We start from the raw sequence: 54441 nt of genomic DNA on the forward strand, positions 1-54441 counted from the left end.
GCCGTGGCCCGCGCCCGCCTCCGTACCGGGCGCCGCCGCGCCCGCCCCGTCCTGCGGGGCCGGGGGCTGGTGCGCCTCGTGCCAGCCGGGGGCGCCGGCGGGCGGGTAGGCGGGCGGCGGCGGGTACGCCCCCGCCGCCGCGCCCTGGTCCGACCGGTCGCGGCCGCGCTGCCAGTCCTCCCCGAAGGGAGCGTGCTGGGGGCGGTTCTCCTGGGGGTACTCGCCTTCGCGGCGGATGCTGTCGGTCATGTCTACGACTGTGACCGCGGATCATGAGAGCTTCCTGAGCCTGGCCTGAGAAGCCCGACAGAACCGTGTATGCCCGATATAAGGGCCGGAGCGGGACGGACCCGGCGCGGTCCGGGAGGGACCGGCTAGCGGCAGCCGCAGGAGCGCCGGATCACCAGGGCGGAGGGGAACTGCTTCAGGCGCTCGCGCCGCGAGCCGCTCACCCGCAGCCCGTCGTCCAGGACGAGGTCCACCGCCGCGCGGGCCATCGCCGGGCGGTCCGAGGCGACCGTCGTCAGCGGCGGGTCCGTCAGGGCCGCCTCCTTGACGTCGTCGAACCCGGCCACGGCCAGCTCGCCGGGCACGTCGATGCGCAGCTCGCGGGCGGCCCGCAGCACGCCGATGGCCTGGTCGTCGGTCGCGCAGAAGATGGCCGGCGGCCGGTCCGGCCCGGAGAGGACCTCCAGGGCCACCTGGTAGGCGTCGTAACGGTTGTACGGGGCCTGGAAGAGCCGGCCCTCGACCGAGCGGCCCGACTCCAGCATGGCCCGCCGCCAGCCCTCGACGTGGTCGGCCACCGGGTCGCCGACCTCGGGGGTGTTCTCCACGCCGCCCAGGCAGGCGACGTACGGGTGGCCGTGCTCCAGCAGGTGGCGGGTGGCCAGCTGGGCGCCGCCGATGTCGTCGGTGACCACCGCGACGTCGTCGATCGCCTCGGGCCGCTCGTGCAGCAGCACGATCCGCGCGTCCCAGGCCTCGATCTCCGACGCGGCGCGCTCGCTCATGCCCTGGCTGACCAGGATCAGGCCCGAGACCCGCATGCCGAGGAAGGCCCGGAGGTAGTGCACCTCGCGCTCGTCGCGGTAGTCCGAGTTGCCGACCAGCACCATCTTCCCGCGCTCGGCGGCCGCCTGTTCGACCGCGTGCGCCATCTCCGCGAAGAACGGCTGCCGGGCGTCCGGGACGATCATGCCTATGAGGTCGGTGCGCCGTGAGGCCATCGCCTGGGCGACCCGGTCCGGGCGGTAGCCCAGGTCCTTGATCGCGGCGAGGACACGCTCGCGCGTGGCCGGGGCGACCGGCCGGGGTCCGTTGTTGATGACGTAGCTCACGACGGCGGTAGAGGTACCCGCAAGTCGCGCCACGTCATCCCGCGTCACCTTGGCCACGCGCGGCAGTCTACGCGGGGTGACCTACCTCTGGGCAGGCCGTCCCGCCGAGTGGCCGCCGACGGCGTCCCGTGCCGGGCGGCCGAGCCCCGCACCGCCCGCGTCGGGCGCCTGCCCGCCGGGCCGGGAGGCGCTCTGGACGGCGCTGCGGGCCGCCGCCTGGGCGGCCGCCTGGGCCGCGGCCTCCGCCGCCGCCCGCTCCACCTTCTCCGGCGTCACGAAGCGGTAGCCGACGTTGCGGACCGTACCGATCAACGACTCGTGCTCGGGGCCCAGCTTGGCCCGCAGCCGCCGTACGTGGACGTCAACGGTCCGGGTGCCGCCGAAGTAGTCGTAGCCCCAGACCTCCTGGAGGAGCTGGGCGCGGGTGAAGACCCGGCCCGGGTGCTGCGCCAGGTACTTCAGCAGCTCGAACTCCTTGAAGGTCAGGTCCAGGACCCGTCCCTTCAGCTTGGCGGAGTACGTCGCCTCGTCGACCGACAGGTCGCCGTTGCGGATCTCCATCGGGGAGTCGTCCGAACCCAGCTGCCGGCGGCCGGTGGCCAGCCGCAGCCGCGCCTCGACCTCGGCGGGGCCGGCCGTGTCCAGCAGCACGTCGTCGATGCCCCAGTCCGCCGTGACGGCCGCGAGGCCGCCCTCGGTGACGACGAGGATCAGCGGGCAGCCGGGCCCGGTGGAGCGCAGCAGCTGGCACAGCGAGCGCACCTGCGGCAGGTCGCGCCGGCCGTCCACCAGGATGACGTCGGCCCCGGGTGTGTCCACGAGGGCGGGGCCCTCGGCCGGCGCCACCCGGACGTTGTGCAGGAGCAGACCGAGGGCGGGCAGCACCTCGGTCGAGGGCTGGAGGGCGTTCGTCAGGAGCAGGAGGGAGCTCACGCCCGACCACCCCGCCCGGTTCCGGCCGGCCGGTCGAGCACCGTTCGCTGGTCCATCACGTCGTTCCTCCTCGGTCCCGTCCCGGGGGTACCTCCCGGCGGTGTGCCGGGGGAGTGCGCGGTACTGCTTCGTACGTCGTGCGTCGTGCCGTCGTGCGCGGCGTCCGGACGGGCCCCGCGCCCTGAGGCCCGGCCGGACACCACCGTTCTTCGTTCGTTCAACGTGCTGAAAGCACAAAAGGACCCGGGGGCAACGTTGCCCGGATCCTCTTCGCAGCAGAATAGCCCACCCGTCGTCGCGTGGCAGAGGCTTCTCACACCCCCAGTTCTGTGGTTCATCCCACGCGCGTGTCCCGCGTATGACCCGTTTTCACCGGATCGGTGGACCCTCGGCGTCCCGGCCGGGCGCGCCGGGACGCGCCGGGGCCGGGGGCGGGAGGGGCCATCATGGAGGCCGACGGTAGAGAGCCGACGAAGAGGAGCTGCAGTGGCAACCGGAACCATCCGCTACTGGGCGGCGGCCAAGGCCGCGGCCAGGACGGCGGAGGAGCCGTACTCGGCGCGCACGCTGGCCGAGGCGCTCGACGCCGTGCGGGAACGCCACCCCGGGGAACTGGCCCGGGTCCTGCTGCGCTGCTCCTTCCTGGTGAACGAAGAGCCCGTGGGCAAGCGCCCGCACGATGCCGTCGAGCTGACGGACGGGGGCACCGTCGAGGTGCTCCCGCCGTTCGCGGGCGGGTGAGCGGAAGCCGATGAGCACCCCCGAAGAACAGCAGCGCCGCCGCCGGGACCCGCGGGCGGACGCGCAGCCGCCCGTGCCGCAGCCGCCCGTGCAGGACGATCCGTACGGGACCCAGACCTGGCAGTCCGACACCTGGGACACCGGCTACCAGCCGGTGCACCCGCCGCTGGGCGCGGTGCCGGGCCAGCCGGTGGCGCCCGAGGGCTGGTTCCGCGACGAGCCCCCCGCCCCGGAGGGCGCGCACCCGCAGCAGCAGCCGCCGTCGTACGGGCAGCCGTCGTACGGGCAGCCGTCGTACGGGCAGCCGTCGTACGGGCAAGCGCCCCACGGGCAGCCCCCGGCGACCCCGGACGGCTGGTCCCGCGAGGAGGCCCCCGCCCCGGGGACGCCGGCCGCCGCCGAGACGGCGTACCTGCCGCCCTACCGTGCCGAGGAGCCCCCGGCCGAGGCCACCGCCTACCTGCCGCCGTACCGGGAGCCGGCCGCGCCCGACGCGTGGTTCCGGGACGGGGCCCCGCAGGCCCCGGCCCAGGACTGGTCGCAGGGCGGAGCGGGCGCGGCCCGGCCGGACGCCCCCGCCGCCGAGCAGACGGCCTACCTGCCGCCGTACCCGGGGCCGGACGGGGTGCGGGCCGGGAGCGGGGCGCACGCGGCGCCGCGTGGGCAGGCACCGGCCGGGGCTCCGGAGCCCGCCGCCGAGCAGACGGCCTACCTGCCGCCGTACCCGGGGCCGGACGGGGTGCGGGCCGGGAGCGGGGCGCACCGCGCCGGTCCGTCCCACGCGCGGCCGGACGGTCCCGGTGCCGCGCCCGCCTTCGGGGCCCGGCCCGAGCCGGCCCCGGCATCCGGACGGCACGGCCGCCCGGCGCACGCCGCCGGGCCCGCGGCCCACGCCGGCCCGGCGGCCGACGCACCCGCACCCCCACCCGTACCCGGGACGCACCCGGGGGCCGGGTCGCGGGGCGCGGACGGGGAGGAGCCCGCGTACTCGCCGCCGACGCTCGCCGGCAACACGCTGCGGGCCGTTGACCCCGCCCAGGCCCGCGCCGAGGGCCGGTCCCCGATCATCGACCCCGGCCCGCAGCCGGCCATACTGACCGCCGCCCTCGGACTGCTGCTGGCCGGCGCCGCCGTGCTCGGCCCGTACGCACTGCTCGTGCCGCTGGTCGCCCTCCAGGCGCTCACGGCGGCGGGCTGGTTCCGCCTCAACGGGATGTGGCCCGCCCGCCAGGGCATCGCGCTCGCCTTCGCCGGGGCCCTGGTCGCCGACGCGGCCGTGCTCGCGGTGGACGGGGCGTCCGGGCCCGCCGCGATCGTCGGCACCCTCGGCGCCTGGGTGCTGCTGACCCTCGTGCTCCAGCTGCGCAGCCACGCCGACCCCGACGAGCGGATGTACGGGCTGATGGCCTCGGTGGCCTCCGCCGCCCTGGCCGTCGTCTGCGCCGGCTACCTCGCCGCCGGCTCCGCCGCCGTCACGGTCGGCGCGGCCGCCGTCGCGGTGGCCGTCTTCGCCCGCGCGCTGCCGCTGCCCACCGCGCCCTCGGTCGGCGTCTCGCTGGCCGCGGCCGCCGGCGCCGGCATCGCGGTCGGCGGACTGACCTCCGTCGGGGTGGGCGGGGCCCTCATCGGCCTCGTCGCCGGGGTGTGCGCCCTGGTCGGGCTGCGGGTGGCGGCGTACGACTACCCGTCGAAGTTCGTGCACATGACGGCCGGCGTGGCGCTGCCGCTGGCAGCCGCGGCGCCCGCCGTCTACCTGATCGGCCGGGTGGTCGGCTGAGACCCGCCCGGTCCCGGGCCGCCGCGCCCGTTGATCCCTGCCCGACACCGGGCATGGTCAACTGGAACGGACGTACGGATCGACGAGCAGCAGGGGGAGGGCACGTGCGCGCTCTGCGTGTCGTGGTGGTCATCGGGATCGTGCTGGGGGCGCTCTTCGTGGGCGCGGACCGCTGGGCGGTCGGCTACGCCGAGAACCGGCTGGCCGACCGCATCCAGGCCCGCCAGGGGCTGGCCGGGACCTCCGAGGTGGAGATCCACGGGTTCCCGTTCCTCACCCAGGCCCTGAGCCACGACCTGGACCGGGTGGACCTGAGGCTGCGCGGCGTCGAGGCGATGGCGGAGGGCCGCAAGACCCGGCTCTCCGAGGTCGACGCGAGCTTCCGCGGGGTGGAGCTGAACGGGGACTACAGCGGCGGCACCGCGCGGCGCGCCGAGGGCACCGCCCTCCTCACGTACGCCGACCTGACGGCGGCCTCGCAGACCGGCGCGACGCTGGGCTACGGCGGCGCGCCGGGCAAGATCAAGGTCACCGTCGGGGTGGAGATCCTCGGCCGGACGCTGAGCCGCAGCGTGGTCTCCACCGTGACGCTGGAGGACGCGCCGGGCGCGGCGGACGGCGGCCCCGGCGGCAAGGTGGTCCGGGTGCGCGCGGACGAGGTGCCGGGAGAGGGCATCCCCGGGATCGAGGGCCTGGTGCGCAAGAAGACCGACTTCGACCGCCGGCTCGACGCCGGTCTGCCGTCCGGTCTGGGCCTGTCGGCCCTGACCTCGGACCAGACGGGCGTGCACCTCACGCTGAGCGGCACGAACGTGGTGCTGGCCGGATCGTGAGACGGGGTGGTCCGATCCGCAGGCGGACGGGCCACCGAGAGGGCCGCGGGACGACCCGGGGGCCTTTCGGGGGGATGCTTATCCCACTATGCGGACGATCCTGTCTCGCTATATGACACACCGGTGACAGGGCGGCCGATTCGTCCCTACGATCCTGGCTATGAAGCATCAGCAGGCGGACCTCACGAAGCGGCGGGCAGTAGACCTGTGTCGCGTCGCCGCCATGCTCTGTCGGTCCATCTGACGTGTGAGCGCATCCGCTCCACCAGCCGGACGACGGCCCTTCCCGCGTGACCGCACCCGCCTCCGCCTCCCCTGACGCCTCCCCGCGCAGGACCTGCGAGGCACCCGGAAGCACGCACCAGCACCCCGCAGCACAGCCCCGCCGCACACTGCCCCGGAGGAGAACACCATGAGCCGCAGCGACGTCCTCGTAGACGCCGACTGGGTCGAGGCCCACCTGAACGACGACCACGTCGTGATCGTCGAGGTGGACGAGGACACGTCCGCGTACGACAAGAACCACATCACCAACGCCGTCCGGATCGACTGGAAGACCGACCTCCAGGACCCGGTCCGCCGCGACTTCGTGGACCAGGAGGGCTTCGAGAAGCTCCTCTCCGCCAAGGGCATCTCCAACGACGACACCGTCGTCCTGTACGGCGGCAACAACAACTGGTTCGCGTCGTACGCCTACTGGTACTTCAAGCTCTACGGCCACCAGGACGTGAAGCTCCTCGACGGCGGCCGCAAGAAGTGGGAGCTCGACTCCCGCGACCTGGTCGACGGCAAGAACGTCCCGAACCGCCCGGCCACCACGTACAAGGCCAAGGCCCAGGACACCTCGATCCGCGCCTTCCGCGACGACGTCGTGGCCGCGATCGGCTCCCTGAACCTGGTCGACGTCCGCTCGCCCGACGAGTTCTCCGGCAAGCTCCTCGCCCCGGCGCACCTTCCGCAGGAGCAGTCGCAGCGCCCCGGCCACGTGCCGAGCGCCCGCAACATCCCGTGGTCGAAGAACGCCAACGACGACGGCACCTTCAAGTCGGACGACGAGCTGACGGCCCTCTACGAGGCCGAGCAGGTCGACCTGGCGAAGGACACCATCGCGTACTGCCGCATCGGTGAGCGCTCCGCGCTCACCTGGTTCGTGCTGCACGAGCTCCTCGGCCAGGAGAACGTCAAGAACTACGACGGCTCGTGGACCGAGTACGGCTCGCTGGTCGGCGTGCCGATCGAGCTCGGCCCCGCCAAGTAACCCTGCCGGGCGCGCAGGGAAACAGGACAGCGGCCGCCACGGCCGGTACGACCTCTCCAGGACAGGACAGAGAACATGTGTGGAGCACAGATCGGCGGGCCCGACCTCGCAACGCTCAAGCCCGGTGAGACCGCGATCCAGGGTCAGATCACCCAGGGCGGCGAGCCGGTGTCCGGCTACGTCCGGCTGCTGGACTCGACCGGCGAGTTCACCGCCGAGGTCCCGACCTCGGCGACCGGCCAGTTCCGCTTCTACGCCGCCACCGGTTCCTGGACGCTGCGGGCGCTCGTCCCGGGCGGCCAGGCGGACCGCGCGGTCGTGGTCGCCGAGGCCGGCGGCGTGACGGACGTGGCGATCGCGGTCTGAGCACCGCCCGTGTGATCGCCTGACAGTCGGCCGGAGGGCCGCACCCCCGGGGGTTGGACGCCACTGGAACGGGGTGCGGCCCTTCGTGCCGTCCAGGGGTCGTCCGGCCCGGACGGCTCTACCCTGGACTCATGTACGCCCGGCGCCGGCGCGCCTACTTCCTGCTCATGGGCGGATGCCTGCTCCTCTTCGTCTCCGCCTGGGCCTTCGTGCGCCTGTGGTCGGTGCCGGCCGCGGTGGCGATGTGCGTCGTGGCCATGGTCATCCCGCCGGTCGCCGCGATGGTCGCCAACCGGCGCGGACCGGACGACCGCTGGTGGGACGACCCGTCGGGGGACCCCAAGTCCGACGAGTGGTGGGACGAACTGGACGGAAAGCGTCGCCGTGACGACTGAAACCCCGTGAGATGAAACCGTAATAATCGTCCGTACAACTGTTCCCTTCCGGGACGGGTCATGGGTAGGCGCGGGTAGCGAATCCGCGCCACCCGTCCTGTGGGGGGACTTCCTTGGAACATGAACAGACCAGCCCTGAGCAGCGGAAAGAGGGCGAGGTCGGACCGGCGTCCGACGCTCCCGACCCGATGCGCGCAGTCGAGGCTCCCGAGACCGCCGTGGCTCCCGAGACCACCGCGGCCCCCGAGGTTCCGGGCCGCCGCCACCGGGGCCGCACCGCCCTGCTGATCGCCGCGGCGGCCGCCCTCGGCGTCCTCGCCGGCACGGCCACGGGCTACGCCGTCCAGTACGACCGCCCGCCCACCCCGCTGCCGCCGCTGGCGCAGCCGTCGATGACCGCTCCGAAGCCGCTGGCCCGGGACGAGGCGTCGAGCACCCGCTCCGTCAACGCCAACCGCTGGCACAAGAGCGACGAAGACCTCGCCACGATGCTGATCGAGGCCCCGGGCGGCGCGAAGACCGCGTTCTCCGGCTCCCTCTCCCCGGACGCCTACGCGGCGGACTTCTACAACCATCCCGGCGCGGGCCTGCGCAGCCTCCTCCGCGACGACGTGCGGCGGATCGCGTCCGTGAAGTGGGCCGAGGACGACCAGAACTTCGTCGACGTCTACCTGCTGCAGTTCCGGACGCGGGGCGGCGCCGACAGCTTCCAGCGCGGCCAGTCCTCCTACATGCCCGACAAGGACCACGCCGGAAACGACGGCATGGCCGTCCCCGGGGTCCCCGCGGCATTCGGCCGCGCCTGGGTCGACTCCGAGCAGCACGCGAAGCCCGGCTACCTCCCGGTCCGTGACGCGAGGGCCCTCCTGCGGCGCGGTGACATCCTCATCGACATCCACTACACCAACAACCGCGGCAAGGTGGACAAGAACGCCGTCCTCGACCTCGCCAAGCGTCAGATGGAGCGGCTGTGAGCGAGCGGCACGACGACGGGGACACGACGCCGGCCGCCGCCGGGGCGCGCGAGCCCGGCGGGGAGCCGCAGGCCCCCGACCGGTCCCCGCGCCGGGCGCGCCGCAGGACGGTCGCGCTGGTCTCGGGCGGGCTGGGCCTCGCGGTCCTCGCGGGCGCCGGCTTCTGGGCGTACGGACGGCTCGGCGACGCCGACCGGACCGCCCCGACGCAGTACTGGAACGCGGCGGGGGACGACTCCGCCGCCCGCTCGACGCCGGCGCCGACCGTTGCGCCCAACGCGCTGGTGGCCAAGCTGCTGCCGATCCCCGTCGGCTACGAGAACGGCCCGGACCTCGACCCGGAGGGCAACGACTTCTCCGTGTCGGCCGAGCGGGCGGCCGAAAGCCTCAAGAGCGCCCGGACCGGCCTGTCCGCCAAGGAGCGCGAGGAGCGCGACAAGGTGCTGGCCGCCATGAAGTTCAAGGGCGTGGCCGGCCGCAGCTACCTTCCGGTGACCGGCGGGCTGGTCAGCGAGATCCGCCTCACCCAGGCGGACCCCGCGGCGCTGGCGCCCTTCTCCGAAGCCGCCGAGAAGCTCATCGGGCTGCTGGGCCAGGACGGCGAGGCCCCGAAGATCGACGGCTTCCCGGAGGCGCGGTGCGCGTTCCACGCCGTCATAGACGAGGACGACAAGAGCAAGAACAAGGGCCAAGACCAGATCGACGCCCTGGAGTGCGTGGCCGTCGAGGGGGACGTACTGGTGACCTTCAGGACGTACGGGACCCTGCACGTGAAGAACTCCGCGGACCTCTTCAAGAGCCAGCTGAACCACCTGAAGTCCCCCGGGGAGAGCGCGTGAGCGAGCAGACCACCACCGGCGCCGTCACCGAGCCGCACGGGGCGTCCCCGCGGGACGCCCCGCCGGCGCAGCCCCCGGCCCCGAGGCAGCCCCCGGACCCGGCACCCGCCCCGGACGGCGTCCCCGCCGAGGCCGCCCCGAAGGACCGGCGCCGGCTGTTCGCCGTCCTGCGGTGGACCGCGGCCGCCCTCGTCTTCGCGTCGGCCGCCGCCGGGACCGCGTACGGGCTCGTCCGGCCCGAGCGCACCGAACTGCCGGGGCTGACCACCCTGGACGACGGCCGCTGGGCGTACCCCGTCCTGGCCAAGCCCGAGCTGCCGGCCGGCGCTCCCCTGCCCAAGGGCGCGGACAACCCGGACGCCACCCACTACGCCGCGCTCTCCGCCCTGCTGCTCACGCCCCCCGCCGGCGCCGGGCCCGACAGCGGCTTCGCGGCGGGGGAGGACGGCGCGGTCTCCCCGGAGACCTTCCTGGGCGAGTACGCCCCCGACGCCCGGGCGGCGCTCCAGGAGGGCTTCGCGTACGAGGGGCTGCGCCAGATCGCCGGCCGCGCGTGGACGATGCCGGACGGCACGCGCACCCGGGTCTACCTGCTGCGCTTCCACTCCTTCGGCTTCGGCCAGCTCTTCCCGGGCTGCGCGGCCGACGCGAAGCTCGACGGCGCCGCCGTCCTCGTTCCCGACCCGGACTGGGCCAAGGCGAAGAGGTCGCAGCGCAACGACCTCGCCGAATACCTGGAGACCCGCGCCGTCTCCGTCTACGAGGAGAAGAAGCCCCACGGCGACACCCAGACCCGGCTGGGCTGCCTGGACGCGGGCGACGTGCAGGCCGTGATCCTGCAGACCCGCAAGGGCGGGGCGGCCCCCGTGCCCTTCCACCAGACCGTGATCCTGCAGAGCCAGCTGCTGAGCTGAGCGGGCGGGCAACCGGTACGGCCCACCTCGCAGAGTGCGCCGGTCCCCGGGCCAGTAGGCTGGGGGACCGGCCCGTACACCGCACCGAATCCTCCGAGGAGCACCCCGTGCTTGAGGCAGTCTTCACCTCCCTGCTGGTCCTGGTCTGCGTCGGCGTCATGGCCTTCACCGGCCTGGCCGTCAAGAAGCTGTACCAGGGCCAGCGCTGAGCGACCGCGCAGCAGACCGCCCCGGAACCCCTCACACAGATCGTCTGAGCAGCCAACCATGATCCAGATCCCGTCCGACCTGAACCCGGGCCTCGTGCCCCTCGCCTTCCTCCTCGGCACCTGGGAGGGCGCGGGCGTCTTCGACTTCCCGGGCGAGGAGAAGTGCAACTTCGGCCAGGAGGTCGTCTTCGGCCACGACGGCCGGGACTTCCTGGAGTACGCCTCCCACACCTGGGTCCTCGACGCCGAGGGCAACAAGGTGCGGCCCCTGGAGTCCGAATCCGGCTACTGGCGCATCGACGAGGACCGCAAGGTCGAGATCGTCATGGTCCGCGACCAGGGTGTCGTCGAGGTCTGGTACGGCGAGCTCGCCGACCAGAAGCCCCAGATCGACGTGGTCACCGACGCCGTCGCCCGTACCGCGGCCTCCGGCCCGTACAGCGGTGGCAAGCGGCTCTACGGCTACGTGAAGAGCGACCTGATGTGGGTCGGCGAGAAGGCCACCCCCGAGGTGGAGCTGCGGCCGTACATGTCGGCGCAGCTGAAGAAGGTCGTCTCGCCCGAGGAGGTCGCCGAGATGGCGCGCAACCTCCCGGACATGCCGGACGACGGCATCGCCTTCTTCCGCTGACCGGGACCCGGGACGTGCGGCAAGGGGACCGCGGGCTCGCCCGCGGTCCCCTTCGCGCGCTTACACTGGCCGGGTGGTGAGGACCGAGAACGCCGAGAGCACCGAGAACGCCGAGAGCACCGAGACCGCCCGGACCGACGAGACCGCCGACTGGAAGACCGACCTGCGCCAGCGCGGGTACCGGCTGACCCCGCAGCGCCAGCTGGTGCTGGAGGCCGTCGACCACCTGGAGCACGCCACCCCGGACGAGATCCTCGGCGAGGTGCGCAAGACCGCCTCCGGCGTGAACATCTCCACCGTCTACCGGACCCTGGAGCTCCTGGAGGAGCTCGGGCTGGTCTCGCACGCCCACCTCGGCCACGGCGCCCCCACCTACCACCTCGCCGACCGGCACCACCACATCCACCTGGTCTGCCGCGACTGCGCCGACGTCATCGAGGCGGACGTGGACGTCGCCGCCGAATTCACCGCGAAGCTCCGCACCACCTTCGGCTTCGAGACCGACATGAAGCACTTCGCGATCTTCGGCCTCTGCAAGAAGTGCGCGGCCGAACACCGGGCCGCCGACGCCTAGACCGTCCCTTTCGGATCTTGCCGGCCCGGGCCGCGCCCGGCGAGTCGTACGCTTGGTCCCATGACCAGCAGCCCTTTGCTCCACCTCCCCGGCGCCGTGCAGGCCGAAGGCCGCGACGAGGGCGTCGCCGCCCATTACGGCGAGCTGTACGGCGAACAACGGGCCCTCGGCGACGGCCGCGGCTTCGTGGACCTCTCGCACCGCGGGGTCGTCACCGTCAGCGGACCCGAGCGGCTGAGCTGGCTGCACCTGCTGCTCACCCAGCACCTCACCGAGCTGCCCGCCGGCCAGGCCACCGAGGCGCTGATCCTCTCCGCCAACGGGCACATCGAGCACGCGCTCTACCTCGTCGACGACGGCGAGACCACCTGGGCGCACGTGGAGCCCGGCACCCAGGCGGAGCTGATCGCCTACCTGGAGTCGATGAAGTTCTTCTACCGCGTGGAAGTCGCCGACCGCACCGGGGAGTTCGCGGTCGTCCACCTGCCCGCCGGCTCCATCGCGGAGGTCGCCGGGGGCCACGCCGTACGGGAGACCGCCCACGGCCGCGACGTCTTCCTGCCCCGCACCGCGCTGGAGGACTTCGCCGCGGCCCACGGCCCGGCCGCCGGCCTCCTCGCGTACGAGGCGCTGCGCGTCGAGGCCCACCGGCCGCGGCTCGGCCTGGAGACCGACCACCGCACCATCCCGCACGAGCTGGGCTGGATCGGCACCGCCGTGCACCTGCAGAAGGGGTGCTACCGCGGCCAGGAGACCGTCGCCCGCGTCCACAACCTGGGCAAGCCCCCCCGCCGCCTGGTCTTCCTGCACCTGGACGGCTCCGAGGTGCTGCTCCCGGCGCACGGCACGCCCGTCCGGCTGGCCGCGGACGGCGGCGAGGGGCGCCAGCTCGGCTTCGTCACCACCGCGGTCCGCCACCACGAGCTCGGCCCGATCGCGCTCGCCCTGGTCAAGCGGAACGTTCCCGTGGACGCGCCGCTGCTCGCCGGGAACACGGCCGCCGCACAGGAGGTCGTCGTCGCCCCCTAGGGCAGGGCGGCGGCCCCGGGGCAGCCCGGGGCCGGATGAGATGGCCCGATGTGTCTCAGATGTCGATGACGACGGTGAACGGGCCGTGGTTGGTGAGCGAGACCCGCATGTCCGCACCGAACCGGCCCGTCGCCACCGTCGCACCCAGCGCCCGCAGCTGCGCCACCACCTCGTCGACCAGCGGCTCGGCCACCGGGCCGGGCGCGGCCGCGTTCCAGGTGGGGCGGCGGCCCTTGCGGGCGTCTCCGTACAGCGTGAACTGGGAGATCACCAGCAGCGGTGCGTCCACGTCGCTACAGGACTTCTCGGCCTCCAGGACGCGCACGGACCACAGCTTGCGCGCCAGCAGCGCCGCCTTCTCCGGGGTGTCGTCGTGGGTCACCCCCACCAGCACGCACAACCCCTCGCCGACGATCTCGCCCACGGTCTCGCCGGCCACCACGACGCTCGCGCCGTCCACCCTCTGCACCACAGCTCGCATACCACCTGTGTACCAGGCGTGCACCCGTCCGGGGCCGATCGGGTGCAGTGGGACTGCATCGGGGCCACGGAGGGTGGCACGATGCACGCAGGCGGTGCGGGTGCGCCGCACCGGTCGAGGGGACGGACTCGTTCGTATGAATACTTCTGGTACCTCCGTACCTGCATCACCGGCTGCCATCTCCGCCGCGGTCCGACCGCCCGCGCAGCGCACCGCCGACACCCCGCCGCCGGGGACGCCGACCACCGCGCTGGGCCTGCCCGAGCTGCGGGCCCTGCGCCGCGACGCGCAGCGCGACGAGGCCGACCTCAGCTACGTGCGCCGCCTGCTCCAGGGCCGCATCGACATCCTGCGGGCCGAGCTGGCCCGGCGCACCGACCCCGAGGTCCCGGTCGTGGACCGGCTCTCGGAGATCCTCGCCGACGCCCCCTCCAGCCGCAGCGCCTCCGCCCGGCACGTGACGCTCGGCACCCCGCACAGCGAGGAGTACCGGGTGCTGGCGGCCGAGATGCTGTCCGACGTGGAGCTCTCGGACCTGGACGCCCGCACCGACGCCGAACTGCACGACGGGCTGGGCAGACTGGTCCGCTACGAGCAGCAGGTCTCGCGGCGCCGACAGCAGCTCCAGCGCACGGCGGACGACTGCAGCGCGGAGATCACCCGCCGCTACCGCGAGGGCGAGGCCCAGGTGGACGACCTGCTGGCCTGAGGCGCGGCCCCTGGGGGTCGGGCCGAAAACCGGAGGACTGCGGCCGGTGGGCCGACTAGCGTGGCCGGTCATGAGCGCTGACGTCAGGCCGATCGCCGCATCCGAACTCCCCGACTGGCTGCGGACCGTGAACACGGGGTTCCTCACCGCCTCGGGGGTGACGCAATCCGATGTCGCCCAGCGCCGCGAGCACACCGATCTCGCGCGCACCCAGGGGGCGTTCGACACCGGTACGGGCCGCTGCGTCGGGGCGCTGCGCTCCTTCGCACAGCGGCTCACCGTGCCCGGCGGGGCCGACGTCGCCGCGAGCGCCGTCACCAACGTCGGCGTCCTGCCGACCCACCGCCGCCAGGGCCTGCTGACCCGGATGATGGCGGCCGAACTCACCGCCGCCCGGGACCGCGGCGACGTCCTGTCCACGCTGATCGCCGCCGAGTACCCGATCTACGGGCGGTACGGGTACGGGCCCGCCGCCTCCCTCCGCGAGTGGGAGATCGACGTGCCGCGCACCGGCCTCGACCCGCGCCGGCCGGTGCCCGCGGACGGCGGGCGGATCGAACTGGTCGACGCCGCCCAGGCCCGGCTGATCGGGCCCGGGCTGCACGAGCGGCTGCGGGCGGTCACGCACGGCGCGGTGGACCGCGACGCGCGTTGGTGGAGCCTGGCGACCGGCCTGGAGTCCGTCTCCCACCGCCCGTACCAGGAGAAGTTCTTCGCGGTCCACCGGACGGCCGACGGCGAACCGGCCGGACTGGTCGCCTACCGGGCCGACGGCCACTGGACGGACGCCAAGGTCCCGCTGAACACCGTGCAGGTCACCGATCTGATCGCGCTGACCCCGGAGTCGGAGCGGGCGCTGTGGCACTTCCTGTGCTCCATCGACTGGGTGCTCAAGGTGCGCACCGGCCCCCGGGCCCCCGACGACCTCGTCGACCAGCTGCTGCCCGATCCGCGCGCGGCCAGGACCGTGACCGCCGCCGACTTCCTGTGGGTGCGGCTGCTGGACGTCGTACGGGCGCTGGAGGCGCGCACGTACGCGGTGCCCGGGGAGCTCGTCCTGGAGGTCACGGACGCGGCGGGCCTGGCCGACGGCCGCTACCGGCTGACGGCGGGCGCCGGCGGGGACACCGGCTCCGGCGCGGCCCGCTGCGAACGCACCGACGCCCCGGCCGGCCTGCGGCTGGACGTGTCGGCGCTCGGTTCGCTCTACCTCGGCGACGAGTCCGCGGTGCGGCTGGCCGCGCTCGGCCGGATCACCGAGCTGCGGCCGGGCGCGGTCGCGCTGGCCGACGTGCTGCTGCGCACCGCGCGCCGGCCGTGGTGCCCGGACGTCTTCTGACGGGACCGGCGGGAGGACGGACGGCGGTACGCGCCGGGCACGGCCGGCGGAGCGGCGAAGGAGCGGGGAAGGAGCGGGGAACATGACGCGTTCGAGGTCACTGGTGGAGCGGCTGCGCGCCGCGGGCTGCGTCTTCGCGGAGGAGGAGGCGGACCTGCTCGTGGGGGCCGCCCGGGACGACGGGCACCTGGCGGAGCTGCTGGCCCGCCGGGTCGCGGGCGAACCCCTGGAACACGTCGTGGGGTGGGCGGAGTTCTGCGGACTGCGCCTGGAGGTGGGCGCGGGGGCCTTCGTGCCCCGCCGGCGCACCGAGTTCCTGGTGCGGGAGGCGGTGGACGCGGCCCGGCCGGGCGCGGTGGTGCTGGACCTGTGCTGCGGGGTGGGCGCCCTGGGCGCGGCCGTGGCCTCCCTGGTGCCGGGCGGGGTGGAGCTGCACGCGGCGGACATCGACCCGGTGGCGCTCGCGTACGCGCGGCGCAACGTGGCCGCGTACGGCGGCGCGGTGTGGGAGGGCGACCTGTACGCGGCGCTGCCGGCGCGGCTGCGGGGACGGGTGGACCTGCTGGTGGTGAACGCCCCGTACGTCCCGACCGGGGAGATCGCGCTGATGCCCTCGGAGGCCCGCGACCACGAACCGGCCGTCTCCCTGGACGGCGGCGCGGACGGCCTGGCCGTGCACCGCCGGGTCGCGGCGGGCGCCCTGCCGTGGCTGGCCCCGGGCGGCCGCCTCTTCGTCGAGACGAGCGCCCGCCAGTCCCCGGTGACGGCCTCGGCCCTGACCTCGGCGGGCCTGGCGGTACGGGTGGCGACCTCGGAGGAGCTGTACGCGACGGTGGCGATCGGCACGGCCCCGGAGCGCTGAGCGGCGCCCGCCGCGCCGCCGGCTGTCGGTGCCCGGCCGTACGCTGGCGGGGTGATGCTGGAAGACCTCGTACGGCTGCGCCGGGCCCGGGACGCGATGGACCGCGACTACGCGGAGCCCCTCGACGTGCCCGCGCTGGCGCGGGTCGCCCTGATGTCGCCCGGTCACTTCTCGCGCAGCTTCCGGGCCGCCTTCGGCGAGACCCCGTACGGCTACCTGATGACCCGCCGCGTCGAGCGGGCCAAGGCGCTGCTGCGGCGGGGCGACCTGAGCGTCACCGAGGTGTGCTTCGCCGTGGGCTGCACCTCGCTGGGGTCGTTCAGCTCGCGCTTCACCGAGCTGGTCGGCGAGACCCCGAGCGCCTACCGGGCCCGCGGGCACGAGACGGGCGCGGCCATCCCGGCCTGCGTCGCGAAGATCCTCACGCGCCCGGTCAGGAACGGAGAAGCGAAAACCGCCGCCCGGACGTAGCGTCGGGCCATGACCATCAAGCTCTCCCAGTGCTTCATCGCCGTCGACGACCACGACAAGGCGCTCGCCTTCTACCGGGACGTCCTCGGCATGGAGGTCCGCAACGACGTCGGGTTCGAGGGGATGCGGTGGGTGACCGTCGGCTCGCCCGAGCAGCCCGACGTGGAGATCGTCCTCGAACCGCCGCTCGCCAACCCGAACGCCTCGCCCGCGGACAAGCAGGCCATGGCCGAACTGCTGGCCAAGGGCATGCTGCGCGGCGTGATCTTCTCCACCGACGACTGCGACGCCACCTTCGAACGCATCCGCGCGGCGGGCGGCGAGGTGCTCCAGGAGCCCAGCGACCAGCCGTACGGCGTCCGCGACTGCGCCTTCCGCGACCCGGCGGGCAACATGCTCCGCTTCAACCAGCCGCGCAGCACGCGCTGACGGACGGGACGGACCCGGACCGCCGCCGGGGGCGCGGTCCGGGCCGCGTACCGTGGCGGCCATGACGATCACGGCGCACTGGAGACTCCGGCCGGCCTCGGTCGCGGACGTCGGGGCCGTGGCCGAGGTCCGGGCGGTGGCGCTGCGGGCGGACCTGGAACGGCTCGGACGCTACGACGCGCACCACGTGCGACAGCGGCTGCGGGACGCGTTCGACCCGGCCCACACTTGGGTGATCGAGGTGGACGGCGCCCTCGCCGGCAGCGCGGCCCTGCGCCCGGCCGCCGACGCCCACTGGCTGGAGCACTTCTACCTGGCCCCGTACGCCCAGGGCGCCGGCATCGGCTCGGCCGTGCTGCGCGAACTGCTGGAGCGGTGCGACCGGGCCCGCGTGCCGGTCCGACTGAACGTCCTGCGGGGCAGCCCGGCCCGCGCCCTGTACGAACGGCACGGCTTCAGGGCCGTGAGCGAGGACCCGGTGGACGTCTTCATGCTGCGCGAACCGGCGACGGGCGAACGCACGGCGCCGGTGCCGGTGCAGCGCACCGACGGCGCGGTGGGAGCTGTAGCAAGCGTCTGCTTGCAATAGTTAGCAGAGTCCGGCAGGATCGGGGCATGGCATCGCTCAACGTCGGGGACCTCGGCGCGTACCTGCGCGAGCAGCGTCGGCAGGCCCAGCTCTCGCTGCGGCAGCTCGCCGACGCCGCGGGGGTGTCCAACCCGTACCTGAGCCAGATCGAGCGCGGGTTGCGCAAGCCGAGCGCGGACATCCTCCAGCAGCTGGCCAAGGCGCTGCGGATCTCCGCGGAGACGCTGTACGTGCAGGCCGGGATGTTGGACGAGCGGGACCGCGACGAGGTGGAGACGCGCGCCGTCATCCTCGCCGACCCGTCCATCAACGAGCGGCAGAAGCAGGTGCTGCTCCAGATCTACGAGTCGTTCCGCAAGGAGAACGCGCTCGACACGGCCGCCGCGGATGCCGCGGAGGCCGCGGGGGCCGCGAACGGCCCGGCCGGGACGCGGCCCGGTGCGTCCGACGACGCGATGCCGCCCAAGCCGAACTGACACGTATCCGGGAGGACCCGCACATGGCCATCGCCGATGACCTGAAGAAGACCCTCACCGACCCCACCCCCCTCTACTTCGCCGCCGGCACCGCCGACCTGGCCGTGCAGCAGGCGCGGAAGGTGCCGGGGCTCATCGAGCAGATCCGCGCCGAGGCCCCCGCGCGCATCGAGGCCGTGCGCAACACCGACCCGAAGGCCGTGCAGGAGAAGGCCCGGGGTGCGGCCAAGGAGGCGCAGGAGGCCGTCACCGCCCGGGTCGCCGAGGTGTTCGGCGCGATCGACCCGAAGAAGCTCGGGGAGACCGCCCAGGACCTGGCGCTGCGCGGAGTCGGCGTGGCCGCCGAGTACGCGGTGCGGGCCAAGGAGACGTACGACAAGGTCGCCGAGCACGGCGAGCTGGCGGTGCGGTCGTGGCGGGGCGAGGTCTCCGAGGAGATCGTCGACATCGCCGTGGCCGTCGAGCCCGCGTCGTCGGCCGCTCAGACGCCGGCCGCCGGGACCGAGGCCGCCGCCGAGCCGGTGAGCGCCGAACCGGTGACCGCGGAGACCGCCCCGGCCGCCGGGACCGAGTCGGCCGCCGAGGCCGCCGCGGCTGAGGAGAAGCCCGCGGTGAAGAAGCCCGCGGCGCGCAAGAGCACGGCCCGGAAGGCCGCGGCCGCGCCGGCCGACGAGAGCTGAACCGCATGACGTACGACGGGCCGGGCACCGGGGCGGTGTCCGGTTCGTTGTGCCGTTCGCGGGGGAACCCATGCCGGTAGCGTGGAGCCAGGCGTCGTCCGGCGTGTGGAGCAGCAGGAGAAGGCGGTCATCGCGATGGATTTGATGGAAGGGTTCGACCTCAGGGTGATCCCCATGCTCGGGATCGCCATGCTGGTGCTCGCCGTGGTGGCCTTCGTGATGGCGCTGGTGGCCCGCGAGGACGCGTACCGGGCGGCCGGGAAGCAGAGCAAGACCTTCTGGCTGGTCATCCTCGGCATCACCGTCGTCGTGGACTTCTTCCTCGGGATGCTGTTCCTGCAGATCGCCGGCCTGGTCGCGACCATCGTGTTCTTCGTCGACGTGCGCCCCGCCCTCAAGCAGGTGTCGGGCGGCGGCCGGCGCAGCGGCGGCAGCAGCAGCGACGGGCCGTACGGGCCCTACAACGGCGGCCGGTAGGCACCCCCGCCCCGCGCCGCGCGCGGGGCGGGATCATCCGGGTCCACCGAGACCCCACCGGACGGACGCGGGCGCGTGCGGCCGTCGGCGCCCGAGTCCGTCGGCCGTCAGCCCGCCGCGCGGGAGAGCAGGACCACGGCCACGTCGTCGGTGAGCTCGCCGCCGTTGAGGCGGCGGGCTTCGGTGACGGAGGCCTCCAGCAGCTCCTCGCCGGTCAGGCCCGCGGCCAGGTGCCGGTTGATCATCTCGACCATGCCGTCCTGGCCCAGCCGTTCCCGGCCGGGACCGATCCGCCCCTCGATCAGCCCGTCCGTGTAGAGCATCAGGCTCCACGCGCCGCCGAGCTCCACCTGGCGGCGCGGCCAGCGGGCCCGGGGCAGCAGGCCGAGCGCCGGACCGCTGTTCTCGTACGGGAGCAGCCGGGCGGCCCGGCCCGGGCGCGCGATCAGCGGCGCCGGGTGGCCGGCCAGGCACAGGCCGGCGCGGCGGCCGTCGGGGGCGATGTCCACCGTGCACAGCGTCGCGAAGATCTCCTCGCAGGGCCGCTCCACCTCCAGCACCTCCTGGAGGGTGGCCAGCAGGTCGTCGCCGCACAGGCCGGCCAGGGTCAGCGCGCGCCAGGCGATGCGCAGCTCGACCCCGAGGGCGGCCTCGTCCGGGCCGTGTCCGCAGACGTCGCCGATCATGGCGTGGACGGTGCCGTCGGGGGTGCGGACGGTGTCGTAGAAGTCGCCGCCGAGCAGGGCCCGGCTGCGGCCGGGACGGTAGCGGGCGGCGAAGCGGAGGTCGGAACCCTCCAGGAGCGGGTGGGGCAGCAGCCCGCGCTCCAGGCGGGCGTTCTCCTGGGCGCGCAGTTTCGATTCGGCGAGCTTGTACTGGGCCGCGTCGGCCCGTTTTCTCTCCACCGCGTAGCGGATGGCGCGGCTCAGCAGCCTGCCGTCCATCTCGTCGCGGAAGAGGAAGTCCTGGGCGCCGACGCGGACCGCCTCGGCGGCGCGCTCGGCGTCGGTCTCGGAGGTGAGCACGAGCACGGCGTGGTGCGGGGCGATCCGCAGCACCTGGTGGAGGGCGCCCAACGGGTCGCCGCCCGCACCGGCGGGCGGGGTGAGCGCGAGGTCGAGCAGGATGCAGTGCACGTCCGGGGTGAGCAGCCGCTCGGCCTCGGTGAGGTTGCGGGCGGTCCGCAGCCGTATGCGGTGGCCGTCGGCGTCCAGGACCTCGGGGACGGTGAGGCCGCCTTCGGGGTCGTCCTCGATGACCAGCAGGGTCAGCGGGGTCGCCGGCGGGGCCGTCCGCGGTCCCCTCGGCGGGACCACCGGTGCCGCGGCCGGGGCCGCGACCGGTGCGGGCGCGGCGGCTGCCGTCGGTGCGGCCGCGGTGGCCGTGGCGGCGGTGGCCGCCGTGACGGGTGGGGTCGCGGCGGGCGGTGCGGCGGTGTGCAGAACGGCCTGACCGCTCTCCGTGGCCGGGGTGTCCCTCTGCCGCGGTACGGGTACGGGCATCGTCTCCGGTTCCTTCCCTCCCCCCGAGGGTGCGTCCGGCCGACCCTAGCGGTCCCGGCCGGGGAAGCGGAATGCCGTTCCCGGCCGAGGCCTCCGTCATATGCCGTTATCGCGGGGGAAAATCCGCCTCGCTGATGACCAATGTCACGGTGGGGCCGGAGCCCGTCCCGTCACACGAGACGCGCGGGAGCCACGGAAGGTTGCCCCGCCCGGCCCGCGCGGCCGGCCCGCCCCGCGCGGCCGGTCGGCTCGGCAGGGCCGACCCGGCGAGGCGTGCGGGCGGCTCAGGCGTCCGGGCGGACGATCGCCTTGATCGGCATCGAGCCCGCGCCCGCGATCGTGACGTTGCGGCCCGGTCGCGGTGCGTGGACCATCGCGCCGTCGCCGACGTACATCCCGACGTGGCTGGCGTCGTCGAAGTAGATGATCAGGTCGCCCGGGCGCATGTCCTTGAGCGCGACCTTCGGCAGCAGCCGCAGCTGCTCCTGCGAGGTGCGCGGGATGGTCCGGCCCGCCGCCAGCCAGGCCTTCGAGGTCAGGCCGGAGCAGTCGTACGAGTCCGGGCCGACCGCGCCCCAGACGTACGGCTTGCCCATCTGGGCGGTGGCGAACTGCACGGCCCGCTTCCCGGCGTCCGTCGCCGCGCCGTTCACGTCCTTCAGCGCGCCCGTCGACAGCCAGGCGGTCTGCGCCTTGTACTGGGCTTCCTGCTCCAGCTGGAGCAGCCGAGCCTTCTCCTCGGCCTCCAGCTTGCTCTCCAGCCCCTCCGCCGTCTTGATCTTCTCCTCGATCTTCTTCTTGGCCTCCTCCTGCTTGACGCGGTTGGCCTCCATGGCGGCCCACTGGGTGCTCGCGTCGCTCGCGTACTGCCGCAGGTCGGCCTGGGTGCGGTCGAGTTCGGAGAGCAGGTCGGAGGTGGCCTTCTCGCCCTGGCGCAGCCGGTCCGCGCCGTCGAGGAACTGGTTCGGGTCGTCGCTCAGCGCGAGCTTGGCGCCCGGCGGCAGGCCGCCCGAGCGGTACTGGGCGCGGGCTGCGGCGCCGGCACGGCCCTTGAGGGCGGTGATCCGGTCCTGGCCGGCGACGACGAGGTTGGCCAGCTCGACGATCTTCTCCGACTGGACCCTGGTCTCGGCCTCGGCGAGGTTGTAGGCGTCCGTGGCGCTGCCGGCCTGGCGGTAGAGCTCCTCTATCTCCTTGCGGACCTGCTCCAGGGACGTGGCGCCGGGAGCGGGCGCCGGGGGCGCGGGGGCTGCCGGGACCGCCGGAGCCGCGTGCGCGATGCCCGCGGTGATGCCCGGCGTCGCCGCCATCGCCATCGCGCACAGCAGTACGAGCGTGCTTGCGCCTCGCCGTCGCCTTACGGCACTCATGGTCCCCCCGGGCACCCGAGTCAGATCCGCCATCAGATCTGACTATTCATCAGTAACTTGTTACCGCATTCGGGATGGTGCCACGGCTCGGAGAATTCCAACACCCTTGTGGATAACCGGCCGACCCCGCCCGCGCCCGCGCAGCCGACCCACCCCGCAGGCACCAACGGACCGCCGCCGCCCCCGGTTCCCCGTCCCGCGGCCCCCGCCACCCCGGCAACCCCCGCCGCCCCCGTATCCGCCGCCCCCGCCCCCGTCGCTCCCTCACCCCGCGGGCCGCAACGCCTCCCACCGCACCGTCAGTTCCCCCTGCCGCCAGCGCCCCGGCCCGTCCGCCAGCGGCCAGTCGCCCGAGAGGGACCGCGCCGTGCGGATCCAGCGCTGCCGCGCCCCGTACGAGGCGTACGGGGCCGCTGCCGCCCACGCCCGGTCGAAGTCCCGCAGGAAGGCGTGCACCGGCTCGCCCGGCACGTTCCGGTGGATCAGCGCCTTCGGCAGCCGCTCCGCCAGGTCCGAGGGGCGCTCCAGGGAGCCCAGCCGGGTCGCGAACGTCACCGTGCGCGCCCCCTCCGGCCCCAGCGCGACCCACACGTGCCGCCGCCCGATCTCGTCGCAGGTCCCCTCCACCAGCAGCCCGTCCGGTGCCAGCCGCCCGCACAGCCGCTCCCACACCCGGGCCACCTGCTCCTCGTCGTACTGGCGCAGCACGTTCGCCGCCCGGATCAGCGACGGCCGCGCGTCCCCGTCCAACGGCACCTCGAAGCCGCCGTGCCGGAAGCTCAGCCCCTCCCGCTCGTACGGCTTCGCCCCCGCGACCCGCGCCGGTTCGATCTCGATGCCGACCACCCGCACCCGCGGCGCCGCCTCCCGCAGCCGCGCCATCAGCTCCACCGCGGTCCAGGGAGCGGCCCCGTACCCGAGGTCCACCGCCACCGGTGCCTGCGCGCGGCGCAGCACCGGACCGTGCGTCGCGGCGATCCAGCGGTCCATCCGGCGCAACCGGTTCGGATGGGTCGTCCCGCGCGTCACCGCGCCCACCGGACGGCCGGAACGGCGCGCGGTCGCGTCCGCCGCGGGCCGCGGTGACGGGGGAGGGGTGGTGCGGGAGGCCATGTGCCGAGAGTAAGCGGAGGGCCCCCGCCGGATAAAAACCCGGCAAACCGAGCAGGAAATCGGCGCTCCCCCGGAATGCGGGGGGCGGCCGTACGGGTTGCACTGCTTGCAGAGCGCCGCCCGCGCTCCTGCCGCCATGCCGTCGCAGCGTCGCCACGGCCGGTGCCCGCCCCGCCCGCGCGCCCGAGCGCCGCCCGTCCGAGATCGTCAGAGCGAGAGGAACTGCTCCCTTGAGCCAGTACGTGTCCCGCCTCGGCGGCAGCCTCAGCGGCCGCCTCGCCGCTGCCCGCGCCACCCGCCTCGAACAGCCCCCGCGCCTGCGCCTGCCCGCCGCCGTCGGCGGCCACCGCAAGCCCCGCCGCGTCGCCATGCTCAGCGTGCACACCTCACCGCTGCACCAGCCCGGCACCGGTGACGCCGGCGGCATGAACGTCTACATCGTGGAACTGGCCAAGCGCCTCGCCGCCATCGGCATCGAGGTCGAGGTCTTCACCCGGGCCACCACCGGCGGCCTGCCGCCCGTGGTCGAACTGGCCCCCGGGGTCCTCGTGCGCCACGTGGACGCGGGTCCGTACGAGGGCCTCGCCAAGGAGGAGCTGCCGGCCCAGCTGTGCGCCTTCACCCACGGGGTCATGCGGGCCTGGGCCGGCCACCGCCCCGGCTACTACGACCTCGTCCACTCCCACTACTGGCTGTCGGGGCACGTGGGCTGGCTCGCCGCCGAACGCTGGGGCGTCCCCCTCGTCCACGCCATGCACACCATGGCCAAGGTCAAGAACGCCGCACTGGCGGAGGGCGACACGCCCGAGCCCGCCGCCCGCGTCATCGGCGAGACCCAGATCGTCGCCGCCGCCGACCGCCTCATCGCGAACACCGCCGAAGAGGCCGACGAGCTCGTCCGCCACTACGAGGCCGACCCCGGCAAGGTCGCCGTCGTCCACCCCGGCGTCAACCTCGACCGCTTCACCCCCGGCGACGGCCGCGCCGCCGCCCGCGCCCGCCTCGGGCTGCCGCAGGACGCCGTCATACCCCTGTTCGCCGGCCGCATACAGCCCCTGAAGGCGCCCGACATCCTGCTCCGCGCCGTCGCCGAGCTCGTCGACCGGGACCCCTCGCTGCGCCGCCGTCTCTTCGTCCCCGTCGTCGGCGGCCCGAGCGGCAGCGGCCTCGCCAAGCCGGAGGGCCTGCAGAAGCTCGCCGCCCGGCTGGGCATCGCCGACCTCGTCCACTTCCACCCGCCCGTCGGCCAGGACCAGCTCGCCGACTGGTTCCGGGCCGCTTCCGTGCTGGTCATGCCCTCGTACAACGAGTCCTTCGGGCTCGTCGCGATCGAGGCCCAGGCCGCCGGCACCCCGGTCCTCGCCGCCGCCGTCGGCGGACTGCCCGTCGCCGTCGACGACGGGATCACCGGCATCCTCGTACCCGGCCACGACCCGGTCGACTACGCCCGCCAGCTGCGCCGCTTCGTCGACGAACCGGGCCTCGCCGGGCGGATGGGCGCCGCTGCCGCGCGGCACGCGCAGTCCTTCGGCTGGGACACGGCCGCCGCCGGCACGGCCGACGTGTACACCGCGGCGATGCACGATCATCGCCGTCGCGTACGCTCCCACCATGGCTGACACCGCCGCGATCATCGAGAGCACGCTCGCCGGGGCCGAACTGCCGTGGGAGAGCCCGGAGCCGGGCTCGTACGTCGTCCAGCTCCCCGGCACCCGCAAGCTGAGCACCACCTGCTCGCTCAAGGTCGGCAAGCACTCCCTGTCGGTCAACGCCTTCGTGATCCGCCACCCCGACGAGAACGAGGCGGGCGTCCACCGCTGGCTGCTGGAGCGCAACCTCAAGCTGTACGGCCTCGGCTACGCCGTGGACCGCCTCGGGGACATCTACCTGACCGGCCGGCTGCCGCTCGCCGTGGTCACCCCGGACGAGCTGGACCGGCTGCTCGGCACGGTGCTGGAGGCGGCGGACGGCGCCTTCAACACCCTGCTGGAGCTGGGCTTCGCGGACGCCATCCGCCGCGAGTACGCGTGGCGCGTCTCGCGCGGCGAACCGACGCGCAACCTGGACGCGTTCACGCACCTGACCCGGCCGTCCGACTGACGCGCCCGCCCCGACCCGGGACGGCCCGGCCCGGCCCTCCGACCGGTGAGCCGGGGCCGCGGCCGGCCGGCGCCGGTCCCGGTCCCGGTCTACGGGGCCGTTACCGGGGGCGCGGCCGGCGGCGCCGTGGCGGGCGCGACGGCCGGGGCCGTGGCCGGCATCGTGGCGGCGACGGCGACGGCCACCTCCGCGAGCCCCTCCAGCCCCTCCAGCCCCTCGGGTGCCTTCGGTCGCCCGGTACCGGCGGCGTCCGGCGCCGGGGCGGGCGCGGCGACCACCGCCCCCGGCAGGTTCCGCATCAGCAGCCAGTACCCGGCTGCCGCGGCCGTGCCCAGGAGCGCCGTCGTCCCCCACAGCCACCGCGCGCCGAACCGGTCGATGACGCCGCCGGCCAGCAGCGGCGCGACGAGCGAGGCCACCGCCCACGACATCGTGTACATGCCCTGGTAGCGGCCGCGGCCGTGCAGCGGCGAGAGCCGGGCCACCAGCCCCATCTGCGTCGGCGAGTTGATGATCTCGGCCAGCGTCCACACGCAGACGGTGAGCGCGAGCACCCCGAGCGAACCGCCGAACGCCGTCAGCCCGAAGCCGTAGCCCGCCAGCAGCGCCGAGACCACCAGCAGCCTCTGCGGGTCGCGGTGTTCGATGAAGCGGGTGACCGGGATCTGCAGCAGCACGATCAGCACGCCGTTCACCGCGATGACCATCCCGTAGTCACCGGTGGAGAACCCCGCCGCGCCCATGGCCAGCGGCAGCCCGAACGAGCCCTGCATGAAGATCAGCGAGATCAGGAACGACAGCCCGACGACGCCCATGAACCGCCCGTCGCGCAGCACCGTCCCCAGCCCGACCTCCGCCTCGGCCGCGACCGAGGCCGCGTCGCCCTTCTCGGGCCGCGACTCGGGCAGCTTGACGTACACGAGCACCGCGCAGACCAGCGTCAGCGCCGCCTCGCCGAGGAACCCGGCCAGGTAGCTGTACTCGGCGATGAACCCGGCCACCGCCGCCGAGACGGCGAAACCGAGGTTGATGGCCCAGTAGTTGAGCGCGAAGGCCCGCACCCGGTCCTCCGGCCGCACGATGTCGGCCATCATCGCCTGCACGGCCGGCCGCGAGGCGTTGGAGGTCATGCCGACCAGCAGCGCCACCGCCGCGATCGCCGCCGGCTGCTCCATGAAGCCGAGCAGCGCCACCGAGAACGCCGTCGAGGCCTGCGCCGCCAGCAGCGTGGGCCGCCGCCCGAGCCGGTCGGTCATCACGCCGGCGACGAGCGAGGAGATCACCCCGCCCAGCCCGTGCAGGGCGACCACCAGGCCCGCGAAGGAGGCCGAGTAGCCCCGGTCCACGGTCAGGTACAAGGTCATGAATGTGGCGACGAAGGCCCCGAGCCGGTTCACCAGGGTGCTCGTCCACAGCCACCAGAACGCGCGCGGCAGACCGGACACGCTCTCCCGGGCGGCCCGTCTCAGCCTGTCAACGGACATAAGGAATCCCCCCGGGCGATGTAAGTGTCTCTCCTGCCTTCGGCACGTTACGAGGAGGGGTGGTCCGGCGCCAGTGAATTGACGTCCGGCGTCAATCGGCGGGGGCGAACACCGCGCGCGGGCGGGCGCCGGCGTCCATTAGGCTCGTACGCATGGCCGACGCACCGTACAAGCTGATCCTCCTCCGTCACGGCGAGAGCGAGTGGAACGCGAAGAACCTGTTCACCGGCTGGGTGGACGTCAACCTCAACGAGAAGGGCGAGAAGGAGGCGGTCCGCGGCGGTGAGCTGCTCAAGGACGCCGGCCTGCTCCCCGACGTCGTGCACACCTCGCTCCAGAAGCGCGCGATCCGCACCGCGCAGATGGCGCTGGAGGCAGCCGACCGCCACTGGATCCCCGTCCACCGCTCCTGGCGCCTGAACGAGCGCCACTACGGCGCCCTGCAGGGCAAGGACAAGGCCCAGACCCTCGCCGAGTTCGGCGAGGAGCAGTTCATGCTGTGGCGCCGCTCCTACGACACCCCGCCCCCGGCCCTTGAGGACGGCACCGAGTTCTCCCAGTCCGGGGACGCGCGCTACTCCTCCATCCCGCCGGAGCTGCGCCCGAAGACGGAGTGCCTCAAGGACGTCGTCGTCCGGATGCTCCCGTACTGGTACGACGGCATCGTCCCGGACCTGCTGGCCGGCCGGACGGTCCTGGTCGCGGCGCACGGCAACTCCCTGCGCGCCCTGGTCAAGCACCTGGACGGCATCTCGGACGCCGACATCGCGGGCCTGAACATCCCGACGGGCATCCCGCTGGCCTACGAACTGGACGCCGACTTCAAGCCCCTCAAGCCGGGCGGCACCTACCTCGACCCGGACGCGGCGGCGGCGGCGATCGAGGCGGTCAAGAACCAGGGCAAGAAGAAGTAGCCCCGACGCGCGAAGAGGCCCCCCGTCCACCGGTTCTCGGTGGACAGGGGGCCTCTTGCCGGGCTCTCGCTGCTCTCTCGCTGCTTCGGGAGCGGGTCAGCCCCCGCACTGGCACGGGGCGCCGGACTGGCAGCCGCAGCCGCAGCCCGAGCCGCAGCCGCACGCCGCGAGCAGGGGGAGCCGCAACGGCTCCGACCTCGGCGGCCGGTCCTGCTCCGGGGTGATGGGGACGGGGGAATCGGGCATGGTTCCTCCTCGCAGGCGGCGTACGGGACTTCGCACGACGGACCGCCCTCGCCTCATTCATGCCCAGCCCCACCGGCGCGTCAACGGCGCACGGGGGCTCGGTGTCGCGGGTCAGGCGCCCTCGACCTGCGTCGGCTGCTGGAGCTCGTCCGCGTGCTCGCCCGTCACCAGGTAGACGACGCGCTTGGCGACCGACACGGCGTGGTCGGCGAACCGCTCGTAGTACCGGCCCAGCAGCGTCACGTCCACCGCCGTCTCGATGCCGTGCTTCCAGCGGTCGTCCATCAGGTGCTGGAACAGCGTGCGGTGCAGCTGGTCCATCTCGTCGTCGTCCTGCTCCAGCTGGAGCGCCAGGTCGACGTCCTTCGTGATGATCACCTCGGCGGCCTTCGCCATCAGCCGCTGCGCCAGCTGCCCCATCTCCAGGATGGTGGCGTGCAGGTCGTGCGGGACCGCGCGGTCCGGGAAGCGCAGCCGGGCGAGCTTCGCCACGTGCTGGGCCAGGTCGCCCGAGCGCTCCAGGTCGGCGCTCATCCGCAGCGAGGTCACCACGATCCGCAGGTCGGTGGCGACGGGCTGCTGCCGGGCCAGCAGGGCGATGGCGCGGGCCTCCAGGTCGTGCTGGAGGTCGTCCACCTTCTGGTCGGCGGCGATGACGCTCTCGGCGAGCTTCAGGTCGGCGTCGAGCATGGACGTCGTGGCCCGCCCGATCGCGGAACCGACCAGGCGGGCCATCTCGACCAGGCCCTCGCCGATCGAGTCCAGTTCCTCGTGGTACGCGTCACGCATGTCTGGTGTCCCTCTCTTGACCTACTTCGGTACGGCCCGCGGGCCGGGGCGCTCTCGTGCCCCACGCTCACACGGTGGGCCGCGAACGCGTCCGACTCCGGCACCACAAGTGAATCAACCCCGTCGCCAGGGTGAACTCTGGGCGACGAGTGTTCGAGGTGCCACCCGAACGGCTGTGGAAGTGTCGTCGTGCCTGCTTAACCTGGATGCATGGACGTGAACGCGGCGGTCGCCGCAGCTGCAGCGATAGCCGGTCTGTGCACCGGTGTCATCGCCATGCTGGCGTTCCGCTGGAGCGAGCGCGACCAGGCCCGCCCCACCCGGAGCTCCATGCGCCCCGACATCAACGCGGTGCTCCCGCCCGGCGTGGACACCGTCCTCTCCGTGCTCCGCTCCTCCGCCGTCGTCCTCGACGAGGGGGACGCGGTGGTCAAGGCCAGCTCGGCGGCATATGCCCTCGGCCTGGTCCGCGGCGGCAAGCTCGCCGTGGAGCCCATGCTCCACATGGCGCGCGACACCCGCCGCGACGGAGAGATACGCCAGGTCGAGCTGGACCTGCCCCGGCGCGGCACCGGCCGCGGCGAGGCCCTCGCGGTCTCGGCCCGCGTCGCCCCGCTCGGCTCCCGCCTCGTGCTCCTCCTGGTCGAGGACCTCACCGAGGCCCGCCGCATCGAAGCCGTGCGGCGCGACTTCGTCGCCAACGTCTCGCACGAGCTGAAGACGCCGGTCGGAGCGATCTCCCTGCTCTCCGAGGCCGTCATGGACGCCTCCGACGATCCCGAGGCGGTCAGCCGCTTCGCCGGCCGCATGCAGATCGAGTCGACCCGCCTGATCAACCTCGTACAGGAGCTCATCGACCTCTCCCGGGTGCAGAACGACGACCCGCTGGAGGACGCCGAGCCGGTCCGGGTGGACACGCTGGTCGCCGAAGCCATCGACCGCTGCCGCCACACGGCGTCGTCCAAGCAGATCACCATGGCCGCGGGCGGCACCGCCGACTTGCGGGTCTGGGGCAACCGCGGACAGCTCGCGGCCGCCCTCGGCAACCTGGTCGAGAACGCCGTCAACTACAGCCCCGCCCGCACCCGCGTCGGCATAGCCGGACGCAGGGTCGCGGTGCCCGGGGGAGACTTGATCGAGATCGCCGTGACCGACCAGGGCATCGGCATCCCGGAAAAGGACCGCGAGCGCATCTTCGAGCGCTTCTACCGCGTGGACCCGGCCCGCTCCCGCGCCACGGGAGGAACCGGCCTCGGCCTCGCGATCGTGAAGCACGTGGCGGCCTCGCACGGCGGTGAGGTCGCCGTCTGGAGCTCCGAGGGCCAGGGCTCCACCTTCACCCTCCGCCTGCCCGAAGCGGCCGCGCCGGCCCCGGCCGCACCCGTCGCCTCACCCGCGTCGCCCACCCCGTCAGCCTCGTCCACCTCAACAGGCTCATCCGCCCCACCCGTCGCACCTGCGCTCACCGCAGCACCAGAACCGCACACCGCACCAGCCGCCATCCCTGCCCCGGAGGTCCTTCCGTGACCCGAGTGCTCGTCGTCGAGGATGAGGAATCCTTCAGCGACGCCCTGTCCTACATGCTCCGCAAGGAGGGCTTCGAGGTCGCCATCGCCGCGACCGGGCCCGACGGGCTGGACGAGTTCGAGCGCAACGGCGCCGACCTCGTCCTCCTCGACCTGATGCTCCCCGGACTGCCCGGCACCGAGGTCTGCCGGCAACTGCGCGGCCGCTCCAACGTCCCCGTGATCATGGTGACCGCCAAGGACAGCGAGATCGACAAGGTCGTCGGGCTGGAGATAGGAGCCGACGACTACGTGACGAAGCCCTTCTCCTCGCGGGAGCTGGTCGCCCGCATCCGCGCGGTCCTGCGCCGCCGCGGCGAGCCGGAGGAGGTCACTCCGGCCGCCCTCGAAGCGGGCCCCGTACGGATGGACGTCGACCGCCACGTGGTCACCGTCGCCGGCGGCAAGGTCGACCTCCCCCTGAAGGAGTTCGACCTGCTGGAGATGCTGCTGCGCAACGCGGGCCGCGTCCTGACCCGCATGCAGCTGATCGACCGGGTCTGGGGCGCGGACTACGTCGGCGACACCAAGACCCTCGACGTCCACGTCAAGCGCCTGCGGGCCAAGATCGAGCCGGACCCGGGCGCGCCGCGCTACCTGGTGACGGTCCGCGGCCTCGGGTACAAGTTCGAGCCGTAGGCCGTACCCCCGCGGCGTCCCGGCCCGCCGAGCCTACGGCGCGCGCCGTACGGGGCCGTCGTGGCCCCGTGCCGCCCGCCCGGCGGTGGGGGCGCGACCGGTGTGGGCCGCGGGCGCCCGCGTCACCCGCACGGGGGACGCACGGGCCCGCGGCCCGGTGCGTCCACGGGCGCGCGGGCGCGGCGCACGTACGGGGAGGGCCCCCGACCGCCTGGGGTCGGGGGCCCTCCCCGTACGTGCGCGTGTCGCGCGGGATCAGTGCCCGGCGGCGTGCGAGGCCGTGCCGGACGGGGTGCCCGAGGGGCTGCCCGTGGCCGCACCGGACGGCGTGCCCGACGCGCTGCCCGACGGCGTGCCCGAGGCGCCGCCGGACGGGGTGGCGCCGGAGGCCGGGGCGCCGGTCGGACCGTAGGCCGCGTACATGCCGGTGGCCGGGACGACGAAGGCCTGGAGGGCGACGTCACCGGTGCTGCTGAGCTTGAAGACGACGTCCTGGGCGTCGCCGTTCTTCGCGGCCTCGGCGCCCTCGTCGATCTGGGCGGAGGCGTTGCCCTTGCCGCCCAGCACCACGGAACCGCCGGCCGGCACGGTGATCTTGCCGCTGCCCTCGGCCGGCTTGAGCACGACCTTGGCCCTGCCGCCCGCGACGACGATGTCGTCGAGGGTCTCCGCCTTGGTGCCGGAGTTGAAGACCGTCGCCGAGACGGCGGCCGGGCCCTTCTTGTCCTTCGTGCCCTGGGTGATCACCAGAGCGTTCTGGATCTGGATCTCGCCCTTGGTGATGGCGGCGTTGTCCGGCTTGATCTGGAGGGTCTGAGCGTCATTGCCCGCACCGCACGCGGCCAGCGAGGCGATCGAGAACACGACGGCGGTGGCGGCGAGGGCGCCGCGTCGAAGGCTGCGGCTCACGGCGGCGGCATCTCCTTGGACGAACGGAAGGGGAGGGTGGGCGCTCGGAACGGCCGAGGTAAAGCCGCTCTAAGGGTGTGTCAGCGGGCTTAGGTTACCGAGCCGCCGCCCCGGCCCCGCACCCGACCCTCCGCAGCGGGCCCGCCGCCCTCGGACGCCCCGCGATCTCGCATTCCGTCCACCGGGACTCCGCGCCCGCGATCACCGGCGGATCGCCGCGCGATCACCGGCCGGTCCGCGCCCGATCCCGGCCGATCACGAACGGCCGGGATATCGCGCACCGCCGTGCGGTGATCAATTCCGGGATTCCTTCGAACGCAGGCCGGTGATCAATTCCCGATTGGGCCGGAACCCGTGCCGCGCGGGCGCCCGCCAGTCGAACGGAGTAGTCGGTTTTCCCGACTCCGAACCGCCCAAAACGGGACGTACGTCACACCGGTGGGAGTCCCGGACAGGTGTAGCGTGGCCCTTTCGCCCGGTCCGTACAGCGCCCCCGACCTGCGAAGACCCCCTTCCGGAAGCCTTCCGCAGCACGTTCGTGTCTGTGTTGTCAAGCCCCGAGATGGGCCCTGACCTGCGAAAACGCCATTCATAACGGTCAGTTCTCGTGTTACCCTGGATAGCCACGGAAGGGGTACCTGTCACATGACGTTCAAGGTTGGCGACACCGTGGTCTATCCCCATCACGGGGCCGCGCTGATCGAGGCCATTGAGACTCGTCAGATCAAAGGCGTGGACAAGACCTACTTGGTGCTCAAGGTCGCCCAGGGCGACCTGACGGTACGTGTGCCTGCGGACAATGCGGAGTTCGTCGGTGTTCGCGACGTAGTCGGCCAGGACGGGCTGGACCGGGTCTTCGAGGTGCTTCGCGCACCGTACGCCGAAGAGCCGACGAACTGGTCCCGGCGCTACAAGGCAAATCTGGAGAAGCTCGCTTCTGGCGATGTCATCAAGGTCGCCGAAGTGGTGCGTGACCTGTGGCGTCGTGAGCGCGAGCGCGGACTCTCCGCGGGTGAGAAGCGCATGCTCGCGAAGGCACGGCAGATCCTGGTCAGCGAGCTCGCGCTCGCCGAGAACACGAACGAGGACAAGGCCGAGGCCCTCCTCGACGAGGTTCTCGCGTCCTGACGCGAGCACCCCGTACCTCTGATCTCATCAGAACAGTGTTCACACAGTTGTGCCGCGGTGCCCGATGACACGACCCCCCCTCCACGGGGGGTCTGTTGCCGGGCGCTGCGGCATGTCCGTATCCGCACCTTCCCACCCGCCCGTACCCGTCATTCCCGCGCGCATGCCCGCTCGCTCCACGATCCGAGCCGCCGGGTCCGGGCAGCCGGCTCGACCGGTCACGGAAGGGGCGAGGGAGCGTCGCACCCGGCGCGTCCCCACCCTCAAGCCGGGGACGCACCCAGGGCCATACCCATGTCGGCCGAAGCCACAAACCTGGCCGCGCAACCCGGAGCCACCGATGTCTGACGAATCGCGACCGCACCGCACCGCGGCGGTCATCCCGGCCGCCGGCCGCGGCGTCCGCCTGGGCCCCGGCGCCCCCAAGGCCCTGCGGGCCCTGGGCGGCACCCCGATGCTCGTCCACGCCGTCCGTGCGATGGCCCGCTCCCGCGCGGTCTCCCTCGTGGTGGTCGTGGCGCCGCCCGAGGGCGCCGCCGAGGTGCGCCTGCTGCTCGACGAGCACACGCTCCCCGACCGCACCGAGGTCCTGGTCGTCCCGGGCGGCGAGACGCGCCAGGAGTCCGTCCGGGCCGGCCTGGACGCCCTGCCGGCCGACGTCACCTCCGTGCTCGTCCACGACGCGGCCCGCCCGCTGGTGCCCGTGGACACCGTCGACTCCGTCGTCGAGGCCCTCCGCGCCGGCGCCCCCGCCGTCGTGCCCGGGCTGCCACTGGCCGACACCGTCAAGGAGGTCGGGCCCGGTGCGCCCGGCCGCCCCGAGCCGGTCGTCGCCACGCCCGAACGGGCCCGGCTGCGCGCCGTCCAGACCCCGCAGGGATTCGACCTCCCGACCCTCCTGCGGGCCCACGCCGAGATCGCCCTGGCCGGCGAGGGCGCCACCGACGACGCCGGCATGGTGGAACGGCTCGGCGTCACCGTCGTGGTCGTCCCCGGCCACGACGAGGCCTTCAAGGTCACCCGCCCGCTCGACCTCGTCCTCGCCGAGGCCGTACTCGCCCGCAGGAGGGCCACCGATGCCTACTGACCCCTCGGTCGCCGCAGCCGCCCCGCTGATCCCGCTCGTCGGCATCGGCACCGACGTGCACGCCTTCGAGGCCGGCCGCGAGCTGTGGTGCGCGGGCCTGCTCTGGGAGGGCGAGGACGGCCTCGCCGGCCACTCCGACGGCGACGTCGCGGCCCACGCCGCCTGCGACGCCCTCTTCTCCGCCGCCGGCGTCGGCGACCTCGGCGCGCACTTCGGCACCTCCCGCCCCGAGTGGTCCGGCGCCGCGGGCGTCACGCTGCTCGCGGAGGCCGCCCGCATCGTCCGCGCCGAGGGCTTCGAGATCGGCAACATCGCGATCCAGGTGATCGGTGTGCGCCCGAAGATCGGCAAGCGGCGCGAAGAGGCACAGAAGGCGCTCGCGGCCGCCGCGGGCGCCCCCGTCTCCGTCTCCGGCACCACCACCGACGGACTGGGCCTCACCGGCCGCGCCGAAGGCCTCGCCGCCCTCGCCACCGCCCTCGTGTACCGGACGAATCGGGCCTAGTACGGCACCCGTGCCCGCCGTCGGCGACACCGCTTGCGCAACAAACGTGCCCCGCACCCCGAAAGGGTCGCGGGGCACTGCTATGCGCGCACTACCCTGGATGCCGTGACTATTCGCCTGTACGACACCAGCGCCCGGCAGATCCGCGACTTCGCCCCGCTCACAGCGGGCTGTGTCTCGATCTACCTCTGCGGCGCCACGGTGCAGGCCGCCCCGCACATCGGGCACATCCGGTCGGGCCTCAACTTCGACATGATGCGCCGCTGGTTCGAGTACCGGGGCTACGAGGTCACCTTCATCCGCAACGTCACGGACATCGACGACAAGATCATCGCCAAGTCGGCCGAGCAGCGCCGCCCGTGGTGGTCCATCGGCTACGAGAACGAGCGGGCCTTCAACGACGGCTACGCGGCGCTCGGCTGCCTGCCGCCCACCTACGAGCCCCGCGCCACCGGCCACGTCACCGAGATGGTCGAGATGATGCGCGGCCTCATCGAGCGCGGCCACGCCTACGAGTCCGAGGGCAACGTCTACTTCGACGTCACGTCGTACCCCGGCTACCTCTCGCTCTCCCGCCAGGAGCTCGACAACATCCGCCAGCCGGAGTCCACCGGCGAGACCGGCAAGCGCGACGCGCGCGACTTCGCCATGTGGAAGACGGCCAAGAACGGCGAGCCCTCCTGGGAGACCCCGTGGGGCCGCGGCCGCCCGGGCTGGCACCTGGAGTGCTCCGCGATGGCGCACAAGTACCTCGGCGAGGCCTTCGACATCCACGGCGGCGGGCTGGACCTGATCTTCCCGCACCACGAGAACGAGATCGCCCAGGCCAAGGCCTTCGGCGACGCGTTCGCGAACTACTGGGTGCACAACGCCTGGGTCACCATGTCCGGCGAGAAGATGTCCAAGTCCCTCGGGAACTCGGTGCTCGTCTCCGAGATGGTCAAGCAGTGGCGCCCGATCGTCCTGCGCTACTACCTCGGCACCCCGCACTACCGGTCGATGATCGAGTACAGCGAGGAGGCCCTGCGCGAGGCCGAGTCCGCCTTCGCCCGGATCGAGGGCTTCTACCAGCGCGTCATCGAGAAGGCCGGCAAGCCCGTCGAGCCGGCCGCCGAGGTCCCGCCCGCCTTCGCCGAGGCGATGGACGACGACCTCGGGGTGCCGCAGGCCCTCGCCATCGTCCACACCACCGTCCGCCAGGGCAACAGCGCGCTGGCCGCCGACGACAAGGACGCGGCCATCGCCCGCCTGTCCGAGGTGCGGGCCATGCTCGACGTCCTCGGCCTCGACCCGCTCGACCCGCACTGGGCCGGCGAGGCCGACCGCGGCGAGGACCTGCACGGCGCCGTCGACACGCTCGTCCGCCTCGTCCTGGAGCAGCGCGAATCCGCCCGGGCCCGCAAGGACTGGGCCACCGCCGACGCCATCCGCGACCAGCTCCAGCAGTCCGGCCTGGTCATCGAGGACAGCCCCACCGGACCCCGCTGGACGCTCGGCCCCCGCTGAGCCCACCGGAGCAGTCCGGCTGTGCCGCCCGGCGTCCCGGGCGGCACACTCTTCATACGTACACACCGCAGCACCAACGAAAACAGGTAGAAGTCATGGCCGGGAACAGCCAGCGCAGGAACCGCCGCACGTCCAACAAGAAGGGCGCGACGGTCGGCAGCGGTGGCCAGCGGCGCAAGGGCCTGGAAGGCAGGGGCCCGACGCCCAAGGCCGAGGACCGTAAGAAGCACAAGGCGAACCGCATCAGCAACGCCATGGCCCGCCAGGCCGCCAAGCGCCGCCCGGCCCCGCGCCGCGGCGGCCCCAAGGGCACCAGCGAGATGGTCGTCGGCCGCAACCCGGTCTTCGAGGCGCTGCGCGACGGCGTCCCCGCCACCACGCTCTACGTCCAGCAGTTCATCGACAACGACGAGCGCGTCCGCGAGGCCCTCCAGCTCGCCGCGGAGCGCGGCAACATCAACCTGATGGAAGCCCCGCGCCCCGAGCTCGACCGGCTGACCAACGGGCTCAACCACCAGGGCCTCGTCCTCCAGGTCCCCCCGTACGAGTACGCGCACCCCGAGGACCTCACCGCCGCCGCCTACGACAGCGGCGACGACCCGCTGATCGTGGCGCTCGACGGCGTCACCGACCCGCGCAACCTCGGTGCGATCGTCCGCTCCGTCTGCGCCTTCGGCGGCCACGGCGTGGTCATCCCCGAGCGCCGCGCCGCCGGCATGACCGCCGGTGCCTGGAAGACCTCGGCCGGCACCGCCGCCCGCACCCCGGTCGCCCGCGTCACCAACCTCACCCGCGCCCTCCAGGACTACCGCAAGGCCGGCATCACCATCGTCGGCCTCGCCGCCGAGGGCGAGCACACGGTCAACGACCTCGAAGCGCTCGCCGGCCCGGTGGTCATCGTCGTCGGCTCCGAGGGCAAGGGCCTCGGCCGCCTCGTCGGCGAGAACTGCGACTACCTCGTGCGCATCCCGATGCCGGGCGGCGCCGAGTCCCTCAACGCCGGTGTCGCCGCGGGCGTCGTGCTCTACGAGGCGGCCCGCCGCCGCGCCGACCGCGGCCGCGCCTGATCCCTTGATCCACTCGGCCCACGGAAAGTGACCCGTGCGCGTGTCACCCCGCCCCTTCCGGGCGGGGTGACTTGACCTTGACGGGTCTCGGACAGATCCCTGGTGTCAAGGCAGTGTCCTAAACACTGATCACTCGGTTAGATGAGTGTGGACACCAGAACGTCAGGGTTCGACGACCAGCCCGCGCTGAGCATGGTCAAGGTGCCGTGCGACCCCGCACAGGTCATCGTCAACCACGCCAGCTTCCGCGTGCGGCTCGCACCGAGCCCGAGCGCGCGTTCCAAGCCCGCGAACGCCCCCGGCCGCGCGCCCGTCCTCGGCGGCGCCGTGGTCGCCGCCGCCGGCGCCACCCGCAGAAGGGCCCCGGTCGTCTGGAGCGGCAGGTCCGCCCCGGGCGACTCCGCCGCCATGGGCGGACTCCTCCAGGCCGTACGGGAGGCCGGGCGCGGCCAGGGCGAGTACGACGGCGGCGCCACCCAGACCATCCCCCGCGTCGACCTCGCGCAGGACCTCGCCGACGACACCCTGGCCACGCCGACCGTCATCGGCCAGCGCAGCTACGGGGACCCGGACGAGACCCGCTCGCTGGCCGCCGTGCGCGACCTGCCGTACGGGGAGCAGCCGCCCGGCGCCGACGCCCGGCGCGGCTCCGCGGACGCCCGCGCCCAGGCCTCGTACTACCCCGGCCGCCGGATGAACCTCGGCGTCGTGCTGCTCCCGCTGCGCGTCTTCCTCGGCTTCATCTGCGTCTACGCCGGCATGGGCAAGCTGTGCGACCCCGTCTACTTCGACGGCGGCGAGCGCGGCTCCATGGTCACCTGGCTGCGGACCCTGCACCCGTGGGCCCTCGCCGAGCCGCTTCGCGACTTCGCGCTCGCGCACCCGGTGGGCGCCGGCCTCAGCGTCGCGTTCCTCCAGGTCATCGTCGGCGTGCTGACGGTCTTCGGCCTCTGGCAGCGGTTCGCCGCCTGCTTCGGGGCGCTGCTCTCCGCGGCCCTGCTGATGACGGTGAGCTGGAAGACCGTACCGGCGTACGACGCGCCCGACATCATCTACCTCGCCGCCTGGAGCCCGCTGATCATCGCGGGCGCCCCGGTCTACTCCCTCGACGGGCGGCTGGCGGGCGAGGCGTGGCGCACGCTCGGGCCGCGCTCCGAGGTCTGGCGGCTGCGGCGGCGGGTCCTGCGGCGCGGGGCGGTCATGGCCACCGTGGTCTGCGGGCTCACCCTCCTCATCGGTTCGCTGCTGGGCGGCGCGGTCCGTTCCAGCACCGTGGTGACGGTGCCCGGGCCGGGCGAGCCCCCGAGCAACTACCTGCCGGGCCAGCCGCTGCCGCAGCCGCCCGTGCGGCAGCAGCCCACGCGGGCCCCGGCCAAGGCGGGCCAGCCCACCGCGTCGGCCACCGCGTCGGCCACGGCCTCCGAGCCGCCCGCCAAGTCCGGCAAGGGCGCCTCCGGCGGGCCCGCGCGGGAGACCGCCGGGACCGGTGCGCAGTCGCCCAGCGCGACGAAGGGCGCCACCGGCCGGCAGCCCAGCCCGCGGAGCACCCCGCGGCAGTCCACCCCGCAGAAGCCGCCGTCCTCCTCGTCGGGGAGCAGCGGCGGGAGCGGCGGCGGGACGGCCCCGGCGAAGAAGCCGGGCCTGGTCGGCGGACTCCTCGGCTGAGCCCGCGGCGCGGCACCGGACCTCCGGTGCCGCGGGCGGAGCAGGGGCCCGGCGCGCGAGAGCGCGCCGGGCCCTTCGGCGTGCGGGGGGGGGTGTTGGCGGTGCCCGTGGGGTGGGGGCGGGCGCCGGTCGGGTGCGGGGGGCTCGGGCGCCCGGTTGGGGGCGAGGGCTCAGGCGCCCGGCTGGGCGGCCAACTCCCGGGCGGCCTCGGTGAGGTCCTTCGCGGTGTCGATCGCCCGCCAGTAGGCCCCCTGCGGCAGCGGGAAGCCGGCCAGGCGGCGCTCGCGGGCCAGCCGCGGGAACGTGGTCCGCTCGTGGTCGCCCAAGTCCGGCAGCAGCGCCGCGAATTCGGGGCCGAAGACGTACACGCCCGCGTTCACCGGATACGGCGACGGCGGTGCCTCGATGAAGTCCAGCACCTGGCCGAACTCGTTGGTCTCGACGACCCCCCACGGGATGCGCGGCCGGGCCAGTGCCAGCGTCGCGGTCGCCCCGCGCTCGGCGTGGAAGGCGGCCATCTCGCGCAGGGAGAACCGCGTCCAGATGTCGCCGTTCGTCGCGTACCAGGAGCGGTCCGGGTACGGGAGGTGGCGGGCGGCGTACTTGAGGCCGCCACCGCGCCCCAGCGGCTCCTCCTCGACCACCGTGGTCACCCGGAGCGGCAACCGCGCCCCGGCCAGCCACTCCTGGAGCACGCCGGCGAGGTGCCCGCAGGACACCACCGCGTCGGTGACGCCCTCCGAGGCCAGCCAGGCCAGCTGGTGCCCGATGATCGGCACCCCGGTCCCCGGGATCTCGACCATCGGCTTGGGCCGGTCGTCCGTGTACGGCCGCAGCCGCGAGCCCTGGCCGCCCGCCAGGACGACTGCCTGGACGGGTGCGGCGGGGAACGCGGCTGCGGAACCGGTCGGTTGGGAGGCGGGATCTACGTCGGTCATGGTGGCCAGCGTAGGGACGCTGCGGGCGTCAGCCCATGGAGGCGACACCGGAGGCGTACGAGGTGTCGCAGACGGGCCGCGCGAAGGACTGCGCCTTCGTCGGGCCGTACGCGTCCACGGCGGCGCGCCCCAACGCCCGGGCGATCCCGACGCAGTGGTCGGCGAGCGAGGGCCTGCGGTCCACCTCCTGCTGGAGGTGGGTGAGGACCTCGCTCGGCTCCTCGCCCTGCTGGAGCTCGCCCAGCAACTTGTCGCGGAGCACCTCGTGCGCGGCACGCGGCTTCGCGGGGACGGAGACGTCCTCGGCGGAGGCGGTCAGGATCTGGGAGGAGGAAGTGTCCGCCCAGGGAACCATGGTGACCGCGAGCGTCCCGGACAGGACCAGGACGACGGGCAGGACCAGGGCGAGGGAACGGCCGATACGGCGGGCAGTATGGGTCACGAGGGCGAGAGTAGCGCTCGGTGAAGATTTGGCGACATTTAGTCACCCGGTCGGGGGATGGTTCGACGTGGCTTTTCGAATCGGGTGTTGACGAGCGCGGCCGAATGGCCCGGTCTGCCGGGGTTCCTGAGGGCCGGGCGCACCGCCGCGGGAGCTCCCGCGGCGGCCGGGGAACGCCGAAGGGGCGCCCCCGGGAGGAGGGCGCCCCAGCACGGCGGACCGGGCAACGGGCCCGGTCGATGGGCCTAGGTCGTCTCTTTCGGATCTTGCGGGCCCGGCAAGATCCGAAAGAGACGGCCTAGTTGGACAGGCGGGCGCCGGAGGAGGTCGAGAACACGTGGATCTCGTCGGCCCGCGGCACCACGTGCAGCTCCGAACCCTTCTCGGGCACCTGGCGGCCGCCCACGCGGACCACGAGGTCCTGCGAGCCCTCGGCGGCGGAGGTGGAGCCGTAGACGTAGCCGTCGGCGCCGAGCTCCTCGACGACGTTCACGGTGATCGTCAGGCCGCCGCTCCCGGCGATGTCGAAGTGCTCCGGACGCACGCCGACCGTGACGGTGCGGTCGCCGGCGTCGGCCGCGGCGGACAGCGCCTCGCGGGACACCGGGACGACGCTGTCGCCGAACTTCACGCCGCCGTCGGTGATCGGGACCTCGACCAGGTTCATGGCGGGGGAGCCGATGAAGCCGGCGACGAAGAGGTTCGCGGGCCGGTCGTACATGTTGCGCGGGGTGTCGACCTGCTGGAGCAGACCGTCCTTGAGGACCGCGACCCGGTCGCCCATGGTCATGGCCTCGACCTGGTCGTGGGTGACGTAGACGGTGGTGATGCCGAGGTCGCGCTGGAGGGCGGCGATCTGCGTACGGGTCGAGACGCGGAGCTTGGCGTCCAGGTTCGACAGGGGCTCGTCCATGAGGAACACCTGCGGCTTGCGGACGATGGCGCGGCCCATGGCGACGCGCTGGCGCTGGCCGCCGGAGAGCGCCTTCGGCTTGCGGTCGAGGTACTGGGTGAGGTCCAGCATCTTGGCCGCGTCCTCGACCTTGCGGCGGATGGTGGCCTTGTCCTCGCCGGCGATCTTGAGCGCGAAGCCCATGTTGTCGGCGACGGACATGTGCGGGTAGAGCGCGTAGTTCTGGAACACCATCGCGATGTCCCGGTCCTTGGGCGGCAGGTGCGTGACGTCGCGCTCACCGATGCGGATGGCGCCGCCGTTGACGTCCTCCAGGCCGGCGAGCATGCGCAGCGAGGTGGACTTGCCGCAGCCGGAGGGGCCGACGAGGACGAGGAACTCGCCGTCCTCGATCTCCAGCTCCAACTGGTCGACGGCGGGCTTGTCGCCGCCGGGGTACAGGCGGGTCGCCTTGTCGAAAGTCACAGAAGCCATGGGGAGGCATCCCTTCTACCGGCAGGAACGTGCCGGACGATCCGAGTGGAAGGTCTAGTCCAGTCACTGGACTCCGCCCGACGCTACCGTCCGATCCGCCTCCTGTCAGCACCCCCGCCCGCACGACTTCGCACTCCGTACGATCCGCCGACCGGCTGGGGTGGGTTCCCCCGGGGTTCCCCGCGGCGGGGAAAGGCGATGGCTCGGGGATTCGGCCGCTGTGTAGAGTGAGTGCGGCCCCGCCTCCTTAGCTCAGTCCGGCCAGAGCAACGCACTTGTAATGCGTAGGTCGTCGGTTCGAATCCGACAGGGGGCTCTGGTGAAATCCCAGCTCAGATGGTTTCTGAGCTGGGATTTCTGGTTTCGGGCCCGAGACGGCGGCCGGTGCCCGGGCTCTCGCCGGTCGTCGGTGGAGTGGGTCTGAAGGCAGCCGACGTGATCGCCCTGTGGGACAAGAAGCAGTTCCTCGGCCTGGGAGTGATCTCCGAGATCGAGACGGGCAGCGAGGCCAAGACGCTGTACTCCTGTCCCGAGTGCAAGAAGGCCGACTTCAAGCGGCGCAGGCGGCTGAAGCCGACCTGCGTGTGCAACAGGTGCGGCGCCCGCTTCGAGGAACCGGGCAGCAAGACCAAGACGGTCACCACCTATCGTTCCCGGCACGGGGAAACCTGGATGGACGGCCGCGGCCTGCTGACCGGCCCGGAACTGCGGGCCCTGTGCGACTCGCCCCGCTCCCAGCTCAGCCTGCGGCCGGCCCGCTGGGAGAAGCTGCGCGACGCCCTCTTGGCTCGCGAGGAGATCGACTTCGAGGGCGTGGACACCTCCTGACGCCCTCGGCCCGGAGCCGCGCGAAAGCCCCGGCTCGGACCGTGTCCGAGCCGGGGCTTCGTCATGCGGTGGGTCGTGCGGGCGTCAGTCGTCCGTGTCGTCGGATTCGGAGCCCTCCTCGGGGGCCTCGCTGGCGATGAAGCCCTCGTCGAGCTCCGGGCCGTGCTTGAGGAGGATCTCGTAGACCTGGTGAGCGGCGCTCCGGGCGCGCTCCCACTCCTCGTACGTGCCGAACGGGTGGGGCGGGGGCGAGACCGGCGAGTCCTTCAGCGACGTCGCGGCGTCCAGCGCGATGTCCAGGGCGGAGTTGAGGCGCTCGCGGTTCTCCCGGTCGCGGTCCTCGGGCGTCGCGCCCTGGTTCCTGGCCTTGCGGGTGGCCTGCTGCTTGAGGAAACCGGCCAGGGCCTTGGCAGGGTTCGCGATCTCGTAGAGACGCCACTCCGTCAGCCGCTCCGGACTGCGCGTCTCGCGGGTGTCCCCGGTGATGACCAGGGTGCCGTCCTGGTTCACGACGGGGATCTTGTACTCGTGGGCCGGCCGTGTCGGATCCCAGTGCTCCCAGGCGGCAGCGAGCATGCGCAGGCCGTGCTCGCTGCTCGCCAGGTCCGTGAGGATGGCGGGCGGCGAACCACGGAACGGAGCGCTTCCCTCGTAGAACTTCGATTCGCGGTCGCGCGTGAGGTAGCCGTCCATCATCAGGGCGAAACCGCCGCCGATCATCAACGTGATGCGCGCGTTGCGATGGCCGGCGACGGCCAGCTCCAGCAGTTCCGGCAGGGGCACGTAGACCGGGGCCCAAGGCCGCCCCACCACGTCCTCGGTGAGGAAACCGCCGTCGCCGAAGGCGTTGCGGGCGGTCTGGAGGGTGGACGGCCTTCGTACGCCCGGCTCCTTGCGGTTCTTCGGCTGGCGCACGTCCCGGTCGACCATGACGCCGAGCATGAAGCTGAACTGCTTGGTGGTGACCGCCCGGCGGGCCATGATGTTGCGGATCTCGAACTTGGTGTTGCCGAAGGCCGAGCCGGCGGTGAGTCGGAAGGTGGTGTAGACGCAGCGCCAGACGGGCGACGGGTCCGGGCAGCGGAAGACGGCGGGGAGGTGCGCGAGCGGGGTCAACCCCGTGATGACGTCGGCCTCCTCGCGGCCCAGCTCGCCGCCGATGACCAGGGCGTCGATGGTCTGGTTGCCGATGTTGTGCCACATCGCGTCGGGCGTCCACGGGTTCTTTTCGAGGTGCTCGCCGGCGACGAGGCCCTCGACCATCCCGACGAACGACATGCCGTGCGTCTGCTTCATGGGCTGTGCGGTCACAGGTTGACCTCCGTGTCGTCGCCGTTGCGCGCCCCGACGACCAGGCGTACGGGCACCGTCGCGGCCTGGCCGACGCGCACCACCTCGTCCGACAGGCCGCGCTGGTAGGCGGCGTTGTACGCGGCGACCTCGTCGCGGATGGAGCGGCGCAGTGACGCCGGGTCGCGCAGCAGGTCCTCGACGACCGCGTCGGCGGCGCCGGCGACGCTCTTGCCCGTCCGCGTCTTGGCCGCGGACGACAGCCGCGAGATGCCGTCCACGACGACGGGGACGAGCCGGGAAGGCGAGTCGTCGGCGAAGGTGACCCGGACGAGGATGACCAGCAGCGGTTCGGACACGCCGCGCTGCATGATCGAGTCGGAGTAGTCGGCCTTGGGGACGCCGAGCGTGCCCGTGACGGTCTCGCGGACCAGGTTCGCGAGCTCCTGGGGGTTCGCGAACTCGCAGCGAGCCTGCGCCAACGGTCCGTCGTCGTCGGAGTCGTCCAGCAGCTTCGGCGCCGGCACGGCCAGGGACAGGGCAGCGATCCGCGGCTGGTAGAGCGGGTAGAGCATCCGCGTCCAGGCGCGGCACTCGATGACGTACAGGGAGCCGCCCGGAACGGCGATCTCGCTCATCAGCGACACCCCGTTCGGCTGCTCGGTGACCAGCAGCGCGGCCCGCTCCGGCTCGACCTGGAGCGCGGCGGCCGCCTTGCGCGCCTCCTCGCTGAGGTTGGTCAGCGGATTCTTGGCCAGCCGGGTGGCGACCTTGCGCAGCGCACCGGTCTCGGGGACGTCCGGGAGCGGGGACGGCCGGCGGGTGATGCTGAGCTCGTGCAGGTTCGGGTCGGTCGTCGAGGTGAGACTGACGTGCGGCTGCGAGAGCTGGGATTCCTGGAAGAGGGGGATGTTTGCGGTCACTGGCTCGAAGTCCATCGTGACACCACCGTGCGCAGCCGAGTGCTGAGCCGGCTTCGGCGAAGCGACACCAGAGGTGAGAGTTCGTCCGCCCACGAAGGGGACCGCAGCCCGACGGCTTGCGATGTGCTCCGTGGCGCCTGCCGCACGTGTTCTCGCCGAACCTTCACCGTGGTCCCGCCGAGGCCCTTTGGCCGAGACGTTCCTACGGGTCGTAGTGCCCCGGAGGGGGCCACCCGGATTTGGTGGTCCAGGTGTGCGCGCGGAGAAGTCGATGCAGATCGACGCCCTCCATGGATACCCGAGGGACGTGTGATGCGTCAACACGTGTCCCGTGTTTCACTCCAACCACGTTTTTCACAAGCAGATGTGATGCGTGGTCAGGAAGGTCGGGGCCCGGGGCGGGGCGCGTACGCCCCGCCAACCAGGGCCGTACGTCGGTGGGTTCGGTCAGTGGCGGCCCGTGATGCGGTTCGCCAGGGTGGCCAGGGGGGTGGTCGTCGGGCGGTGGGTGGTGGCTTCGCGGCGGTCCGCCTCGCGGTAGGCGGCGTACAGGGCGTGGACGCCGAGCCAGCGGAAGGGTTCCGGTTCCCAGCGGCGGACGCGGTGGCCGACCCAGGGCAGGGCGGTCAGGTCCGTGGTCTCGCCGAGGACCAGGTCGCGCAGGGTGCGGCCGGCGAGGTTGGCGGTGGCGACGCCCGAGCCGACGTAACCGCCCGCCCAGCCGAGGCCCGTGGCGCGGTCCAGGGTGACCGTGGCGCACCAGTCGCGGGGGACGCCGAGGACGCCGGACCAGGCGTGGGTGATCTCGGTGCCGGCGAGGGCCGGGAAGAAGGAGGTCAGCAGGTCCGTCAGGGCGGTGACGGTGGCCGGTTCGGTGCGGCCGGTGTTCTCGGCGGCGGCCGCGCGGGAGCCGAAGCGGTACGGGACGCCGCGGCCGCCGATCGCGATGCGGTCGTCGGCGGTGCGCTGGGCGTACATGTACGCGTGGGCCATGTCGCCGAGGGTCGCGCCGTCGGACCAGTTGAGGGTCTCCCACACCGACGCGGGCAGCGGGGCCGTCACGATCATCGAGGAGTTCATCGGGAGCCACGAGCGCTTCTGGCCCTTGAGCGCGGCGGTGAACCCCTCCGTGCAGCGCAGGACGTGGGGGGCGCGGACGGTCCCGTACGGGGTGACGGCCCTGCCGGGGCCGATCTGCGTGACGGGGGTGGACTCGTGGATGACCACGCCGAGGCGTTCGCAGGCCGCGGCCAGGCCCGTGACCAGTTTCAGGGGGTGGATCCGGGCACCGTGCGGGGTCCAGCTGGAGCCGACCGCGCCGGCGATGTCGATGCGGGCGCGGGTGGCGGTCGCGTCGAGGAGCACGCGGTCGCTCTCGCCGAAGGACAGCTCGGCGGCGTGGAAGGCCTTGAGTCGGGTGAGCTGGGCGGGGGTGCGGGCGACTTCGAGGACGCCGCCGCGGCGGATGTCGGCGTCGATGCCCTCCGCGGCGGCGGTGTCGACGACCTCGGTGACGGTGTCGTTCATGGCCCGCTGGAGGCGCAGGGCGGCTTCGTGGCCGTGGAGGGCGGCGTAGCGGTCGCGGCCGGCGATGCCGTTGTAGAGCCAGCCGCCGTTGCGGCCGGAGGCGCCGTAGCCGCAGAACTTCTGCTCCAGGACGGTGACGCGCAGGTCGGGGGCGGACTTCTTCAGGTAGTACGCGGTCCACAGGCCGGTGTAGCCGCCGCCGACGATGACGACGTCGGCCGTGGCATGGGCGGTCAGGGGGGCGCGGGGTGGGGTGGCGGGGGCGGTCGGATGGGTCGCGTACCAGAAGGAGATGCCGCCGTTGATCGTCATGGGGGAGTTGGTACACCCCTGCTCGGAGGGGTGTCCAGGGACGTGGTGTCGGGTTTCGGGGCCGGGCGGGTGGCTGGATGGGGGGTGCGGCGGGGTGGGGGGGCTCCTTAGGGTGGGGCCGGCTGTGGGGTGGGGTGTGGGTGGGTTTGGGTTGGTGTGCGTGTGCGTGTGCGCGGGGTGTGGGTGGCCGTCGGGGTTTCAGGGGGCGGGGGCTGTGGGGGCGGCCAGGTACCAGCGGGCCGGGAGGGCGACGGGGGTGCCGTCGGCGTGGGTCTCGCTCATGGCGAGCGTGAGGGCGCCTTCGTCCGCGATGTCCAGGCCGGCGCCGCGCAGCAGGGCGGCGATCTCGCCCTCGGCCACCTCGCCGGGGCGCAGGTCGTGCGTGAAGACGCTGCGGAGCTTGGCGCTGGGGCCGCCGGGCCGTTCGGCGACGGAGCGGATGACGGTCTTGGCCTCGCCGGTGGGTTCGAGGACGAGGGCGCGGCCACGGGTGCCGAGGAGGGTGGCGAGGGTGGCGACGACGCCGGGACGGTCGGCGGGGTCGCTCTGGTGGAGGACGGCGCGCATGTACGCGTTGGTGTCGCCGAGGCGGGCGTGGAGGGCGCGGGCCCCTTCCGGGTCGGAGAGGTCGAGCTGTTCGTAGGCGGCCGAGCCGGCGGGGTCGGAGCGGCGGGCGTGGGCGACGGCCGCGTGGGAGAGGTCGACGCCGACGGCGCGGGCGAAGCGGGTGGCCAGGTAGCGGGTCTGGGTGCCGTTGCCGCAGCCGAGGTCGACGATGGGCAGGGCGGGGTCGGCGTGCGGGGTCAGAAGGGTGAGGTCGCGGGCGGCGGTGAGGGCGGGGTCGGCGTCCCAGAAGGGTTCGCCGGGGGCACCGGAACTGGCTTCCCAGTAGCCGTCCCAGGCGGTGCGGTAGCGCTCGGTCGGGGGCATGTCGTGTCGGTTCCCTCGGGTGTGGGGGTGGGTGTGGTGTTGGGGGCGGGTGCGCGGTGGGGCTACCCCTGTGAGGGGTGGGGCAGTCGGGTGGGGGCGGGCGCGTGGGGGTGAGCGGGGGCGTGCGGGTGGGCTGGTGCGCGGGCGGTGAGGTGTACGGCTTCGTGGGGGCTTGGGGCTTGGGGCTTGGGGCGTGCGGCGCGATGGTGCCGTGGGGCGGGTGGTGCGCGGCGGGGTGGGGTGCGGGGGCCGCCGGGGGCCGTACGGTCGGGGGATGGTCGAGGTTCCGGTGGGGTTGGTAGAGGCGCAGGTCAGGTTCAACGGCGCTGCCGGGCGGGAGTTCGTCGCGGGGCTGCCGGCCCTCGCGGGACGGATGGTGGAGCAGTGGGAACTGCGGCGTACGGGGCCGGCGATGCACGGGGTGACGGCGCTGGTGCTGCCGGTGGAATGCGCGGACGGCGCACGGGGGGTGCTGAAGTTGCAGCTGGTGGACGAGGAGAGCGTGGGGGAGCCGGTCGCGCTGCGGGTCTGGGACGGGGACGGGGCGGTACGGCTGCTGCGCCACGACCGGCTGACCGGCGCGATGCTGCTGGAACGGCTCGACGAGGGGCGGCACTTGTCGGGGCTCGCCGGTCGGGACCCGCGTGCGGCGGTACGGGTGGTGGCGGAGCTGCTGGCACGGCTGTCGGCCGCACCGGCACCGGCCGGGATGCGCGGGCTGGGCCCGATGGCGGCCGGGTTGCTGGCGGACGTACCGCGGGCGCTGGGACGGCTGGCGGACGGGCGCGACCGGCGGGTGCTGCGGGACTGCGCGGCGGCGCTGGCGGAGGTGGCCGGTGAGCCGGGGGACCGGCTGCTGCACTGGGACCTGCACCACGACAACGTGCTGGGCGGCGGGCCCGACGGGCGGGCGCGGTGGCTGGCGATCGACCCGAAGCCGCTGGCCGGGGATCCCGGGTTCGAGCTGCTGCCGGCCCTCGCGAACGGCTTCGCCGCGGGGGAGGTGCGGTGGCGGTTCGACCTGATGACGGAGGTGCTGGGGCTGGACCGCGAACGGGCGCGCGCGTGGACGCTGGGGCGGGTGCTGCAGAACTGCCTGTGGGACGTGGCGGACGCCGAGGCCCCGGGCGGGGGCGGGGGTCTGGGCGCGGGTGCGGGTGGAGCGGTGCGGTTGGAGGAGCAACTGGTGTTGGCGGAGCGGCTGATGGGGCGACGGGGTTCGTAGGGCGCGCCCTGTGGAGCGTGGCGGCCCGGTACGCGGTGGCCGGTTGTGCGCTCCGGCGGTGTGTGCGCTTCGGTTGTGCGCTCCGGCGTGCCCCGGTGCGTGCCCCGGGTGCGTACTCCTGGTGCGTGGGACGGCTGGGTGCGACGGCTGTGTGTTCCGGGGTTCGGACGGGGGCGGTGCGGATGCGGTGCGGGAGCGAGGGCCCCGCGGGGGGTCGGGCGGGGCTGCCTAGGGTGGGGGCATGATCCGTAGCGCTGACATCACCGACGTCCCCGTCATCCGGGACATGATCCGCGAGCTCGCCACGTACGAGAAGGTGCCGCACGAGGCCCGGGCCACCGAGGAGCAGTTGCGCGAGGCGCTGTTCGGGGCGCGGCCGGCGGTGTTCGCGCACGTGGCGGAGAGCGACGAGGGGGAGGTGGTCGGGTTCGCGCTGTGGTTCCTGAGCTTCTCGACGTGGCGCGGGGTGCACGGGATCTACCTGGAGGACCTGTACGTACGGCCGGGCGTGCGCGGGGGCGGCCACGGCAAGGCGCTGCTGGCCGAGCTGGCGCGGACGTGCGTGGAGCGGGGGTACGAGCGGCTGGAGTGGTCGGTGTTGCGCTGGAACGCGCCGACCATCGCGTTCTACGAGGCCCTGGGCGCCCGGCCGCAGGAGGAGTGGTCGGTGTACCGGCTGATGGACGACGCGCTGCGAAAGCTTGGCAGCGGGACGGAGTAGCCGTCGGGGCCCGCCCGGTGCCGCGGGAAGGCGGTACCGGGCGGGTGCGGTCTCCGCCTATCCGACGGCGGGGACCGGGTGCTCCGGGGAGTCGAGCCAGGCCAAGGTGGTGCCGTCGGGGCGCACGGTGAGTCCGAACCGCTCGAATTCCGGGCGGCCCTGGTCGTCCCACCAGGCGTGGGCGGCGGTGACTTCGCTCCAAAGCTCCCGGGGCCCGGAGTGGTGGACCTCGAACTCCTCCGCGCCGGGAACGAAGTCGATCGACGCCCAGGAAGTGACCTGGGTGTCCCGGAGCCAGAGGGTGTAGCGGCCGCCTTCGAGCTTCTCCGGGTAGGGGAACATCCCCTGGGTCTGGAGTCCGATGACGAACATGGGGAGCCAGTCGGCCGCGTCCTCCGGGGAGAGTGAGGTGGTCGTCCGGCGGCCATCGGCCGGCCACGGCTTCCCGCCCAGGTAGGTCTTCACGTGTGTCCGGTAGGCGCGTTGCTGCCGGAGGCGCATGAAGGCGGAGGAGCCGACGAACGGGCCGGACGCGCTTCCGTCCTCCTGGACGGTCAGGCGGACCACGGCCTCCCCGCCGTACTCCGTGGCGTACGGGGAGACGATGATCCCGCCGGGCCGGGTCTGCCGGATGATGTCCGCCGGGATCTCCCGGAGGGACGCCGTGATCAGCACACGGTCGTACGGGGCGCGTCCGGGCCAGCCCTGTGAGCCGTCTCCGACGATGGCCACCGGGTGGTAGCCGGCGGCGTCCAGGCGGGCTCGGGCCGTCGCCGCGTTCTCCGGGTCGAACTCGATGGTGGTGACGTGGTCGCAGCCGACCCGTTCGGACAGCAGCGCCGCGTTCCAGCCGGTCCCCGTACCTACTTCCAGGACCTTGCAGCCCGGTTGGACGTCCAAGGCCGCGAGCATGGAGAACACCATGGTGGGCTGGGAGTTGCTGCACGTCGGGATGTTGCCCCTGTAGGTTCCGGTGTGGGTGCCGTCGTCCCACTGGGTGGTCAGGGAGGTGTCGGAGTAGACCGTGCGGAACCATCCCTCAGGGTCGGTCCGGCGGTCGATGCCCGCCACCGGTCCGCCGTCGGCCGGGCCGACTCCGGGCCAGATCACATCCGGGACGAACGACTCCCGGAGCACGGCTTGGTAGGCGGGGAGCCAGTCGGAGGTCAGGGCCCCGGAGTCCATGAGCCGGGAGGCCAACCCCTGGGGGCCGGCCTCCGTCGTGGCGCGTTCGGTCACTTGGTGCCGCTGCCCTTCGTGTCACTGTGGCCGGAGTCCTGGCCCTCCGAGCCGCTGCCCCCGTGCCCGGCGCCCGACTGGCCGTCGTCCTGCTGGCTTCCGCCCTGGCCCGATCCGCTGCCTCCGCCGTGCTGTCCGCCCATGAACGTGCTCCTTCTCGTGAGGGATGGGTGGTGCTGTGGGCCGCCCCGGCTGAACGGTGTACCGGTCACCGGGGCGGAGTTTGTGGGGGTGAGGGCCGACCCGCCCCGCGATGCGGCCTGCATCTGTTGCTCTCCGGCCTCCGCCAGGAACTCCAGGAGGGGGCTCCCGGGGGTCAGGTGGTGCGAAAGCTGGGCGGCCCTTTCGCGGAGTCCCGAAGGTCGGTGCTCACTGCGCGGTCCCCCGACTCCGCCGGTTCGCTTCGGTCACCCTGGCGTTCAGTCGTTGGGTGCTGCCCGTGGCAGGGCGGTACTCAGGGCATACCGGCTGTCCGCACTCGCGCGGACGCCATTTCAAGGCGTTGCCGGGGCTCAGGTCCGGGCCCTCGAACCGCACCCAGCCGCGTTCCGTACGGCTCTCTTGGTAGTCGCGAGTGGTCATGAGTGCCTCCGCTTCACGACCTGCGCCAGCTTCAGGGCGACATCGGGGCGGACACTGCCCAGCCTCACCAGCCCCGGGCGGGGTGGCGCCGGGTCGATGCCCAACGAGGGGAGAACGATTCCAGCGGCCATCAGCGATTCGCGCAGCGACTCCACGACCGTGCTCGGGGTCACTGTCTCCAGTTCGTGCGAGCTGTCCATGGGAGGGACGCTAGGGCTGGTCGCCGGGCCCTGTGGGGGCTGATTCGCCGGGATTCTCGGGCTGGTCCGTGATCTTCCGGGGGATTCTCAGACGGTGTCGAGCGCCCGTCGGGCACGGGCGATCACGCGGTGGGCGTCCGCGCCGTAGACCGCGGAATCGGAGAGCGCCTGCCAGACCTTCCGGTACACGCCCACGCTGTCCGCGTCGTCCAGCCAGAGTTCCGCGTGCCAGTCCTCCGCGATCACCAGGCGGTCGTCGTACAGCCAGAACCCGTTGGCCGGCGGGATCTTCAGGGAGGCGCCGAACGGGACGATGCCCAGGGAGACGGTGTCCAGCCCGAGGACGCCCGCCAGGCGGTCGAGCTGGGCGGCCAGCACGGGAGGAGGGCACACGAGCGCCCGGAGCGCGGCCTCCCACATCACGATGTGGAACGTGCGCCCCGGCCGGTACAGCATCTCCTGGCGCTTCACGCGGGCCCGTACGGCCTCCTCCGTGTCCCGGACGGACCGGTGGAGGTCGGCGTAACGGGTGAAGACGTGGCGGGCGTACTCGGCGGTCTGGAGCATGCCCACGATGGTGGAGCCCTGCCAGACGTGGAACGTCCTCGTGCGCTCGTACTCGGCCGTCAGCGTGTCCTGTACCGGCTTGTGGCCCGCTGCGAGCTGTCTGCGCCACGCGCGGGACCGAGACTCCAGGCTCCGGAGCCGGGTGATCAGCTCCTCCGCCGCCTGCGGATGGTCGGTGGCGTCGGCCCACGCCAGCAGGTCGTCCGCCGTTGCGGTCTGGCGGCCTGTCTCCAGCTTGCTGACTTTGGACTGGGTCCAGCCGAGCAGGACCGCCAACTGGCGGCCGGTGAGGCGCCGATCGGTGCGCAGCTCGCGCAGCCGCGCACCGAGGGCGACTCGTGCTTGTTGGAAGTCGGTGCTCACTCGGCGGACGGCACCTGTTCCGCGAAGGTCTCGTACGGGACGGCGTAGTGCCACGCGGCGTCCCGGACCTGGCACGCGCGGGCCACCTCGACGGGGTCTGTGACCAGCTCGACGCCGGTCATCACGTCGTCATCATCGAAGTGGAGCCGTGCGATCACCCGGGAGTCGAAGAGCCAGAAGTCTGTGTCGGGGAGTTGTAGGGCTTCCGCCTCGGAGCGCCACAGGTTGCGGATGTCCTCGCCCACCGCGCTGTTGCGGCGGGCATTGCCGAGCAGGTAGCGCTGACCGGGGGTGGGCGGGTTGTCGGCGATCCGCACCCGCTCGAAACGCTTCCCCAGGGCGGACTGTTCCCGCCGGGACGCGCACCAGGGGTCGTTCAGGTCCCAGCCGGCGTCCTCGCCCCGGGCGAACCGCTGGTAGGTCTCGGTCTCCTCGTCCGACTGGTAGCGACGCCGGGTCTCCAGGCGCCAAGCCGTGTGCACGAAGGTCCGGAACATCCCGGCGAACTCCTCGAAGCCGATCAGCACGGGAGTCCTTTCCGCGTCCCGGGGCGCGAAGTCGGCCAGGAGCACGCGCGGGACGACCACGAACCCCTCCCCCTCCTTGACGTTCCGGAACTGCGCCACGTCGTGGGGGTCGGCCACGGCGTCGCCCTGGACCAGAACCTCCCCGGTGTCGAGGTCCTCGTACAGGGTCGGGCATCCGTCGTTGCCGGAGTTGGTACCGATGAACCGGAGTCGCCGTGCCATGGCCGTTCCCCTCCCACCAGCGGACAAGTCCCGACCAGGATGGGACGGGCGCAGCCTCCCTGTCCTGCGTGATTCGCGATGATTCTCGGGACGGACGCAACAGGGCCGCTGCTCCCCGGGCACGACGGGGGGCAGGGGGCCAGGTTGGCTGCGACGACGTTGTCGGCCGTCAGGCGTACGGCTATGCCCCGTAGGGTGCCGCCCGCCGAGAACTCCTCCACCATGCTCCGGACGATCTTCGCCTCCACGGGGTGGGAATCCAGGCACCGGTCGCTGTTGACGACGAAGCCGAACGGGCGCTCCTTGATCCAGCGTCCCTTCTCGCGGTCCCGGAGTCGGCGGGCGGAGACGCGGATCTGGATGTTGTTGGCTTCTTCCTTCGCCTGCTCTGCGAGGAACGAGGCCAGGGTGACCAGCCGGGATTGGCGGAGTCCAGCTTGTCCTTCGGGGAGACGAACCGGACGCCGGTGTCCTCGACCAGTTCCACCACGTCGGTGAGGGTGAGCGGGCCGGCGGACCAGCCGAAGACGATGTGGTGGGCGCCGGGGGCGAAGCCGAGGTGGACGACGACGCGGCGGCCGAGCCAGGCCGGGTCGGTGCCGGGGCCGAGGGCGTCGACGGTGCCGGCGACTTCGCGGCCGGGAACGGTGGGCAGGTCCGGGAGGGCCGTGCCGGGGCCGCGGACGCCCTGGCGCAGGACGGTGTCGAGGAGGTGCACGCCGGCGGCGGGGACGGGGGTGGGGACGATCTCGTAGGTGAGGTTCTCGGCGGGGCCGAAGGCGTGGAGGCGGACGGCGTGCATGGGGTGTGGGCGGCGTGTGGGGCGTTTGCGGGTGGGTGTGTGGGGTGGGTTTGGCGGTGGGCACGGGGTCAGCGTGCGATCTCCGGTGGGATTGAGGTCAAGGAGGTGGGGGCGGGGCGTTGTCGGTGGGCTGCGTCAGGATGGGGGGATGGTACGGAGCGGAGAGCAGGCGCGGCGGGGGCAGCGGGGATCGGGGCGGCAGGGGACGGTGAAGGCGGTGCGGCGGGCCGAGGTGCGGCTGCCGGAGCTGACGGCGTGGGACGGGGGCGGGCTGGAGCCGGACGGGGACTACGACGGGCTGGAGTTCGCGGACCTGGACCTGGCGGGGCAGGAGGGGACGGGGGCGCGGTTCATGGACTGCGCGCTGCGGCGCTGCGCGCTGGACGAGGCCGGGCTGGGGCGGGCGCGGTTCATGGACTCGGTCCTGGAGGGGGTCCGCGGCGTGGGGACGGACCTCGCGGAGGCCTCGCTGCGGGACGTGGAGGTGGTGGACGCGCGACT

General features: G+C 73.3%; 60 protein-coding genes, 1 tRNA gene and 1 pseudogene (2 of these 62 cut by a window edge). 38 read left to right on the forward strand and 24 right to left on the reverse strand.

Annotated features, from left to right (window positions below; all coding sequences use genetic code 11):
• The 3 genes from CP968_RS18215 to CP968_RS18230 form a co-directional block, all read right to left on the reverse strand.
• Positions 1 to 249: the beginning of a S1C family serine protease gene (locus CP968_RS18215; RefSeq protein ID WP_150519021.1), read on the reverse strand. Its footprint begins 1011 nt before the window's first position; only the first 249 of its 1260 coding nucleotides appear in the window; it begins with the start codon at positions 247 to 249; the stop codon falls past the left edge of the window.
• Between the two features lie 125 nt (positions 250 to 374).
• On the reverse strand, positions 375 to 1397 hold the full coding sequence (locus tag CP968_RS18220) for a LacI family DNA-binding transcriptional regulator (RefSeq protein ID WP_150519022.1): 1023 nt from the start codon (positions 1395 to 1397) through the stop codon (positions 375 to 377).
• A gap of 24 nt (positions 1398 to 1421) precedes the next feature.
• Positions 1422 to 2273 carry a response regulator transcription factor gene (locus CP968_RS18230; RefSeq protein WP_229885942.1) on the reverse strand — a complete coding sequence of 284 codons (852 nt, stop codon included), beginning with the start codon at positions 2271 to 2273 and terminating at the stop codon, positions 1422 to 1424.
• A gap of 486 nt (positions 2274 to 2759) precedes the next feature.
• On the opposite strand from CP968_RS18230, the gene CP968_RS18235 reads away from it, so the two are divergent.
• The 13 genes from CP968_RS18235 to ygfZ all read left to right on the forward strand — a co-directional run bounded on the left by CP968_RS18235 (position 2760) and on the right by ygfZ (position 12813).
• Entirely contained in the window at positions 2760 to 3014 is a 255-nt protein-coding gene (locus CP968_RS18235; protein ID WP_150519023.1) for a MoaD/ThiS family protein, read from the forward strand.
• Positions 3015 to 3024: 10 nt separating this feature from the next.
• Entirely contained in the window at positions 3025 to 4791 is a 1767-nt protein-coding gene (locus CP968_RS34890; protein WP_483030221.1) for a hypothetical protein, read from the forward strand.
• A gap of 104 nt (positions 4792 to 4895) precedes the next feature.
• Positions 4896 to 5624 carry an LmeA family phospholipid-binding protein gene (locus CP968_RS18245; protein ID WP_150519024.1) on the forward strand — a complete coding sequence of 243 codons (729 nt, stop codon included), beginning with the start codon at positions 4896 to 4898 and terminating at the stop codon, positions 5622 to 5624.
• Positions 5625 to 5784: 160 nt separating this feature from the next.
• Positions 5785 to 5868 (forward strand): putative leader peptide, encoded by an 84-nt coding sequence (locus tag CP968_RS35710; protein ID WP_359921537.1) that lies wholly within the window; start codon positions 5785 to 5787, stop codon positions 5866 to 5868.
• Positions 5869 to 6036: 168 nt separating this feature from the next.
• Complete coding sequence (locus CP968_RS18250) at positions 6037 to 6882, forward strand: sulfurtransferase (RefSeq protein WP_150519025.1); 846 nt, start codon at positions 6037 to 6039, stop codon at positions 6880 to 6882.
• A gap of 75 nt (positions 6883 to 6957) precedes the next feature.
• Positions 6958 to 7248, forward strand: coding sequence for a DUF1416 domain-containing protein (locus CP968_RS18255; RefSeq protein ID WP_150519026.1), 291 nt, complete (start codon positions 6958 to 6960; stop codon positions 7246 to 7248).
• Positions 7249 to 7379: 131 nt separating this feature from the next.
• Positions 7380 to 7643, forward strand: a complete 264-nt coding sequence (locus CP968_RS18260; RefSeq protein ID WP_150519027.1) for a DUF3099 domain-containing protein — start codon at positions 7380 to 7382, stop codon at positions 7641 to 7643.
• Positions 7644 to 7831: 188 nt separating this feature from the next.
• A complete protein-coding gene (locus CP968_RS18265; protein ID WP_150519028.1) occupies positions 7832 to 8617 on the forward strand; it encodes a hypothetical protein in 786 nt (261 codons plus the stop codon).
• Complete coding sequence (locus CP968_RS18270) at positions 8614 to 9456, forward strand: hypothetical protein (RefSeq protein ID WP_150519029.1); 843 nt, start codon at positions 8614 to 8616, stop codon at positions 9454 to 9456. Before CP968_RS18265 ends, CP968_RS18270 begins: the two co-directional genes overlap by 4 nt.
• Complete coding sequence (locus tag CP968_RS18275) at positions 9453 to 10370, forward strand: hypothetical protein (RefSeq protein WP_229885941.1); 918 nt, start codon at positions 9453 to 9455, stop codon at positions 10368 to 10370. Before CP968_RS18270 ends, CP968_RS18275 begins: the two co-directional genes overlap by 4 nt.
• 267 nt (positions 10371 to 10637) lie before the next feature.
• Complete coding sequence (locus CP968_RS18285; protein ID WP_150519030.1) at positions 10638 to 11210, forward strand: heme-binding beta-barrel domain-containing protein; 573 nt, start codon at positions 10638 to 10640, stop codon at positions 11208 to 11210.
• 163 nt (positions 11211 to 11373) lie between these two features.
• Positions 11374 to 11784: a Fur family transcriptional regulator gene (locus CP968_RS18290; RefSeq protein WP_150521976.1), complete on the forward strand. Its 411-nt coding sequence runs from the start codon at positions 11374 to 11376 to the stop codon at positions 11782 to 11784.
• A gap of 60 nt (positions 11785 to 11844) precedes the next feature.
• Entirely contained in the window at positions 11845 to 12813 is a 969-nt protein-coding gene (gene ygfZ, locus CP968_RS18295) for a CAF17-like 4Fe-4S cluster assembly/insertion protein YgfZ (protein WP_150519031.1), read from the forward strand.
• Between the two features lie 55 nt (positions 12814 to 12868).
• Here the strand turns inward: ygfZ and dtd are convergent, their stop codons facing one another.
• The gene (gene dtd, locus CP968_RS18300; protein ID WP_150519032.1) at positions 12869 to 13294 is read right to left on the reverse strand and encodes a D-aminoacyl-tRNA deacylase; all 426 of its coding nucleotides are present in this window, start codon (positions 13292 to 13294) and stop codon (positions 12869 to 12871) included.
• A 136-nt stretch (positions 13295 to 13430) separates the two neighbouring features.
• On the opposite strand from dtd, the gene CP968_RS18305 reads away from it, so the two are divergent.
• From CP968_RS18305 to CP968_RS18345, 9 genes are all read left to right on the forward strand, one after another.
• Positions 13431 to 14003 (forward strand): RsiG family protein, encoded by a 573-nt coding sequence (locus tag CP968_RS18305; RefSeq protein WP_150519033.1) that lies wholly within the window; start codon positions 13431 to 13433, stop codon positions 14001 to 14003.
• 70 nt (positions 14004 to 14073) lie between these two features.
• Positions 14074 to 15342 carry a GNAT family N-acetyltransferase gene (locus CP968_RS18310; RefSeq protein WP_150519034.1) on the forward strand — a complete coding sequence of 423 codons (1269 nt, stop codon included), beginning with the start codon at positions 14074 to 14076 and terminating at the stop codon, positions 15340 to 15342.
• A gap of 82 nt (positions 15343 to 15424) precedes the next feature.
• Positions 15425 to 16204, forward strand: coding sequence for a putative protein N(5)-glutamine methyltransferase (locus tag CP968_RS18315; RefSeq protein ID WP_150519035.1), 780 nt, complete (start codon positions 15425 to 15427; stop codon positions 16202 to 16204).
• A 51-nt stretch (positions 16205 to 16255) separates the two neighbouring features.
• Positions 16256 to 16675: a helix-turn-helix domain-containing protein gene (locus CP968_RS18320; RefSeq protein ID WP_150519036.1), complete on the forward strand. Its 420-nt coding sequence runs from the start codon at positions 16256 to 16258 to the stop codon at positions 16673 to 16675.
• Between the two features lie 9 nt (positions 16676 to 16684).
• Positions 16685 to 17104, forward strand: coding sequence for a VOC family protein (locus CP968_RS18325; RefSeq protein WP_150519037.1), 420 nt, complete (start codon positions 16685 to 16687; stop codon positions 17102 to 17104).
• Positions 17105 to 17165: 61 nt separating this feature from the next.
• Positions 17166 to 17693 carry a GNAT family N-acetyltransferase gene (locus CP968_RS18330; protein ID WP_150519038.1) on the forward strand — a complete coding sequence of 176 codons (528 nt, stop codon included), beginning with the start codon at positions 17166 to 17168 and terminating at the stop codon, positions 17691 to 17693.
• A 26-nt stretch (positions 17694 to 17719) separates the two neighbouring features.
• Entirely contained in the window at positions 17720 to 18169 is a 450-nt protein-coding gene (locus tag CP968_RS18335; protein WP_189828824.1) for a helix-turn-helix domain-containing protein, read from the forward strand.
• 23 nt (positions 18170 to 18192) lie between these two features.
• Positions 18193 to 18849, forward strand: a complete 657-nt coding sequence (locus CP968_RS18340; RefSeq protein ID WP_150519039.1) for a hypothetical protein — start codon at positions 18193 to 18195, stop codon at positions 18847 to 18849.
• A 135-nt stretch (positions 18850 to 18984) separates the two neighbouring features.
• Positions 18985 to 19326 (forward strand): DUF2516 family protein, encoded by a 342-nt coding sequence (locus CP968_RS18345; RefSeq protein ID WP_150521977.1) that lies wholly within the window; start codon positions 18985 to 18987, stop codon positions 19324 to 19326.
• A 107-nt stretch (positions 19327 to 19433) separates the two neighbouring features.
• On the opposite strand, the gene CP968_RS18350 is transcribed toward CP968_RS18345, so the two are convergent.
• From CP968_RS18350 to CP968_RS18365, 3 genes are all read right to left on the reverse strand, one after another.
• The gene (locus CP968_RS18350) at positions 19434 to 20828 is read right to left on the reverse strand and encodes a PP2C family protein-serine/threonine phosphatase (protein WP_167536819.1); all 1395 of its coding nucleotides are present in this window, start codon (positions 20826 to 20828) and stop codon (positions 19434 to 19436) included.
• 284 nt (positions 20829 to 21112) lie between these two features.
• Positions 21113 to 22198: a C40 family peptidase gene (locus CP968_RS18355; protein WP_150519040.1), complete on the reverse strand. Its 1086-nt coding sequence runs from the start codon at positions 22196 to 22198 to the stop codon at positions 21113 to 21115.
• Positions 22199 to 22462: 264 nt separating this feature from the next.
• On the reverse strand, positions 22463 to 23311 hold the full coding sequence (locus tag CP968_RS18365; RefSeq protein ID WP_373303989.1) for a class I SAM-dependent methyltransferase: 849 nt from the start codon (positions 23309 to 23311) through the stop codon (positions 22463 to 22465).
• Positions 23312 to 23541: 230 nt separating this feature from the next.
• Here CP968_RS18365 and mshA point away from each other — a divergent pair, with 230 nt between their 5' ends.
• The gene (mshA, locus tag CP968_RS18370; protein WP_150519041.1) at positions 23542 to 24930 is read left to right on the forward strand and encodes a D-inositol-3-phosphate glycosyltransferase; all 1389 of its coding nucleotides are present in this window, start codon (positions 23542 to 23544) and stop codon (positions 24928 to 24930) included.
• Positions 24923 to 25411 carry a type III secretion system chaperone family protein gene (locus tag CP968_RS18375; protein WP_150519042.1) on the forward strand — a complete coding sequence of 163 codons (489 nt, stop codon included), beginning with the start codon at positions 24923 to 24925 and terminating at the stop codon, positions 25409 to 25411. Before mshA ends, CP968_RS18375 begins: the two co-directional genes overlap by 8 nt.
• Before the next feature lie 89 nt (positions 25412 to 25500).
• Here the strand turns inward: CP968_RS18375 and CP968_RS18380 are convergent, their stop codons facing one another.
• Positions 25501 to 26895, reverse strand: a complete 1395-nt coding sequence (locus CP968_RS18380; RefSeq protein WP_167536820.1) for an MDR family MFS transporter — start codon at positions 26893 to 26895, stop codon at positions 25501 to 25503.
• A 152-nt stretch (positions 26896 to 27047) separates the two neighbouring features.
• Between CP968_RS18380 and CP968_RS18385 the strand changes: the two genes are divergently transcribed.
• Positions 27048 to 27809 carry a phosphoglyceromutase gene (locus CP968_RS18385; RefSeq protein WP_150519043.1) on the forward strand — a complete coding sequence of 254 codons (762 nt, stop codon included), beginning with the start codon at positions 27048 to 27050 and terminating at the stop codon, positions 27807 to 27809.
• Positions 27810 to 27905: 96 nt separating this feature from the next.
• Here CP968_RS18385 and CP968_RS34130 read toward each other — a convergent pair whose 3' ends face one another.
• Together CP968_RS34130 and phoU are read right to left on the reverse strand one after the other, a co-directional pair.
• Complete coding sequence (locus CP968_RS34130) at positions 27906 to 28055, reverse strand: hypothetical protein (protein WP_167536821.1); 150 nt, start codon at positions 28053 to 28055, stop codon at positions 27906 to 27908.
• A 111-nt stretch (positions 28056 to 28166) separates the two neighbouring features.
• Positions 28167 to 28844 (reverse strand): phosphate signaling complex protein PhoU, encoded by a 678-nt coding sequence (phoU, locus tag CP968_RS18390; RefSeq protein ID WP_150519044.1) that lies wholly within the window; start codon positions 28842 to 28844, stop codon positions 28167 to 28169.
• A gap of 210 nt (positions 28845 to 29054) precedes the next feature.
• On the opposite strand from phoU, the gene phoR reads away from it, so the two are divergent.
• Both phoR and phoP read left to right on the forward strand, forming a co-directional pair.
• Complete coding sequence (phoR, locus tag CP968_RS18395; RefSeq protein WP_150519045.1) at positions 29055 to 30371, forward strand: two-component system sensor histidine kinase PhoR; 1317 nt, start codon at positions 29055 to 29057, stop codon at positions 30369 to 30371.
• A 5-nt stretch (positions 30372 to 30376) separates the two neighbouring features.
• Positions 30377 to 31048 carry a two-component system response regulator PhoP gene (gene phoP / locus CP968_RS18400; protein ID WP_465270294.1) on the forward strand — a complete coding sequence of 224 codons (672 nt, stop codon included), beginning with the start codon at positions 30377 to 30379 and terminating at the stop codon, positions 31046 to 31048.
• Positions 31049 to 31303: 255 nt separating this feature from the next.
• Here phoP and CP968_RS18405 read toward each other — a convergent pair whose 3' ends face one another.
• Complete coding sequence (locus CP968_RS18405) at positions 31304 to 31957, reverse strand: DUF461 domain-containing protein (protein WP_150519046.1); 654 nt, start codon at positions 31955 to 31957, stop codon at positions 31304 to 31306.
• 645 nt (positions 31958 to 32602) lie between these two features.
• On the opposite strand from CP968_RS18405, the gene CP968_RS18415 reads away from it, so the two are divergent.
• The 6 genes from CP968_RS18415 to CP968_RS18440 all read left to right on the forward strand — a co-directional run bounded on the left by CP968_RS18415 (position 32603) and on the right by CP968_RS18440 (position 38915).
• A complete protein-coding gene (locus CP968_RS18415) occupies positions 32603 to 33085 on the forward strand; it encodes a CarD family transcriptional regulator (RefSeq protein WP_003953493.1) in 483 nt (160 codons plus the stop codon).
• A 340-nt stretch (positions 33086 to 33425) separates the two neighbouring features.
• Positions 33426 to 34172, forward strand: a complete 747-nt coding sequence (gene ispD, locus CP968_RS18420) for a 2-C-methyl-D-erythritol 4-phosphate cytidylyltransferase (protein ID WP_150519047.1) — start codon at positions 33426 to 33428, stop codon at positions 34170 to 34172.
• Entirely contained in the window at positions 34162 to 34677 is a 516-nt protein-coding gene (ispF, locus tag CP968_RS18425) for a 2-C-methyl-D-erythritol 2,4-cyclodiphosphate synthase (RefSeq protein WP_150519048.1), read from the forward strand. Before ispD ends, ispF begins: the two co-directional genes overlap by 11 nt.
• Positions 34678 to 34782: 105 nt before the next feature.
• On the forward strand, positions 34783 to 36183 hold the full coding sequence (cysS, locus tag CP968_RS18430) for a cysteine--tRNA ligase (RefSeq protein ID WP_150519049.1): 1401 nt from the start codon (positions 34783 to 34785) through the stop codon (positions 36181 to 36183).
• Positions 36184 to 36278: 95 nt separating this feature from the next.
• Positions 36279 to 37250 (forward strand): 23S rRNA (guanosine(2251)-2'-O)-methyltransferase RlmB, encoded by a 972-nt coding sequence (rlmB, locus tag CP968_RS18435; protein ID WP_150519050.1) that lies wholly within the window; start codon positions 36279 to 36281, stop codon positions 37248 to 37250.
• A 141-nt stretch (positions 37251 to 37391) separates the two neighbouring features.
• On the forward strand, positions 37392 to 38915 hold the full coding sequence (locus CP968_RS18440) for a DoxX family protein (protein WP_150519051.1): 1524 nt from the start codon (positions 37392 to 37394) through the stop codon (positions 38913 to 38915).
• Positions 38916 to 39085: 170 nt separating this feature from the next.
• On the opposite strand, the gene CP968_RS18445 is transcribed toward CP968_RS18440, so the two are convergent.
• The 3 genes from CP968_RS18445 to CP968_RS18455 all read right to left on the reverse strand — a co-directional run bounded on the left by CP968_RS18445 (position 39086) and on the right by CP968_RS18455 (position 41682).
• A complete protein-coding gene (locus CP968_RS18445; RefSeq protein WP_150519052.1) occupies positions 39086 to 39853 on the reverse strand; it encodes a nucleotidyltransferase family protein in 768 nt (255 codons plus the stop codon).
• A 28-nt stretch (positions 39854 to 39881) separates the two neighbouring features.
• Positions 39882 to 40295, reverse strand: coding sequence for a hypothetical protein (locus CP968_RS18450; RefSeq protein WP_150519053.1), 414 nt, complete (start codon positions 40293 to 40295; stop codon positions 39882 to 39884).
• 298 nt (positions 40296 to 40593) lie between these two features.
• Positions 40594 to 41682 (reverse strand): ABC transporter ATP-binding protein, encoded by a 1089-nt coding sequence (locus CP968_RS18455; RefSeq protein ID WP_150519054.1) that lies wholly within the window; start codon positions 41680 to 41682, stop codon positions 40594 to 40596.
• Between the two features lie 241 nt (positions 41683 to 41923).
• Here CP968_RS18455 and CP968_RS18460 point away from each other — a divergent pair.
• Positions 41924 to 41998 (forward strand) — tRNA-Thr (locus CP968_RS18460).
• Positions 41999 to 42096: 98 nt separating this feature from the next.
• The gene (locus CP968_RS18465) at positions 42097 to 42510 is read left to right on the forward strand and encodes a hypothetical protein (protein ID WP_229885940.1); all 414 of its coding nucleotides are present in this window, start codon (positions 42097 to 42099) and stop codon (positions 42508 to 42510) included.
• 84 nt (positions 42511 to 42594) lie between these two features.
• On the opposite strand, the gene CP968_RS18470 is transcribed toward CP968_RS18465, so the two are convergent.
• The 4 genes from CP968_RS18470 to CP968_RS18485 all read right to left on the reverse strand — a co-directional run bounded on the left by CP968_RS18470 (position 42595) and on the right by CP968_RS18485 (position 47492).
• Entirely contained in the window at positions 42595 to 43821 is a 1227-nt protein-coding gene (locus tag CP968_RS18470; RefSeq protein ID WP_150519055.1) for a hypothetical protein, read from the reverse strand.
• A complete protein-coding gene (locus CP968_RS18475) occupies positions 43818 to 44723 on the reverse strand; it encodes a hypothetical protein (protein ID WP_208835989.1) in 906 nt (301 codons plus the stop codon). Before CP968_RS18475 ends, CP968_RS18470 begins: the two co-directional genes overlap by 4 nt.
• Positions 44724 to 45170: 447 nt before the next feature.
• A complete protein-coding gene (locus CP968_RS18480) occupies positions 45171 to 46562 on the reverse strand; it encodes an NAD(P)/FAD-dependent oxidoreductase (protein WP_150519057.1) in 1392 nt (463 codons plus the stop codon).
• Between the two features lie 198 nt (positions 46563 to 46760).
• Positions 46761 to 47492, reverse strand: coding sequence for a class I SAM-dependent methyltransferase (locus CP968_RS18485; protein WP_150519058.1), 732 nt, complete (start codon positions 47490 to 47492; stop codon positions 46761 to 46763).
• 274 nt (positions 47493 to 47766) lie between these two features.
• Here CP968_RS18485 and CP968_RS18490 point away from each other — a divergent pair, with 274 nt between their 5' ends.
• Together CP968_RS18490 and CP968_RS18495 are read left to right on the forward strand one after the other, a co-directional pair.
• On the forward strand, positions 47767 to 48717 hold the full coding sequence (locus tag CP968_RS18490) for an aminoglycoside phosphotransferase family protein (RefSeq protein WP_150519059.1): 951 nt from the start codon (positions 47767 to 47769) through the stop codon (positions 48715 to 48717).
• A 241-nt stretch (positions 48718 to 48958) separates the two neighbouring features.
• A complete protein-coding gene (locus CP968_RS18495) occupies positions 48959 to 49438 on the forward strand; it encodes a GNAT family N-acetyltransferase (protein WP_150519060.1) in 480 nt (159 codons plus the stop codon).
• 57 nt (positions 49439 to 49495) lie between these two features.
• Here CP968_RS18495 and CP968_RS18500 read toward each other — a convergent pair whose 3' ends face one another.
• The 6 genes and pseudogenes from CP968_RS18500 to CP968_RS18520 all read right to left on the reverse strand — a co-directional run.
• Positions 49496 to 50677, reverse strand: coding sequence for a methyltransferase domain-containing protein (locus tag CP968_RS18500; protein WP_229885939.1), 1182 nt, complete (start codon positions 50675 to 50677; stop codon positions 49496 to 49498).
• Entirely contained in the window at positions 50674 to 50820 is a 147-nt protein-coding gene (locus CP968_RS34135) for a hypothetical protein (RefSeq protein ID WP_167536822.1), read from the reverse strand. The genes CP968_RS18500 and CP968_RS34135 overlap by 4 nt, the downstream gene beginning before the upstream one ends.
• Positions 50821 to 51255: 435 nt before the next feature.
• The gene (locus tag CP968_RS18505) at positions 51256 to 51459 is read right to left on the reverse strand and encodes a hypothetical protein (protein WP_150519061.1); all 204 of its coding nucleotides are present in this window, start codon (positions 51457 to 51459) and stop codon (positions 51256 to 51258) included.
• An 87-nt stretch (positions 51460 to 51546) separates the two neighbouring features.
• Complete coding sequence (locus tag CP968_RS18510) at positions 51547 to 52389, reverse strand: helix-turn-helix domain-containing protein (RefSeq protein WP_150519062.1); 843 nt, start codon at positions 52387 to 52389, stop codon at positions 51547 to 51549.
• Positions 52386 to 53138 (reverse strand): DUF6879 family protein, encoded by a 753-nt coding sequence (locus CP968_RS18515; RefSeq protein ID WP_150519063.1) that lies wholly within the window; start codon positions 53136 to 53138, stop codon positions 52386 to 52388. The genes CP968_RS18510 and CP968_RS18515 overlap by 4 nt, the downstream gene beginning before the upstream one ends.
• Positions 53139 to 53673: 535 nt before the next feature.
• A pseudogene (locus tag CP968_RS18520) lies at positions 53674 to 53940 on the reverse strand (alcohol dehydrogenase catalytic domain-containing protein); the annotation flags it as partial.
• 148 nt (positions 53941 to 54088) lie between these two features.
• Here CP968_RS18520 and CP968_RS18525 point away from each other — a divergent pair.
• Positions 54089 to 54441, forward strand: the 5' portion of a protein-coding gene (locus tag CP968_RS18525) for a pentapeptide repeat-containing protein (RefSeq protein WP_150519064.1). It continues 352 nt past the right edge of the window; the window shows 353 of its 705 coding nt (coding positions 1-353); it begins with the start codon at positions 54089 to 54091; its stop codon lies off the right edge, out of view.

The sequence above is a fragment of the Streptomyces subrutilus genome, assembly GCF_008704535.1.
Classification (GTDB): Bacteria; Actinomycetota; Actinomycetes; order Streptomycetales; family Streptomycetaceae; genus Streptomyces; species Streptomyces subrutilus.

Coding starts and splice junctions, on each gene's coding strand:
- CP968_RS18250 (WP_150519025.1), top strand. CDS start 6,037: ATGAGCCGCAGCGACGTCCTCGTAGACGCCGACTGGGTCGAGGCCCAC.
- ispF (WP_150519048.1), top strand. CDS start 34,162: ATGCCTACTGACCCCTCGGTCGCCGCAGCCGCCCCGCTGATCCCGCTC.
- CP968_RS34135 (WP_167536822.1), bottom strand. CDS start 50,820: ATGGGCGGACAGCACGGCGGAGGCAGCGGATCGGGCCAGGGCGGAAGC.
- CP968_RS18305 (WP_150519033.1), top strand. CDS start 13,431: ATGAATACTTCTGGTACCTCCGTACCTGCATCACCGGCTGCCATCTCC.
- CP968_RS18355 (WP_150519040.1), bottom strand. CDS start 22,198: ATGAGTGCCGTAAGGCGACGGCGAGGCGCAAGCACGCTCGTACTGCTG.
- CP968_RS18285 (WP_150519030.1), top strand. CDS start 10,638: ATGATCCAGATCCCGTCCGACCTGAACCCGGGCCTCGTGCCCCTCGCC.
- phoU (WP_150519044.1), bottom strand. CDS start 28,844: ATGCGTGACGCGTACCACGAGGAACTGGACTCGATCGGCGAGGGCCTG.
- CP968_RS18365 (WP_373303989.1), bottom strand. CDS start 23,311: ATGGCCTCCCGCACCACCCCTCCCCCGTCACCGCGGCCCGCGGCGGAC.
- CP968_RS18385 (WP_150519043.1), top strand. CDS start 27,048: ATGGCCGACGCACCGTACAAGCTGATCCTCCTCCGTCACGGCGAGAGC.
- CP968_RS18255 (WP_150519026.1), top strand. CDS start 6,958: ATGTGTGGAGCACAGATCGGCGGGCCCGACCTCGCAACGCTCAAGCCC.
- dtd (WP_150519032.1), bottom strand. CDS start 13,294: ATGCGAGCTGTGGTGCAGAGGGTGGACGGCGCGAGCGTCGTGGTGGCC.
- CP968_RS18340 (WP_150519039.1), top strand. CDS start 18,193: ATGGCCATCGCCGATGACCTGAAGAAGACCCTCACCGACCCCACCCCC.
- CP968_RS18265 (WP_150519028.1), top strand. CDS start 7,832: ATGCGCGCAGTCGAGGCTCCCGAGACCGCCGTGGCTCCCGAGACCACC.
- CP968_RS18455 (WP_150519054.1), bottom strand. CDS start 41,682: ATGGCTTCTGTGACTTTCGACAAGGCGACCCGCCTGTACCCCGGCGGC.
- phoR (WP_150519045.1), top strand. CDS start 29,055: ATGGACGTGAACGCGGCGGTCGCCGCAGCTGCAGCGATAGCCGGTCTG.
- CP968_RS35710 (WP_359921537.1), top strand. CDS start 5,785: ATGAAGCATCAGCAGGCGGACCTCACGAAGCGGCGGGCAGTAGACCTG.
- CP968_RS18310 (WP_150519034.1), top strand. CDS start 14,074: ATGAGCGCTGACGTCAGGCCGATCGCCGCATCCGAACTCCCCGACTGG.
- ispD (WP_150519047.1), top strand. CDS start 33,426: ATGTCTGACGAATCGCGACCGCACCGCACCGCGGCGGTCATCCCGGCC.
- CP968_RS18490 (WP_150519059.1), top strand. CDS start 47,767: ATGGTCGAGGTTCCGGTGGGGTTGGTAGAGGCGCAGGTCAGGTTCAAC.
- CP968_RS18515 (WP_150519063.1), bottom strand. CDS start 53,138: ATGGCACGGCGACTCCGGTTCATCGGTACCAACTCCGGCAACGACGGA.
- ygfZ (WP_150519031.1), top strand. CDS start 11,845: ATGACCAGCAGCCCTTTGCTCCACCTCCCCGGCGCCGTGCAGGCCGAA.
- CP968_RS18350 (WP_167536819.1), bottom strand. CDS start 20,828: ATGCCCGTACCCGTACCGCGGCAGAGGGACACCCCGGCCACGGAGAGC.
- CP968_RS18315 (WP_150519035.1), top strand. CDS start 15,425: ATGACGCGTTCGAGGTCACTGGTGGAGCGGCTGCGCGCCGCGGGCTGC.
- CP968_RS18375 (WP_150519042.1), top strand. CDS start 24,923: ATGGCTGACACCGCCGCGATCATCGAGAGCACGCTCGCCGGGGCCGAA.
- CP968_RS18345 (WP_150521977.1), top strand. CDS start 18,985: ATGGATTTGATGGAAGGGTTCGACCTCAGGGTGATCCCCATGCTCGGG.
- CP968_RS18380 (WP_167536820.1), bottom strand. CDS start 26,895: ATGTCCGTTGACAGGCTGAGACGGGCCGCCCGGGAGAGCGTGTCCGGT.
- CP968_RS18485 (WP_150519058.1), bottom strand. CDS start 47,492: ATGCCCCCGACCGAGCGCTACCGCACCGCCTGGGACGGCTACTGGGAA.
- CP968_RS18415 (WP_003953493.1), top strand. CDS start 32,603: ATGACGTTCAAGGTTGGCGACACCGTGGTCTATCCCCATCACGGGGCC.
- CP968_RS18325 (WP_150519037.1), top strand. CDS start 16,685: ATGACCATCAAGCTCTCCCAGTGCTTCATCGCCGTCGACGACCACGAC.
- CP968_RS18445 (WP_150519052.1), bottom strand. CDS start 39,853: ATGACCGACGTAGATCCCGCCTCCCAACCGACCGGTTCCGCAGCCGCG.
- CP968_RS18330 (WP_150519038.1), top strand. CDS start 17,166: ATGACGATCACGGCGCACTGGAGACTCCGGCCGGCCTCGGTCGCGGAC.
- CP968_RS18495 (WP_150519060.1), top strand. CDS start 48,959: ATGATCCGTAGCGCTGACATCACCGACGTCCCCGTCATCCGGGACATG.
- CP968_RS34890 (WP_483030221.1), top strand. CDS start 3,025: ATGAGCACCCCCGAAGAACAGCAGCGCCGCCGCCGGGACCCGCGGGCG.
- CP968_RS34130 (WP_167536821.1), bottom strand. CDS start 28,055: ATGCCCGATTCCCCCGTCCCCATCACCCCGGAGCAGGACCGGCCGCCG.
- CP968_RS18335 (WP_189828824.1), top strand. CDS start 17,720: ATGGCATCGCTCAACGTCGGGGACCTCGGCGCGTACCTGCGCGAGCAG.
- CP968_RS18440 (WP_150519051.1), top strand. CDS start 37,392: ATGAGTGTGGACACCAGAACGTCAGGGTTCGACGACCAGCCCGCGCTG.
- CP968_RS18260 (WP_150519027.1), top strand. CDS start 7,380: ATGTACGCCCGGCGCCGGCGCGCCTACTTCCTGCTCATGGGCGGATGC.
- CP968_RS18480 (WP_150519057.1), bottom strand. CDS start 46,562: ATGACGATCAACGGCGGCATCTCCTTCTGGTACGCGACCCATCCGACC.
- rlmB (WP_150519050.1), top strand. CDS start 36,279: ATGGCCGGGAACAGCCAGCGCAGGAACCGCCGCACGTCCAACAAGAAG.
- CP968_RS18505 (WP_150519061.1), bottom strand. CDS start 51,459: ATGGACAGCTCGCACGAACTGGAGACAGTGACCCCGAGCACGGTCGTG.